The 57,671-nt window shown below is 53.5% G+C and carries 55 protein-coding genes and 1 tRNA gene (2 of these 56 running past the window's edge); 21 read left to right on the forward strand and 35 right to left on the reverse strand.

The genetic code is table 11. From position 1 onward, the window contains the following. On the forward strand, positions 1–273 hold the 3' portion of the coding sequence (mrdA, locus tag DXY29_RS09355; RefSeq protein ID WP_115024751.1) for a penicillin-binding protein 2. The gene continues 1,515 nt to the left of window position 1, outside the view; the window shows 273 of its 1,788 coding nt (coding positions 1,516–1,788); its start codon lies off the left edge, out of view; the stop codon is at positions 271–273. Here the strand turns inward: mrdA and DXY29_RS09360 are convergent. The 4 genes from DXY29_RS09360 to DXY29_RS09375 form a co-directional block, all read right to left on the reverse strand. After that, positions 270–1,415, reverse strand: coding sequence for a glycosyltransferase family 1 protein (locus tag DXY29_RS09360; protein WP_115024752.1), 1,146 nt, complete (start codon positions 1,413–1,415; stop codon positions 270–272). The two genes, mrdA and DXY29_RS09360, sit on opposite strands and share 4 nt — an antisense overlap. A 13-nt stretch (positions 1,416–1,428) precedes the next feature. Continuing rightward, positions 1,429–2,625 (reverse strand): NAD-dependent epimerase/dehydratase family protein, encoded by a 1,197-nt coding sequence (locus DXY29_RS09365; protein WP_115024753.1) that lies wholly within the window; start codon positions 2,623–2,625, stop codon positions 1,429–1,431. A 73-nt stretch (positions 2,626–2,698) separates the two neighbouring features. Continuing rightward, complete coding sequence (gene psb34, locus DXY29_RS09370) at positions 2,699–2,872, reverse strand: photosystem II assembly protein Psb34 (protein ID WP_115024754.1); 174 nt, start codon at positions 2,870–2,872, stop codon at positions 2,699–2,701. A gap of 92 nt (positions 2,873–2,964) precedes the next feature. Next, on the reverse strand, positions 2,965–3,783 hold the full coding sequence (locus DXY29_RS09375) for a thiazole synthase (protein ID WP_115024755.1): 819 nt from the start codon (positions 3,781–3,783) through the stop codon (positions 2,965–2,967). Positions 3,784–3,834: 51 nt separating this feature from the next. Between DXY29_RS09375 and DXY29_RS09380 the strand changes: the two genes are divergently transcribed. Further along, entirely contained in the window at positions 3,835–4,380 is a 546-nt protein-coding gene (locus tag DXY29_RS09380; RefSeq protein WP_115024756.1) for a hypothetical protein, read from the forward strand. Between the two features lie 12 nt (positions 4,381–4,392). Here DXY29_RS09380 and DXY29_RS09385 read toward each other — a convergent pair whose 3' ends face one another. The 3 genes from DXY29_RS09385 to rpmI are packed head-to-tail and all read right to left on the reverse strand — an operon-like array spanning position 4,393 to position 5,522. Next, positions 4,393–4,911 (reverse strand): hypothetical protein, encoded by a 519-nt coding sequence (locus tag DXY29_RS09385; RefSeq protein ID WP_115024757.1) that lies wholly within the window; start codon positions 4,909–4,911, stop codon positions 4,393–4,395. Between the two features lie 9 nt (positions 4,912–4,920). Next, complete coding sequence (gene rplT, locus DXY29_RS09390) at positions 4,921–5,268, reverse strand: 50S ribosomal protein L20 (RefSeq protein ID WP_011363098.1); 348 nt, start codon at positions 5,266–5,268, stop codon at positions 4,921–4,923. 56 nt (positions 5,269–5,324) lie between these two features. After that, positions 5,325–5,522, reverse strand: coding sequence for a 50S ribosomal protein L35 (gene rpmI / locus DXY29_RS09395; RefSeq protein WP_006852081.1), 198 nt, complete (start codon positions 5,520–5,522; stop codon positions 5,325–5,327). Positions 5,523–5,579: 57 nt separating this feature from the next. Here rpmI and DXY29_RS09400 point away from each other — a divergent pair, with 57 nt between their 5' ends. The 3 genes from DXY29_RS09400 to DXY29_RS09410 are packed head-to-tail and all read left to right on the forward strand — an operon-like array spanning position 5,580 to position 9,729. Beyond that, entirely contained in the window at positions 5,580–7,139 is a 1,560-nt protein-coding gene (locus tag DXY29_RS09400) for a SpoIID/LytB domain-containing protein (protein ID WP_115024758.1), read from the forward strand. Between the two features lie 23 nt (positions 7,140–7,162). After that, positions 7,163–8,482, forward strand: a complete 1,320-nt coding sequence (locus DXY29_RS09405) for a glycosyltransferase family 2 protein (protein WP_115024759.1) — start codon at positions 7,163–7,165, stop codon at positions 8,480–8,482. Next, positions 8,482–9,729: an exo-alpha-sialidase gene (locus DXY29_RS09410; RefSeq protein WP_115024760.1), complete on the forward strand. Its 1,248-nt coding sequence runs from the start codon at positions 8,482–8,484 to the stop codon at positions 9,727–9,729. Before DXY29_RS09405 ends, DXY29_RS09410 begins: the two co-directional genes overlap by 1 nt. Positions 9,730–9,744: 15 nt before the next feature. Here the strand turns inward: DXY29_RS09410 and DXY29_RS09415 are convergent, their stop codons facing one another. The 5 genes from DXY29_RS09415 to tig all read right to left on the reverse strand — a co-directional run bounded on the left by DXY29_RS09415 (position 9,745) and on the right by tig (position 15,814). Continuing rightward, positions 9,745–11,580, reverse strand: coding sequence for a DNA polymerase III subunit gamma/tau (locus DXY29_RS09415; RefSeq protein WP_115024761.1), 1,836 nt, complete (start codon positions 11,578–11,580; stop codon positions 9,745–9,747). A gap of 23 nt (positions 11,581–11,603) precedes the next feature. Next, on the reverse strand, positions 11,604–12,242 hold the full coding sequence (locus tag DXY29_RS09420; protein WP_115024762.1) for a lecithin retinol acyltransferase family protein: 639 nt from the start codon (positions 12,240–12,242) through the stop codon (positions 11,604–11,606). A gap of 4 nt (positions 12,243–12,246) precedes the next feature. Then, positions 12,247–13,596, reverse strand: a complete 1,350-nt coding sequence (gene clpX / locus DXY29_RS09425) for an ATP-dependent protease ATP-binding subunit ClpX (protein WP_115024763.1) — start codon at positions 13,594–13,596, stop codon at positions 12,247–12,249. A 90-nt stretch (positions 13,597–13,686) separates the two neighbouring features. Continuing rightward, entirely contained in the window at positions 13,687–14,361 is a 675-nt protein-coding gene (gene clpP, locus DXY29_RS09430; protein ID WP_115024764.1) for an ATP-dependent Clp endopeptidase proteolytic subunit ClpP, read from the reverse strand. 43 nt (positions 14,362–14,404) lie between these two features. Next, complete coding sequence (gene tig, locus DXY29_RS09435; RefSeq protein ID WP_115025032.1) at positions 14,405–15,814, reverse strand: trigger factor; 1,410 nt, start codon at positions 15,812–15,814, stop codon at positions 14,405–14,407. Between the two features lie 158 nt (positions 15,815–15,972). On the opposite strand from tig, the gene DXY29_RS09440 reads away from it, so the two are divergent. The 3 genes from DXY29_RS09440 to DXY29_RS09450 are packed head-to-tail and all read left to right on the forward strand — an operon-like array spanning position 15,973 to position 20,009. Then, positions 15,973–16,998 (forward strand): aspartate-semialdehyde dehydrogenase, encoded by a 1,026-nt coding sequence (locus DXY29_RS09440; protein WP_115024765.1) that lies wholly within the window; start codon positions 15,973–15,975, stop codon positions 16,996–16,998. After that, positions 16,995–17,903, forward strand: coding sequence for a 4-hydroxy-tetrahydrodipicolinate synthase (gene dapA, locus DXY29_RS09445; protein WP_115024766.1), 909 nt, complete (start codon positions 16,995–16,997; stop codon positions 17,901–17,903). The genes DXY29_RS09440 and dapA overlap by 4 nt, the downstream gene beginning before the upstream one ends. A 51-nt stretch (positions 17,904–17,954) precedes the next feature. Beyond that, positions 17,955–20,009, forward strand: a complete 2,055-nt coding sequence (locus DXY29_RS09450) for a ribonuclease J (protein ID WP_115024767.1) — start codon at positions 17,955–17,957, stop codon at positions 20,007–20,009. Here DXY29_RS09450 and DXY29_RS09455 read toward each other — a convergent pair. Genes DXY29_RS09455 through holA form a run of 3 tightly spaced genes read right to left on the reverse strand, consistent with a single transcriptional unit; the run spans position 19,995 to position 23,589 of the window. Continuing rightward, positions 19,995–20,738: a hypothetical protein gene (locus DXY29_RS09455; RefSeq protein WP_115024768.1), complete on the reverse strand. Its 744-nt coding sequence runs from the start codon at positions 20,736–20,738 to the stop codon at positions 19,995–19,997. The genes DXY29_RS09450 and DXY29_RS09455 overlap by 15 nt on opposite strands. A gap of 32 nt (positions 20,739–20,770) precedes the next feature. Further along, positions 20,771–22,576, reverse strand: a complete 1,806-nt coding sequence (locus DXY29_RS09460) for an aspartate kinase (RefSeq protein WP_115025033.1) — start codon at positions 22,574–22,576, stop codon at positions 20,771–20,773. Between the two features lie 47 nt (positions 22,577–22,623). After that, a complete protein-coding gene (holA, locus tag DXY29_RS09465; protein WP_115024769.1) occupies positions 22,624–23,589 on the reverse strand; it encodes a DNA polymerase III subunit delta in 966 nt (321 codons plus the stop codon). On the opposite strand from holA, the gene DXY29_RS09470 reads away from it, so the two are divergent. Continuing rightward, positions 23,578–24,246 (forward strand): precorrin-8X methylmutase, encoded by a 669-nt coding sequence (locus DXY29_RS09470; RefSeq protein ID WP_244279365.1) that lies wholly within the window; start codon positions 23,578–23,580, stop codon positions 24,244–24,246. The two genes, holA and DXY29_RS09470, sit on opposite strands and share 12 nt — an antisense overlap. Here the strand turns inward: DXY29_RS09470 and tilS are convergent. Then, entirely contained in the window at positions 24,194–25,174 is a 981-nt protein-coding gene (tilS, locus tag DXY29_RS09475; RefSeq protein ID WP_244279366.1) for a tRNA lysidine(34) synthetase TilS, read from the reverse strand. The two genes, DXY29_RS09470 and tilS, sit on opposite strands and share 53 nt — an antisense overlap. Before the next feature lie 58 nt (positions 25,175–25,232). Between tilS and DXY29_RS09480 the strand changes: the two genes are divergently transcribed. From DXY29_RS09480 to ribH, 3 genes are all read left to right on the forward strand, one after another. Beyond that, positions 25,233–25,991: a DUF561 domain-containing protein gene (locus tag DXY29_RS09480; protein WP_115024770.1), complete on the forward strand. Its 759-nt coding sequence runs from the start codon at positions 25,233–25,235 to the stop codon at positions 25,989–25,991. 113 nt (positions 25,992–26,104) lie between these two features. Next, a complete protein-coding gene (gene psbZ, locus DXY29_RS09485; RefSeq protein ID WP_006850156.1) occupies positions 26,105–26,293 on the forward strand; it encodes a photosystem II reaction center protein PsbZ in 189 nt (62 codons plus the stop codon). Positions 26,294–26,356: 63 nt separating this feature from the next. Continuing rightward, positions 26,357–26,839, forward strand: coding sequence for a 6,7-dimethyl-8-ribityllumazine synthase (ribH, locus tag DXY29_RS09490; protein ID WP_115024771.1), 483 nt, complete (start codon positions 26,357–26,359; stop codon positions 26,837–26,839). A gap of 4 nt (positions 26,840–26,843) precedes the next feature. Here ribH and mutS read toward each other — a convergent pair whose 3' ends face one another. The 6 genes from mutS to DXY29_RS09520 form a co-directional block, all read right to left on the reverse strand. Continuing rightward, the gene (gene mutS, locus DXY29_RS09495; protein WP_115024772.1) at positions 26,844–29,555 is read right to left on the reverse strand and encodes a DNA mismatch repair protein MutS; all 2,712 of its coding nucleotides are present in this window, start codon (positions 29,553–29,555) and stop codon (positions 26,844–26,846) included. Positions 29,556–29,668: 113 nt separating this feature from the next. Beyond that, the gene (gene pseI / locus DXY29_RS09500) at positions 29,669–30,718 is read right to left on the reverse strand and encodes a pseudaminic acid synthase (RefSeq protein WP_115024773.1); all 1,050 of its coding nucleotides are present in this window, start codon (positions 30,716–30,718) and stop codon (positions 29,669–29,671) included. Continuing rightward, positions 30,715–31,419: a methionyl-tRNA formyltransferase gene (locus DXY29_RS09505; protein WP_198410537.1), complete on the reverse strand. Its 705-nt coding sequence runs from the start codon at positions 31,417–31,419 to the stop codon at positions 30,715–30,717. Before DXY29_RS09505 ends, pseI begins: the two co-directional genes overlap by 4 nt. A 255-nt stretch (positions 31,420–31,674) precedes the next feature. Beyond that, on the reverse strand, positions 31,675–33,294 hold the full coding sequence (gene pseG, locus DXY29_RS09510) for a UDP-2,4-diacetamido-2,4,6-trideoxy-beta-L-altropyranose hydrolase (protein ID WP_170952178.1): 1,620 nt from the start codon (positions 33,292–33,294) through the stop codon (positions 31,675–31,677). Beyond that, a complete protein-coding gene (locus tag DXY29_RS09515) occupies positions 33,291–33,992 on the reverse strand; it encodes a PIG-L deacetylase family protein (protein WP_115024775.1) in 702 nt (233 codons plus the stop codon). Before DXY29_RS09515 ends, pseG begins: the two co-directional genes overlap by 4 nt. Positions 33,993–34,144: 152 nt before the next feature. Then, positions 34,145–34,600 (reverse strand): GNAT family N-acetyltransferase, encoded by a 456-nt coding sequence (locus DXY29_RS09520; protein ID WP_115024776.1) that lies wholly within the window; start codon positions 34,598–34,600, stop codon positions 34,145–34,147. A gap of 71 nt (positions 34,601–34,671) precedes the next feature. Between DXY29_RS09520 and uvrB the strand changes: the two genes are divergently transcribed. From uvrB to DXY29_RS13055, 4 genes are all read left to right on the forward strand, one after another. Beyond that, positions 34,672–36,711 carry an excinuclease ABC subunit UvrB gene (gene uvrB / locus DXY29_RS09525; protein WP_115024777.1) on the forward strand — a complete coding sequence of 680 codons (2,040 nt, stop codon included), beginning with the start codon at positions 34,672–34,674 and terminating at the stop codon, positions 36,709–36,711. A 240-nt stretch (positions 36,712–36,951) separates the two neighbouring features. Beyond that, a complete protein-coding gene (locus tag DXY29_RS13050; RefSeq protein ID WP_136987742.1) occupies positions 36,952–37,587 on the forward strand; it encodes a hypothetical protein in 636 nt (211 codons plus the stop codon). A 62-nt stretch (positions 37,588–37,649) separates the two neighbouring features. After that, positions 37,650–38,924 (forward strand): surface carbohydrate biosynthesis protein, encoded by a 1,275-nt coding sequence (locus DXY29_RS09535; protein ID WP_115024779.1) that lies wholly within the window; start codon positions 37,650–37,652, stop codon positions 38,922–38,924. 18 nt (positions 38,925–38,942) lie between these two features. Continuing rightward, on the forward strand, positions 38,943–40,442 hold the full coding sequence (locus tag DXY29_RS13055; RefSeq protein WP_136987743.1) for a hypothetical protein: 1,500 nt from the start codon (positions 38,943–38,945) through the stop codon (positions 40,440–40,442). Here DXY29_RS13055 and DXY29_RS09545 read toward each other — a convergent pair whose 3' ends face one another. Genes DXY29_RS09545 through pseC form a run of 9 tightly spaced genes read right to left on the reverse strand, consistent with a single transcriptional unit; the run spans position 40,443 to position 49,966 of the window. Then, positions 40,443–41,201, reverse strand: coding sequence for a HisA/HisF-related TIM barrel protein (locus DXY29_RS09545; RefSeq protein WP_115024781.1), 759 nt, complete (start codon positions 41,199–41,201; stop codon positions 40,443–40,445). Then, complete coding sequence (gene hisH, locus DXY29_RS09550; protein ID WP_115024782.1) at positions 41,198–41,818, reverse strand: imidazole glycerol phosphate synthase subunit HisH; 621 nt, start codon at positions 41,816–41,818, stop codon at positions 41,198–41,200. The genes DXY29_RS09545 and hisH overlap by 4 nt, the downstream gene beginning before the upstream one ends. Further along, the gene (locus DXY29_RS09555) at positions 41,815–42,945 is read right to left on the reverse strand and encodes an N-acetyl sugar amidotransferase (RefSeq protein ID WP_198410538.1); all 1,131 of its coding nucleotides are present in this window, start codon (positions 42,943–42,945) and stop codon (positions 41,815–41,817) included. The genes hisH and DXY29_RS09555 overlap by 4 nt, the downstream gene beginning before the upstream one ends. A 17-nt stretch (positions 42,946–42,962) precedes the next feature. Further along, a complete protein-coding gene (locus DXY29_RS13060) occupies positions 42,963–43,919 on the reverse strand; it encodes a class I SAM-dependent methyltransferase (protein ID WP_136987744.1) in 957 nt (318 codons plus the stop codon). Between the two features lie 58 nt (positions 43,920–43,977). Continuing rightward, entirely contained in the window at positions 43,978–45,813 is a 1,836-nt protein-coding gene (locus tag DXY29_RS13065; protein ID WP_136987745.1) for a hypothetical protein, read from the reverse strand. Positions 45,814–45,815: 2 nt separating this feature from the next. Next, entirely contained in the window at positions 45,816–46,556 is a 741-nt protein-coding gene (pseF, locus tag DXY29_RS09570) for a pseudaminic acid cytidylyltransferase (protein ID WP_198410539.1), read from the reverse strand. Next, positions 46,541–47,812 carry a DegT/DnrJ/EryC1/StrS aminotransferase family protein gene (locus tag DXY29_RS09575; RefSeq protein ID WP_115024787.1) on the reverse strand — a complete coding sequence of 424 codons (1,272 nt, stop codon included), beginning with the start codon at positions 47,810–47,812 and terminating at the stop codon, positions 46,541–46,543. Before DXY29_RS09575 ends, pseF begins: the two co-directional genes overlap by 16 nt. Next, a complete protein-coding gene (locus tag DXY29_RS09580; protein ID WP_115024788.1) occupies positions 47,751–48,803 on the reverse strand; it encodes a Gfo/Idh/MocA family protein in 1,053 nt (350 codons plus the stop codon). The genes DXY29_RS09575 and DXY29_RS09580 overlap by 62 nt, the downstream gene beginning before the upstream one ends. Beyond that, the gene (gene pseC, locus DXY29_RS09585; protein WP_115024789.1) at positions 48,800–49,966 is read right to left on the reverse strand and encodes a UDP-4-amino-4,6-dideoxy-N-acetyl-beta-L-altrosamine transaminase; all 1,167 of its coding nucleotides are present in this window, start codon (positions 49,964–49,966) and stop codon (positions 48,800–48,802) included. Before pseC ends, DXY29_RS09580 begins: the two co-directional genes overlap by 4 nt. A gap of 26 nt (positions 49,967–49,992) precedes the next feature. On the opposite strand from pseC, the gene DXY29_RS09590 reads away from it, so the two are divergent. Together DXY29_RS09590 and DXY29_RS13070 are read left to right on the forward strand one after the other, a co-directional pair. Further along, entirely contained in the window at positions 49,993–50,523 is a 531-nt protein-coding gene (locus DXY29_RS09590) for a GNAT family N-acetyltransferase (protein WP_115024790.1), read from the forward strand. Continuing rightward, the gene (locus DXY29_RS13070; RefSeq protein ID WP_136987746.1) at positions 50,480–51,427 is read left to right on the forward strand and encodes a hypothetical protein; all 948 of its coding nucleotides are present in this window, start codon (positions 50,480–50,482) and stop codon (positions 51,425–51,427) included. The genes DXY29_RS09590 and DXY29_RS13070 overlap by 44 nt, the downstream gene beginning before the upstream one ends. Here DXY29_RS13070 and pseB read toward each other — a convergent pair whose 3' ends face one another. Continuing rightward, a complete protein-coding gene (gene pseB / locus DXY29_RS09595; protein WP_115024791.1) occupies positions 51,428–52,429 on the reverse strand; it encodes a UDP-N-acetylglucosamine 4,6-dehydratase (inverting) in 1,002 nt (333 codons plus the stop codon). Positions 52,430–52,954: 525 nt separating this feature from the next. Between pseB and DXY29_RS09600 the strand changes: the two genes are divergently transcribed. Further along, positions 52,955–53,026, forward strand: a tRNA-Gly gene (locus tag DXY29_RS09600). Between the two features lie 514 nt (positions 53,027–53,540). Here the strand turns inward: DXY29_RS09600 and DXY29_RS09605 are convergent. After that, entirely contained in the window at positions 53,541–54,752 is a 1,212-nt protein-coding gene (locus tag DXY29_RS09605; protein WP_115024792.1) for a CCA tRNA nucleotidyltransferase, read from the reverse strand. A gap of 45 nt (positions 54,753–54,797) precedes the next feature. On the opposite strand from DXY29_RS09605, the gene DXY29_RS09610 reads away from it, so the two are divergent. Then, positions 54,798–55,784 (forward strand): SIS domain-containing protein, encoded by a 987-nt coding sequence (locus tag DXY29_RS09610; protein ID WP_115024793.1) that lies wholly within the window; start codon positions 54,798–54,800, stop codon positions 55,782–55,784. Then, positions 55,781–56,332, forward strand: a complete 552-nt coding sequence (locus DXY29_RS09615) for an HAD family hydrolase (protein WP_115024794.1) — start codon at positions 55,781–55,783, stop codon at positions 56,330–56,332. The genes DXY29_RS09610 and DXY29_RS09615 overlap by 4 nt, the downstream gene beginning before the upstream one ends. Positions 56,333–56,342: 10 nt before the next feature. On the opposite strand, the gene kdsB is transcribed toward DXY29_RS09615, so the two are convergent. Together kdsB and DXY29_RS09625 are read right to left on the reverse strand one after the other, a co-directional pair. Next, positions 56,343–57,122, reverse strand: coding sequence for a 3-deoxy-manno-octulosonate cytidylyltransferase (gene kdsB, locus DXY29_RS09620; RefSeq protein ID WP_115024795.1), 780 nt, complete (start codon positions 57,120–57,122; stop codon positions 56,343–56,345). Next, on the reverse strand, positions 57,122–57,671 hold the 3' portion of the coding sequence (locus DXY29_RS09625; protein ID WP_115024796.1) for a hypothetical protein. 161 nt of this gene lie beyond the right edge of the window; the window shows 550 of its 711 coding nt (coding positions 162–711); its start codon lies off the right edge, out of view; the stop codon is at positions 57,122–57,124. The genes kdsB and DXY29_RS09625 overlap by 1 nt, the downstream gene beginning before the upstream one ends.

The following is a 57,671-nucleotide window of genomic DNA, read 5'->3' on the forward strand; positions in this document are numbered from 1 at the left end:
ACGATCCGTGAGGGGTTGCGCAAAGTGGTGGAGGCCGGAACCGGTGCCGGCCTCAATGGTCCTGGCATTCCTCCGGCGGCCGGCAAAACTGGAACGGCGGAGGACAGCACTGGAGGCCCTGATCACGCCTGGTTCGGCTGCTTTGCCCCCTATCCGGACGGCAAGATTGTGGTGGTGGCCTTTGCCCAGAACACCCCTGGCGGTGGATCCGTTCACGCCCTGCCGATGGCCAAGAAGGTGCTGGCTGAGTGGGAGAGGACCCGTCAGCGTTAGGCAGCGGTGAGTTGGGCTGTTGACAGCACACTGCGGTAGTAAGTCCGCAGTTGCTCGGTGGCACCAGCCCAGCCCCAGCGCTCCGCTTCTTCACGGGCTGCATTGCGCAGGGCCTGGCGTTCTAGATCGTTGCCCAGCAGGCGACGGGTGGCTTCGATCAGACTGGCCGCGCCGCCATCCGCTCCGTCGGGCTCATACAGGCAGCCGTTGACGCCGTCGGTAATGATGTCGGGGATTCCGCCACGGTTGGCGCCGACCACGGGACAACCGGCGGCCATGGCTTCCAGCAGCACCAGGCCCAATGTCTCCGTGCTGGAGGGGAACAGAAACGCATCGCCGCTGGCGTAGGCCCCGGCCAGTTCTTCCCCGGCGAGATAACCGACGAAGGTGGTGGCGGTTCCTTCGAAGTGTTTTTCGAGTTGCTGGCGGTGGGGACCATCCCCAACCAGGGCGAGGCGTGCCTCGGGAAGGGCTTCCAGCACCGGTCGGATCCGTTCGATCTGCTTTTCCGCTGACAAGCGGCCCACATAGAGCAGCAGGGCACCGCGATCGTCATGGCCACCCAGAAGCCGTTGGCGCAGTTCCGAACTGCGCAGTTCGGGACGGAACAGCTCCGTGTCCACACCCCGTTGCCAGAGATCGGTGTGCTGAATGCCCTTGTCACTCAGTTCCTTCACCATGGCGGTGGAGGTGCATAGGTTCAGCAGGGCTTGGTTGTGGGCGGCCTTGAGCATTTCCCACAGGAGCGGCTCCAGCATCCCCAAGCCGTAATACTCCAGATATTTGGGCAGGTGGGTGTGATAACTGGCGACGAGGGGAATGTTTTTGTTCTTGGCGAGCCAGATGCCACCGAGGCCCAGCACTGCTGGATTCACCACATGGATCAGATCGGGTTGAAAGTCATCTATCGCTTCCGACACTGCTGGGCGAGGTAACGCCAGTTTGAGTTCGGGATAGAGAGGAAGCGGCATCGCCGGAACGCCGATCAGCCGCGCTCCCATGTACTCATCCGGACAACCTTCCGGGCAGAAGACCACCACCTCATCGCCGGCTTCCACCAGATGCTTCACCGTTTTGGTGAGACGGGTGACGATGCCATCGACCTTCGGCAGGAAGGTTTCGGTGAAGAAGGCGACTTTCAAGGATGAAGCTTGTTCAGGATGCGGAGCCGATGGCCTGGGCTTGAGTTTTGGTCCAGGCGGATGTGCAGAGGATGCGGTTGCGATCGCAACGGTCGGCGTAGCGGGTTGCGATCTCCACCACTTCCTTCAGCAAACCGTCGTCGAGGGTGGTGGGGTTGAGGCCCAGCTCGATGAAACAGCGGTTGTCAACGATCAGATCGTTCTCTACAGCCTCGTTGCGGGGGTTGGGCAGGTTGTTCACCTGAGCACCAGTGAGAGCAGCCACCTTCTTGGCCAATTCGCCCACCTGATGGCTTTCGGTCATCTGGTTGAAGATCTTCACCCGCTCGCCATCTTCAGGAGGGTTCTCCAGCGCCAGCTGGACGCAGCGCACGGAATCGCGGATGTGGATGAAAGCGCGCGTCTGGCCTCCGGTGCCGTGAACGGTGAGCGGATAGCCGATGGCGGCTTGCATCAGGAAGCGGTTCAGCACGGTGCCGTAGTCACCGTCGTAATCGAAGCGATTGGTCAGCCGCGGGTCGCGGTCGGTCGCGTCGGTGTTGGTTCCCCAGACGATGCCCTGGTGCAGGTCGGTGATGCGGACCTTGTCGTTTTTGTTGTAGTAGAGGAACAGCAGCTGATCGAGCGTCTTGGTCATGTGATAGACGCTGCCGGGGCTTGCCGGGTGGAGGATCTCCTCCTCGAAGCGGCTGCCGTCGGGCTGGGGCACTTCCACCTTCAGGTAGCCCTCAGGGATGGTGGCGCCGCGGTGGGAGCCATAGCCATAGACGCCCATGGTGCCGAGGTGCACCACATGAATTTCTTGACCGCTTTCAACGATGGCGGCCAGCAGGTTATGGGTGCCGTTGACGTTGTTATCAACGGTGTAGCGCTTGGTGGCGCTGCTCTTCATGGAGTAAGGCGCGGCCCGTTGTTCCGCGAAGTGGACCACAGAATCTGGCCGTTCTTCCAGCAGTAGATCCAGCAGGCGTTGGTACTCGTGGGCGATGTCCATGTGGACAAAGCGCATCGGCTTGCCGCCGGTTTCTTCCCAGGCTTTAAGGCGCTCACCGATGCTCACGATTGGCGTCAGCGACTCAACTTCAAGGTCGATATCGATCTTGCGACGGCTGAGGTTGTCGACGATCAGAACCTCGTGGCCCTGATCCGCCAGGTTCACCGCACAGGGCCAGCCGCAGAAGCCGTCACCGCCGAGAACGAGAACTTTCACCCCAAACTCCTTCTGGAACGAGCGTGACGCTCACTCCTGGCAAGCTACTACAGGGATTTCAGCGTGGACCGTCTCAGCTGATGGCGACGGTCACTGCCACCATGCCGGCCACGAGCAATCCACCGGTCACCAGCATCATCATCGAGCTGCGGTTGCGGCTGTTGCTGGTGGCAACATCCATCACCTCCATGCGTGGCTCCTTGGCGAATGCATTGAGGCGACCGCCGTCTTCCGTGGTGACCGACATGGGTCTGATGCGACTGGTCGGACCTTATGAGTCCAATTGCTTATTGCCTGGCTTTGTGAAGCAGGCTTCACCTCACTTCACGTCTCTTTATCTCATGGTGCCGACTGCACGATGCCTGTGGTCGGTGAGCTGGCGGAGGCCTGGTCCCGCCGCGGCAAGCGTCCGGAGCGGTGGGCGGTCCGCCCGGCGAGCACTGCCTGACCCATGGCCTCGGCCATCGCTGGGGGGTCGCCGGCCATGGCGATAGCGCTGTTGACCAGGACGGCATCGGCTCCCATCTCCAGGGCCTGCGCCGCTTCGCTGGGCACGCCAATGCCTGCGTCAACCACCACTGGAACACGGGCGTTTTCGATGATCAATCCGATGTTTGCGGCGTTGTTGAGGCCCTGGCCCGAGCCGATCGGAGAGCCCAGGGGCATCACCGTGGCGCACCCGACCTCCTCCAGGCGTTTGGCGAGCAAGGGATCCGCATTGATGTAAGGCAGCACCGTGAAGCCTTCCTTCACCAGGCGCTCTGCGGCTTGCAAGGTGCCGATCGGATCGGGCAGAAGATGCCGAGTGTCGGGAATGACCTCCAGCTTGACGAAGCTGTTCTCGTCCTGCCCCGCCAGCTTGGCCAGTTCCCGTCCAAGCCTGGCGACACGCACCGCTTCCTCCGCATCGGTGCAGCCCGCGGTGTTGGGCAGCATCCAGATTCGGTTCCAATCGATGGCTTCCATCAGGCCCTCATGGCCTGCGGCCACAGCCTGAACCCGTCGAACAGCCACCGTGACCATGTCGCAGCCGGATCGCTCGATGCTCTGCTTCATCAAGGCCATTGATGGATATTTGCCGGTGCCCGTGAACAGACGGCTGTTGAACTGACGCCCGCCAATGGTGAGGGGGTCGCATGAGGGGGAGGGCAAATCCATGACGCGCGTGAGCAAAAGGGCCTACCGTGCCCTCATCATCCATCGTCTTCCATGCCGTTCCTGCTTGCCATGGATCTCCCGGCTGGCAGCCAGGTGCCGTTTGAGACCAATCCTCAGCTGCCTCTGGATCCGATTCAGCTTGCGGTTCCTCTGGAAATCGATGAGGGAGACGTGGAGAGCTTCGATCCGGTGGCACGTGCTGGAGATCTGGCTGCATCGTTGCCCCGCCAGTGGTGCGGCACGTTTGAACCCTTTGATGGCAATTCCACCGTTGATGTCACCTTGGACATCACCCAACTGACGGCGTTGGGCCAGATGGTTGATATACGGGGAACGATGACCTTTGGGTCCGTCACCACACCGGTTCAGGGCAATTTGCACGCCAAGTCGGATCAGCTTGATCTCATTCCCTTGGCGGATCCCTTAATCGCTGGCCTCGAGCCCGGAGGTGTCTTCCTAGGCCTGCAAGGTTTCAGTCCTACCGGTTGGCAGGCTCCTCGCCTGGTGAATGTGGCCAACCCCAGCACCGGGGTTGGCGGTCGTCTTGCGATGACCAGCAGCTGCCAAGACGAGATTCCCGTTCAGCCTCTTTGGTGATGTAATCACCCTTCAGTTCATCCGACGCTTGAGTTTCTTCAGCCCTTTCTTCGCTGTGGCGTTCTCAGGTTCGATGCTGAGTGTTTGCTCATAAAGCGAGATCGCCTCAGCGTCTTTCAACAATTTTTCCTGGGCAAAGGCCAGGTTGTTGAGGGCTACGGGATAGTCCTTTTTGGCCTTCAGCGCCAGCTTGTAGTGCTTGGTGGCACCGGAATAGTCCTTTTGCGCAGCCAGAGCAAAGCCAAGAGCATTTTCAATCAGCGCGCGAGCCTCATCGGGTTCATCACTCAGGCGTTTCAGTGCCTGCTTGAGGGTGGCCGCAGCTTGGGGGTAAAGCCTTTTGCGCAGTTGCACGGATCCAAGCTCATAAAGATCCGATGCCTGCCGAGATGAGGCCGTGTCAGATTTTTCGAGTTCGATCAGTCGTGCTTCGTCACGTCGCACACGAAAAAATTGTCGGCCCACCACCACCGCAACGATGGCAAGCAGGCCGACCAGGCCCAGCAGGTAGGTCTGGGGCAGCAGGTTCACAGTTGGAGATCAGCTCTTGGCTGCAGCCACCACGTTGGTGAAGCTGCCGGGGTCAACGACCGCTAGCTGAGCCAGCATCTTGCGGTTCAGGCGCACATCCGCCTTCTTGAGTCCGCCCATCAGCCGGCTGTAGCTCACGCCATTCAACCGAGCGGCTGCGTTGATACGGGCAATCCAGAGGCGACGGAAGTCGCGCTTGCGACGACGACGATCTCGATAGGCATTGCAGAGGGCTTTCATCACCCGCTGGTTTGCTGTGCGGAACAGAGTTCCGTTGCCACCACGGAAGCCACGGGCCAGCCGCAGAATCTTGTTGCGGCGTTTACGGGCGACGTTGCCTCTCTTGACGCGGGCCATGAGGTTGGAAGGGTTGGATCAGGTCTTGTTGAACGGTCTCGTCTGAGCAGCTGTGCTCAGGCGTAGGGCATCATCAGAGTCACGCGCTCTTCATCGGTGCGATCCACCACAGCCTTGGTGGCCAGATGACGCTTCTGCTTAGGGGTTTTGTGGTCCAGCAGGTGGTTCCGGAAAGCGCGACGACGCAGAAATTTGCCAGTGCCGGTTGCTTTGAACCGCTTCGCGGCAGCTTTGCGGGTCTTCAGCTTGGGCATTGGTCTGCTCGTTCGGGCACAAACGACAACAATACGTCCCGACGTGCCCCCCGCGGAATGATTCGGTTCCTGACTCTCACATTGCTTCTTTGTATGGGTCTGGGCTGCAAGGCCCGTGAAGACGTTGCAACTCAGTCACCCGCCGCGGTCGAGCCTGCTGCCGTTGAACCGATTCAGCTCCCCACCCACCGCTCCATCGCTGACCCACCGCCGATTGAGGGCCCTGAACCGGTGCTCTGGGTGGCGTTGGAGGACCACCTGGGTGCCGCTGCAACAGCGGCGCCGCTGAATCTCCGTGCCTTCTCAGGATCGCTCACCCTTCGGGATGCAACGGGGGAGCAACGCAGCGGATCGGATTTTGCGATCACCTGGCGAAGCGTGCCCTTGGGCACTCCGTTTCCGTTGGCCCGCCGGATTGCAGGCCCCTACGCCAGCTTTGAATCGGCGGATCGTGTCGCCTCCCGTTGGCGTGCTTTGGGAGTTGAAGCGGAGGTCGCCCATCCCGGGGAATGGGAGGTCTGGGCGCCAGAAGGGGCCCCGGTTCCAGAGGGTCTCGCTGTGCGCGATTGGCAAGGCACGCTCACCAGCACCGTCGAACCGGTATTGCAAACGCCGGAGGGGGGACGCACGTTGCAGGGTCCTGTTTCGATTGAGGCGTCCGATGGACTGTTCTGGGCAGGTGGACGCTTTCAGGGTCCCTTCCGCTTGCAACGGGATGCTTACGGCAGTTGGTCCCTGGTGGAGCAAGTGCCGGTGGAGCGTTATCTGGAGGGGGTGGTTCCCCATGAGATCGGTGCCGGTTCACCGATGGCGGCGTTGCAGGCCCAGACCGTTTTGGCGCGCACCTGGGCCTTGGCGAATAGCCATCGCTTCAGCATCGATGGCTATCACCTCTGCAGTGACACCCAGTGCCAGGTTTATAGCGATCCCCGCCATGCGGGAGGTGCTGTGCGCGAAGCGATTGCGGCCACCCAGGGAAAGTTGCTCAGCCTGAATAACCAACCGATCAGTGCGGTGTATCACGCCACCAATGGCGGGATCATGGCCGCCGGCCCGGAAGCCTGGGCCATGCAGCCCACCACCTACCTGCGTCCGAAACCGGATGGGGATGAGGGCTGGAGCAGTCGTCATCCCTTGCCGCTGCAGCAGCGCCAGGCGGTGCTGGCGTTGCTGGCGGATCGCTCCGGGGCCTATGGCCAGCAGCACCCCCGCTTCCGCTGGACCCGAACCCTCTCTGGTCAGAGTCTGCGTCAGGCCCTCGGAGCAGCGGCAGAACCGCTGGCTTCTCCCTTGCAGCTGCAGGTTCTGGAGCGGGGTGCCAGCGGCCGTGTGCTGGCGTTGCAGATTGCCGGCAGCGGCGATGCCTCACCGGTCACCCTCAGGTTGGATGCCATCCGTCGCACTCTCCGGACACTTCCCAGCACCCTGTTTGTGCTGGAGCCTCAGGGGGCAGAACGCTGGCTGGTGCTGGGCGGTGGCTTCGGCCATGGGGCCGGTTTGTCGCAGGCGGGAGCGATCGATCTGGCCTGGCGGGGCTGGCCTGTGGAGCGGATCCTGCGCCATTACTACCCAGGGACTGTCTACGGCCCGCTCTCAACAGTTGTGCAGTCCCCTTAAAGTCCTGCCACCTGGGCATCTGGATGAGCTCGAACGCCACCTCTGGTGATCACCGACGGGTGAAGTCGGCCGCGTTCCTGTTCGCTTGTGGATGCGCTGGTGCAGCTCCCCATTGGCTTGACCCAGCCCGCTCGCTCTGGCCTGCCATCAGTCTTGCTCTGATGCTTGGTGGGTATGGCTTGCGTTCCGTGATGCGTGGGCAGCTGACACGTGGTGCAGCGGATGCCGTCCCGGCAATGGATCCGGGGCAGCTTCCCAGCCTGGATGTGGTGGTGGCCGCCCGGGACGAAGAATCTGTGGTGCAGCGTTTGGTGGAACGCCTCACATCGCTGCGCTATCCATCAGGGCAACTCACCACTTGGGTGATCGACGACGGCAGTGTGGATCGCACGCCTGAGTTGCTGGACAACCTGGCTGCCGAGCACCCGGGACTCAATGTCATCCATCGCCAGCGCAATGCCGGTGGTGGCAAGTCGGGTGCTCTCAACACCGCCTTGAATCGCCTGAGTGGCGACTGGCTGCTGGTGCTTGATGCTGATGCCCAATTGCAGGAGGACCTGCTCGAGCGCCTTGTGCCCTACGCGCTCGATGGTGGCTGGTCAGCGGTGCAGCTGCGCAAGGCCGTGATTGATGCAGATCGCAACTGGCTGACCCGATCCCAGGCGATGGAGATGGCTCTGGATGCGGTGATCCAGTCGGGGCGTCTGGCTAATGGAGGTGTGGCAGAGCTGCGGGGGAACGGCCAGCTGATCAAGCGCTCGGTGCTGGAGGCCAGCGGCGGTTTCAATGAAGACACCGTGACCGATGACCTTGATCTCAGCTTCCGCCTGTTGACCCATGGGGCCTTGGTAGGACTGCTGTGGGACCCCCCGGTTCAGGAAGAGGCGGTCCCCGGTCTCCAGGCCTTGTGGAAGCAACGGCAACGCTGGGCGGAAGGAGGATTGCAGCGTTTCTTCGATTACTGGCCGGTGTTGACGTCGGCCCAGCTCAGTGTTCGCCAGCGCTGGGATCTGGCAGCTTTTTTCCTGCTCCAGTACGGCCTGCCGGTGGTGGCCTTCGCTGATCTGAGCACAGCTCTGATCACGCGGAGCTTTCCGGTCTACTGGCCCTTGTCGTTGGTGGCCTTCAGCATTTCGGGTCTGGCCTATTGGCGTGGCTGTCGCAGCGGCAGCGAGGGTCCGTCGATTCCAACCGCTGGCCTGGCGAATCTCCTGGTGGCCATTGCCTACCTCGGCCACTGGTTTGTGGTGATTCCCTGGGTGACCGTGCGGATGTCACTGCTCCCCAAACGCCTGGTCTGGGCCAAAACCAGCCATGGTCAGGACAATCCTATTCAGGTCTAATGGTGCCTCCTTTTTCGTCGTTCGATCAGGCTGAGGATCGATTTAAAGACATGGCATGGGGCCAGGTTCTCGTCACACCCTTTGAACTAGGGGCCTGGGCTCTTTTGGAGCCGATGGGAGAACAAAACCATGCTCCCCAGTTGTGTTGGATCCGTCCTGACTTGCTGGGCTGTGTCTGGATGGCAGGCACCGGTGAGGGGACCGCTGGGATGTCGGTGTTTTTGTCCTTACTTGGCTCAGAGGGTGGTTGTTGGTCGGAACCGCAGAAGATTTCCAAAGATGTGGAACGGTCGGAGCAGAACCCCTTGCTGTTCGTCTCCGATAGGTGTCTGCATCTGATTCATTCCGCCCAGTTGGTTCGTAATCCGGCGGATCGCTCCAATCTCGAGGCATCCAGCAGCTTTTCCATGCAGTGGACGGCCGTCCTCCGGCATCAGCGCCTAGCGCTGGAGGGTCTTGATCCTGCCGATCCTGGGACCTGGTTGGCTGAGGCATGGTCGCCCCCTGCTGATCTGTTCGACGATCCGGCGTTCTGCCGTAATCCCCCTTATCCGTTAGAGAACGGCAACTGGTTGTTGCCGATTTACCGCAGTCTCGAAGCAGGCGGGGCCTTTGGTCATGATCACAGTGAGATGGTGCGTTTGGATTCGTCCGGTCAATGTCTTGACCAGCCCTTTGGCATTCCAGAAAGCACCGGCAGGGTGCATGGCTCAGTGGTTGCGTCGAGGGATGGAAAGGAATTGCTCCAGTTTTTTCGCAGTCGCCTCGCTGATCAGATCTACCGGAGTGTGAGCACGGACGACGGGGTCACCTGGTCGGCGCCGGTACCCACACTGCTGCCCAACAACAACAGCTCCATCCAGGCCTGTCGGTTGGAGAGTGGGCGATTGGCGATGATTTTCAATCGCTTTGGATTGGCGCCGGATCCTGCTGCATCTGGGGAGCAGCAGGAGTGGGGAGAGGCCCGTTGGCCCCGCACCCGATGGCCGTTGTCGATCGCCATCAGCGATGACGATGGCCTTCATTGGCCATGGATCCGAGATATCGATACGGGTTTTGGATTCTGTGGTCCGATGAATTGGGATCTCAATGGACAACTGGCCTACCCAACCCTGATTGAGGGGCGGCCTGGGGAGCTCCATGTGGCTTATTCCTGGGCGGGTCGCCAGGCCATTCGCTACGTCACTCTGCGTGAACTGGAGGTGATCGGGTATGCCCTTGACGCCTCAGCCTTTGGCTCGTTCTGACGTCAGTTCATCCCATCAATTGATTTCATCAACGTCGAGAACTTGACCGTTGAAGAAGTCCGCCAGATTGCGGGCCTGACGATCCAGGCCTGAAGGTGGGCTGGGTTGAGGGTTGGTTTCCGTTGGAGCAGGTGCCGGCTTTGGTTCCACTGGCTCGGGTTGCGTGCGCGGAAGTTCCGGTGCAACCGCCGGAGCTGATGTTGGAGCAGGTGCCGGTTGTGTTGGTGCTGGAGGCTCGACTGCTGCTGGCGGTGTTGCGATAGGGGGAGTTGCGATCGGTGGAGTCGCAATCGGTGGTGTTGTGATCGGTGGTGGCATGGCGCTGTTGCTGGCTTCCAGGATCAGCTGCCTCGAGCCACCGAGAGCTGTGGCCACCGCCTGTTCCAGCAGTGACGCCCGGCTCTGCACCATCCCCATCCAGTTGCCAGCCACCTGCACAACTGCGCGGTTGGCATCCAGTCGCACCAGTTGCGCTTGCTGCGAGAGCAACATCCGGGTGGAGGGCAGTTCGAGGCTGCCCAGGATCTGTTGCCACAGTTCGGGCAGGTTGGTGCTGGGCGACGGCGGAGGGTTGGAAACCGTTGGCAGTTCCGGTGATGCCGCAGGTGCCGGTTTGGGACTGGCGGTAGGTGCCTCGGTTGGGTTTGGTGCGGCGGCGGGAGCTGGCACAGGAGCTTCGATCGGAGTCACAGCTATCGCTGGTGTCGTCGCTGGTTGTGTTTGGGGCGGGGCTGCGGTGATGGGCTGAGCCGCCACCGGTTCCGCCAGCAACCCCAGCAACAGCACTTCCAGCCAAAGCCGAGGTTGCACACTTTGGCGCAGTTGTTGCTCGCTGCCCCGCAGTTGGGCTTGCCATTGAAGCAAGCGGGCTCTGCCCATGGTCTTCGCGAGGGCGGGTAGCTGATCGCGGAACTGGGGCGAAACGCTGGTGAGCTCCAGCCGATCTGGAGCAGCAGCCATCAGCACCAGATCCCGCAGCATCCCGGCCAGACCTTGCAGCACGGCCCCAGGATCCCGGCCCCGGTCCAGCAGGTTGCGGGTCGCCTCCAGCAGTTGAACCGGTTCGGCGCTGCTCATGGCCTCCACCAGCTCCAGCAGTTCCTGTTCGGGCACCGCGCCCAGTAGATCCCACACCGCAGCGGCTTCGATGGGTGGCGGCAGCAGACTCAGTTGGTCCAGAAGGCTTTCGGCATCCCGCAGCCCTCCTTGGGACCGCTGGGCTACCACGTGAATGGCTTCGGGTTGGATGTCGATCGCTTCCTGTTCGGCGATCCAGCTCAGATGTTTGTTGAGGGCATCGAGCGGGATCCGCCGGAAATCAAAGCGTTGGCAGCGGCTGAGGATCGTTGGCAGCACCCGTTGCGGATCGGTGGTGGCGAGCACGAACACCACCTGTGGAGGTGGTTCCTCCAGGGTTTTCAGCAGGGCGTTGAAGGCTGCGGTGGAGAGCATGTGGCACTCGTCCACCACATACACCTTCCAGCGGGCCTGCACCGGTGCGAAACGGGAGCGTTCGATCAGTTCACGGATGTTGTCGACACCGGTGTTGGAGGCGGCGTCGATCTCGATCACATCCAGGGCTGTGCCGGCGGCAATCGTTTTGCACAGCTCGCAGGTGCCGCAGGGTTCGGGCGTTGGCCCGTCGCTGTTCAGGCAATTGAGCGAGCGGGCCAGGATGCGGGCGCTGGAGGTTTTGCCGGTGCCGCGGGGGCCACTGAACAGGTAGGCCGGGGCAATCCGATTGCTGGTAAGGGCGTGGCCCAGGGTGGCGGCGATCGCCTCCTGACCCACCAGCTGATCAAAGCGCTGGGGCCGATATTTGTGATGCAGCGGCTGGTAGGCCGAACTCATGCGCCGCGAGCGTTGAAAGGAGATTACTCAGAGGATTCCGAGCCTGGCAGCGCGGGGCGCTGTTCCAACAGGGCATCAATTCGTTGTTTGAGGTCTTCCACGGCCGCCAGCTCATCCGCAAGGCTCTGACCCGTGAGCAGCAGCCGGCGGTCCGTCCCATCTCCTGCCCGTTCCAGGAGGCCCTCCAATTTGCCCAGCAGCGACAGGCGCAGGCGTTCCAGTTTCTCCACACCCCGCCTGGCCATCGCGCGGGCATCGTCATCGAGCAGGCCCCGTTGAACCAGGAGTTCCAGCCCACGCATCAGGGCGGAAGACATCAGACCGCTCCAGTGACGTCCCTGCTCCAGCACCGAGTCCACCTGGCCGCTGCGATGGCGCCCGGTTTTGCACCAGGTAGCGAAGTGCTCGCAGTTGTTGAACAGCAGGTTGTAATCCTGTTCACCCAGGCGCCCCATGGCCCGGCGCAGGGTTACCCCCACCGGCGAAGCATCGGGATGGCTGATCACCCGCAGTGGTTGACCTCGAGTGAACTCCTCCAACGGGCTGCGCAGGATTTCACGCCCTTCTAGGTAGTGGGCGACGGTTCCGTCGCCGAGGTCGATGCCGTGATGGTTGAACAGGCCGTGCTGACGCGGCACCTCCAGGTGGTCAGCGGCAGCCAAGGGCTCAGGCGGTTTTCTGTTGTTCCGTGCCAGGCAGGGGGAGCACCTTGCCGCCGGTGTGTTCCTCCACCATCGCCCGGGTCACGGTGAATTCCTTCACGGATGTCTGCGAGGGGAGGTCGTACATCAAATCGAGCATCAGCTCTTCGACGATGCCGCGCAGAGCGCGGGCGCCGGTCTTGCGCCGGTGGGCCTCTTGGGCGATCGCCTCGATGGCGTCATCGGCGAACTGGAGTTGCACGTTGTCCATGCTCAGCAGGGTGCGGAACTGCTTCACCAGGGCATCGCGGGGCTCGGTCAGGATCGATTGCAAGGCGCTTTCGTCCAGGGGTTCGAGCACGGCACTCACCGGCATCCGGCCGATGAATTCCGGGATCAAGCCGTAGCGCACCAGATCATCCGGCTCCAGGTGACGCAGCACATGGGCGGCTTGCAGGTCGCGATTGGCCCGACTGCGTCCGCGGCCATCGCTGGGCATGAAGCCGATGGCGTTGCGGCCCATCCGTTTCTGCACCACGTCTTCGAGGCCGACGAAGGCACCGCCGCAGATGAACAGGATCTGGCTGGTGTCGATCTGGATGCAGTCTTGATAGGGGTGCTTGCGGCCACCCTGGGGCGGCACGTTGGCCACGGTGCCCTCCAGCATTTTCAACAGGGCCTGTTGAACACCTTCGCCGGAGACATCCCGAGTGATCGAGGGGTTCTCGCTCTTGCGGGCGATTTTGTCGATCTCATCGATGTAGATGATGCCCCGCTGGGCCTGGTCCACATCCATGTCGGCCTTCTGCAGTAGCCGCAGCAGGATGTTTTCCACGTCCTCACCCACATAGCCCGCTTCGGTGAGGGTGGTGGCATCGGCCACGGCGAAGGGCACATCCAGCATTTCGGCCAGGGTCTGGGCCAACAGCGTTTTGCCGCAGCCGGTGGGTCCGATCAGCAGGATGTTGCTCTTGTGCAGGCGGGTGGCGGTCTCCTCGGTTTCGCCGTTGCCATCGCCTTGCCAGGCCAGGCGCTTGTAATGGTTGTAAACCGCCACCGACATCACCTTCTTCGCGGCGTCCTGGCCGACCACCTGTTCATCCAGGAAGCTCTTGATGTCCTGAGGCCGGGGAATGGAGGCCAGCGTTGGGGCGGGTTTACTGCTCTTGCGCGCGGCAGGTGCGGCCTTGCGGCTCTGCTCGTGGCTGTGGCGTGGATTGCCTTGGCCATCCACCAGCTCCTCATCCAGGATCTCGTTGCAGAGATCGATGCATTCATCGCAGATGTAGACGCCGGGTCCGGCGATCAGCTTGCGCACTTGATCCTGGGATTTCCCACAAAACGAGCACTTCAGATGGGCGTCGAACTTGGCCATCGAACGCTGGGCACCACACAGGAGAACAACACAGGAATCAACCGATGGCGTCTCCCTGAACACACAGGATCGAGAACGGAAGCGCTTCTGTCAGCTCTCCGTAATGATTCCTCCGTCCCCGGAACTGTCCACCACGCGATCGATCAGGCCGTATTCAACCGCTTCTGCTGGAGAAAGGAAGTAGTCGCGGTCGGTGTCTTCTGAGATCTTGTCGAGGGGCTGGCCGGTGTGGTCGGCCATCAGTCCGTTCAAGGTCTCCTTCAGATACAGAATTTCCTTGGCCTGAATTTCAATGTCCACCGCCTGCCCCTGGGCGCCACCGAGGGGTTGGTGGATCATGATCCGGGCATTGGGCAAGGCGAGACGCTTGCCTTTGGTGCCTCCGGACAGGAGAAACGCTCCCATGCTGGCGGCAAGGCCGTAGCAGATGGTCACCACGTCCGGGGCCACCTGCTGCATCGTGTCGTAGATCGCCAGTCCTGCTGTGACTGAGCCGCCCGGCGAGTTGATGTAGATCTGAATGTCCTTCTCTGGGTCCTCAGCTTCGAGGAACAGCATCTGCGCGACTAGAGCATCGGCGACGGCGTCATCCACACCGGTGCCAAGGAAGATGATCCGCTCCCGCAGCAGGCGGGAATAGATGTCAAAGGCCCGGTCGCCGCGACCGGACTGTTCCACAACCGTGGGTAGCGGCCCCGGTGCCGAGACGGGCATGGCGGCCCGCCAGCGGTTCTGGATGGGGTGGTGACTGCGGGCGTCGATCACGCGATCGGTGTGCGGTGAAGTTGGCTCAATCTATGGGCGTTGCTCAGTCCTTGGCGTCCGCCTTGGACTTGGTTTTGGCGGGGGCCTTCTTGCCGCCAGCCTTTTTCTTGGCTGCTGGCGTGCCGTCATCCGCCGCCGGGGCCTTTTCGGTGAGCGTGCTGTTCTCCTCGAGCCAACCCATCAGACGGTCCTGCATCAGGTCATCCATCACGGCCTGCCGCAGGCGTTCCGGATCGATTTTGGCCTCGTCGGAGAGTTCTTTTTTCACCTCTTTGATCTTGGCGTCAACGTCCTTGTCGTCGAGCTTGATCTCCTCCGCTTCAGCCAGGGCGGTGAGGGCAAAACTGCGGCGCAGCCGTTCCTCGGCCTCTGGGCGGGAGTTCTGCATCAGGTTGCGCACCAGATCGGGCGTGAACAGAGACTTCACATCCATGCCCTGCTGGGCGAACTGGGCTGCCGTCTGCTCCAGCAGGTTGCGGCTCTCTTGCTGAATCAGGGCTTCGGGCAAGTCCACTTCGAGCTGCTCGACCAATGCGGCGACGAGCGCATCGCGGCGGTTGCTGGTCTGGCGCCGTTCGGCGTCGTCCTTGAGCCGCTGCTCGAGATCTTTGCGCAGATCTACAAGGGTTTCCTGTTCGCTCGCCTGCTTGGCGAAGGCGTCATCCAGGTCGGGCAGTTCGCGGGTCTTGAGGTCCTTGAGCTCGATCTCGAAGGCGGCCTTGCGTCCGCGCGCGTCCTCCTTCGGATAGTCCTCGGGGAATTGGCAATCCACGGTTTTGTTGTCGCCGACTTTCATGCCGATGACCCCCTCGATGAAGCCCGGGATCATCCGGCCGTTTTCCAGGTCGACATCCATGGAATCGGCACTGCCCCCCTCGATTTCGCTGCCGTCATCGCTGTAGGTCCCTTTGAACCCAAGCACCGCGATGTCACCGTTCTGCGCGGCACGATCTTCCACGGGAACGACCGTGGCCATCTGCTTGCGGGAGTCCTCGATCATCTCGTCGACACGGGAAGCGTCGTAGGCGACGGTTTCGAACTCCGCCTTCAGCCCCTTGGTGCTCTTCAGTTTCGGCGTCGGAGCGACGTCGGCTTCCAGGGTGAAGGTGAGTTCCTTGCCGGGCTCAAAGCTTTCCAGCAGCCCATCGAAGCCACTGCTCAGATCGGGCTGGCTGATCGGCTCCAGGGATTCCTGCTGAATGGCGTCCCGCCAGGCGCCATCAATCAACTGTTCCAACGCTGTGGCTTTGATTCGCACACCTCCCAGCTGCTGAACCAGCACCGTGCGCGGCACCTTGCCCTTGCGGAAGCCCGGCAGGTTGATGCTGCGGCTGAGACTGGTGATCGCGTCTTCGTAACTCGTTTTGCAGCGCTCCCCAGGAACGGTGACCGTCACCGCCAGACGGCTGCTTGGGCGGGCTTCGGTGGTCACCTTCAGGGCTGCAGCGCTCATTGGGGGAAGGGAAAGGGCAGCCAAGCACTGTATGCAACGGTTGAACTGGGCCTGGATCGGTAAGCTGAGCCCGTCGCACCATCGGCATCACGTTCTCTACGTAGTGATGTCGGTTCCGAAAGTCGACGGGTTTTCGTTCAGATCGTTCACTCCACCGCTTGTCTTCGACCCTTCCCAACCGTCCTCTCAATGTTGCTGTTCTTGGTGCCAGCGGTGCTGTTGGCCAGGAACTGCTGCTGCTGCTTGAAGAACGCCGTTTCCCTGTTGGCGAGCTGAAGCTGCTGGCATCGGCCCGCTCTGCCGGTCAGACCCAAGCCTGGAATGGCCGTGTTCTCACGGTGGAAGAGGTGTCGGCTCAGTCGTTCGAAGGGGTTGACTTGGTGCTCGCCTCCGCCGGTGGCTCCGTTTCAAAGCAGTGGCGTGATGCGATCACGGCTGCAGGTGCGGTGATGGTCGACAACTCCAGCGCCTTTCGCATGGAGCAGGGGGTTCCCCTGGTGGTGCCGGAGGTCAATCCCGATGCGGCATTCGCCCACAAGGGGGTGATCGCCAATCCGAATTGCACCACGATCCTGCTCACCTTGGCCTTGGCCCCTCTGGCCGCGAAGCGAGCGCTGCGCAGGGTTGTCGTGAGCACGTATCAGTCCGCCAGTGGCGCCGGCGCCAGGGCGATGGAGGAGCTGAAAAATTTGTCCCAAACCGTGTTGGACGGGGGAACCCCCAAGGGTGAAGTGCTGCCTTACTCCCTGGCCTTCAATCTTTTTCTGCATAACTCACCGCTCCAGGCGAACAGCTACTGCGAGGAGGAGATGAAGATGGTCAACGAGACCCGCAAGATCATGGGTCTGCCGGATCTGCGTTTCACAGCGACCTGTGTGCGGGTGCCTGTGCTGCGGGCCCATTCCGAAGCAGTGAACATTGAGTTCGAGTCTCCTTTCCCTGTTGAGGAGGCACGTGAGCTCCTGGCGGCTGCCCCTGGTGTTGAGTTGATTGACGACCCGGCGGCGAACCGCTTCCCCATGCCGACAGACGTCACCGGTCGCGATCCGGTGGCGATCGGCAGGATCCGTCAGGACATCAGTGATGCAAATGCACTGGAGCTCTGGTTGTGCGGTGATCAAATCCGCAAGGGAGCGGCGCTCAACGCCGTTCAGATCGCTGAACTGTTGATCCAGAAGTCATGACACGTACCGCCACCCTCTCCCCAACACCCTTCGGTCGTGTTGTCACCGCCATGGTGACCCCCTTTGATGCCAGCGGTGCTGTGGATCTGACCTTGGCGGGTCAGTTGGCACGCCATCTTGTGGAGCAGGGTTCCGATGGATTGTTGGTGTGTGGCACCACCGGCGAGTCGCCGACCCTTAGCTGGCAAGAGCAGTTGCAACTGCTGCAGGCGGTTCGCGACGCCGTCGGCAACGACGCCAAGGTGTTGGCGGGCACCGGCAGCAACTCCACAGCGGAGGCAATAGAGGCCACCCAGCAAGCAGCGGCAGCCGGCGCCGATGGTGCTCTCGTGGTTGTGCCCTACTACAACAAGCCTCCCCAAGAGGGCCTAGAGGCCCATTTCCGTGCCATCGCTAAGGCGGCTCCTGAGTTGCCGTTGATGCTCTACAACATCCCCGGCCGCACCGGCTGCAGCATCGCTCCGGCCACGGTGGCGCGGCTGATGGACTGCCCCAATGTGGTGAGTTTCAAGGCCGCCAGCGGCACCACCGAAGAGGTCACGGCGCTGCGCCTGGCCTGCGGCCCGCAGTTGGCGATTTACAGCGGCGATGACGGCCTCACACTGCCGATGCTCGCCGTGGGTGCTGTTGGTGTGGTGAGTGTGGGCAGCCATGTGGCGGGCCCCGAGATACGCGCCATGATCGAGTCCTATCTGAATGGCGACGGTGCCTCCGCACTCGCCCTGCACGACGCTCTCATTCCTCTGTTTAAGGCCCTGTTCGCCACCACCAATCCGATTCCCGTCAAGGCTGCTCTCGAACTCAATGGCTGGTCTGTCGGTGCTCCCCGTCCACCTTTGTGCCCCCTCTCTGACGACATGAAACGTTCCCTCTCCATCGCCATGGCCGCCCTTCGTCAGACCTAGCCCGGTCCGGCTTATCGGCTTACGCAATCCGTTTTCTTCAACTCTTTTTCTATGGCCAACAACGCGCGATCCAGCAAGGGGCAGGAGCCTTGTCTTCGGGTGATCCCCCTGGGTGGACTGCATGAGATCGGCAAGAACACCTGTGTGTTCGAGTACGGCGATGACCTGATGCTGGTGGATGCAGGTCTGGCTTTCCCCAGCGATGGCATGCACGGGGTGAATGTGGTGCTGCCCGACACCAGCTTCCTGCGCGAGAACCAGAAGCGGATCCGCGGCATGATCGTCACCCATGGTCATGAAGACCACATCGGTGGCATTGCTCACCACCTCAAGCACTTCAACATTCCGGTGATCTATGGGCCGCGGCTGGCCCTCTCGATGCTCACCGGGAAGATGGACGAAGCGGGGGTCAGAGACCGCACCACCCTGCAGACCGTCGGTCCGCGTGATGTGGTGAAGGTGGGTCAGCACTTCTCGGTGGAGTTCATCCGCAACACCCACTCGATGGCCGACAGCTTCACGCTGGCCATTTCCACACCGGTGGGAACCGTGATCTTCACGGGTGATTTCAAGTTCGACCACACCCCGGTCGATGGTGAAAACTTCGACATGGCACGGCTCGCCCACCACGGTGAAAAGGGGGTCTTGTGTCTGTTCAGTGATTCCACTAACTCGGAAGTTCCTGGCTTTTGCCCTCCTGAGCGCTCCGTGTTCCCCAACTTGGACCGCCACATCGCCAATGCCGAGGGTCGGGTCATCGTGACCACCTTCGCCAGCTCGATCCATCGGGTGTCGATGATTCTGGAGTTGGCTCTGAAGAACGGCCGCAAGGTGGGGCTTCTGGGCCGCTCCATGCTCAATGTGATCGCCAAAGCCCGGGAACTGGGCTACATGCGCGCGCCGGATGAGCTGTTTGTGCCGATCAAGCAGATCAATGATGTGCCCGATCGTGAAACGCTGCTGCTGATGACCGGTAGTCAGGGCGAGCCGCTGGCAGCCCTGAGCCGCATCTCCCGCGGTGAACATCCCCAGGTGAGGGTGAAGACCACCGACACGATCATTTTCTCAGCCAGCCCGATCCCCGGGAACACGATTTCCGTGGTCAACACGATCGACAAGCTGATGATGCTGGGCGCCAAGGTCGTGTACGGGAAAGGCGAAGGCATTCATGTCTCCGGCCATGGCTTCCAGGAAGACCAGAAATTGATGCTGGCCCTCACCCGGCCCAAGTTCTTCGTGCCGGTGCACGGTGAGCACCGGATGCTTGTGCAGCACTCCAAAACCGGCCACTCCATGGGGGTTCCGGTCGACAACACCTTGATCATCGACAACGGTGACGTGGTGGAGCTCACTCCGGATTCGCTCCGCAAGGGCAATGCTGTGAAGGCAGGCATTGAGCTGCTGGATCAATCCCGCAACGGCATCGTTGACGCCCGTGTTCTGAAGGAGCGCCAACAGTTGGCGGAAGACGGCGTGGTGACGATCCTGGCGGCGATCAGCACCGATGGAGCCATGGTGGCTCCGCCGCGGGTGAACCTGCGGGGTGTGGTCACCACGGCGGATGCCCGCAAGATGTCCTTGTGGACCGAGCGGGAAGTCACCTGGGTGCTCGAAAATCGCTGGAAGCAGCTCTGCCGCAACACCGGTGAGAAGGCACCGGAAGTGGATTGGATGGGTGTGCAGCGTGAGGTGGAGGTGGGCCTCGGCCGGCGGATGCGCCGTGAACTGCAGGTGGAGCCACTGATCCTGTGTCTGGTGCAGCCAGCTCCTGGTGGCACGCCCGTTTACAAGGGTCGCGCCGATGCTGAGCCCGATGATCGTCCGGCGCCGCGCGGTCGCGGTGGTCGTGGAGGTGGGTCCCCCTATGGCCGTCGTAACGGTGGTGGTGGAACACCCGCTCCTGTGCGCACCAATCAGGGCAATGGCAACGGCCGTTCTGGCTCACCAACGCCGGCCCCCGTCCGTGCGGCGGCAGCAACAGCAACCGCTGTGGTGGAGAAAGTGACTCCCCAACCGGTTGTCGAGAAAGCTGCTGCTGCGCAACAGCCGGTCGAAGCGGAGATGCCTGCAGGGCGCACCCGTCGTCGTCGTTCAGCGGCCAGCTGAGCGGGCGAAGGCCCCTTTGATCCTGTTCATCAGACCCATCGGCTCAGTGGAGTCGGTGGGGCTTTTGATTGCAGGTTGAAGTTGTCTGCGGAGCCACGATTTCTCCAGGAGATCCTTGGCTGCAGGCTCCTGGGTTGTGGGCTCGATCTCGTCGCTCGGTGGCTGCTCCGTTGGCTCGGTTGTGATCTCTGGTTCCAGGGTGACCGCAGGCTCTGGGGTTGGTGCCGGATCCGGAGAGGGAGTGCCAGCCGCAGTGGGCGTGGGCCGGGGTTCCTTGTCACTGGGCAACCACGGCATCGCCGTGACCACGTGGGGCTGTGCTGGCCTGGCTTGATCGGGATCCGTGGTCAGGAAGGGATCCTTCAGCAGATCTGGGAGGACGACATCGGTTGCAGGTGTCGTCGTTGCTGCGCTGACGCTGTTCTGCGACCGGCAGAGCTCCAGCCCTTGTTCCGCCAGGGCCGCCAGGGTGGCCTCCGGTTCAATGTCCAGCACCCGTTGGTAAGAGAGGGCGGCTTGCTCCGGTTGCTGGAGTCCATGCAGCTGGATGTGACCCAGGAGCAACGCCACCACAGCCCGCCATCCCAAGACGAGGCTTTGGTCTTGCTCGTCTGATGCGCTTTGGAGTTGATCCCACAACGCCGAGGCCAGGGCATGAGCCTCGGGGTAATCCCCGAGGCCGTAGGCCCGTTCCGCTGCTTGGTAGTGCTGCTCGAAATCGGCGTCCACGCTTGGGGTTCCGGTACCCCCGTTGTAGACCTTCAGCTGGCGTCGTGAGGTGATGGGGTGCCTTGGGCGGAGTGACGTTCATCACCACCCAGTCCGAACCCGGCGTGCACCACTTGGAGGGCCTCGACGCCAGCCTCTTCTGCCACCACGCAGCTGGTTCTGATTTCACTGGTGGCGATCAGGCCGATGTTGATGCCTGCATCCGCCAGAGCACGGAACATGCGCCCCGCTGTTCCTGGCGTTGCCGGCATCCCAGCACCGACGGCACTCACCCGTGCAATGGCCTCGCCGTCTTCCAGGGCGGCACCCGGCCACTGGGCCAGCAGGGGGGCTAGGGCTACATCGGCACGGGCGCGGTCGTCCTTGCGCAGGATGAAGGTGATGTCCCGTGATCCGTCGCTGTGTTGTCGTTCCGATTGAACGATGGCATCCAGGCTGATGCTGTTGTCGGCTAGGGCTGAACACAGCGACGCCGCGGTGCCGGGTCGATCGGGCACGTGGCGAACACTCAGTTGCACCTGGTCGCGGTCGAGGGCGACGCCGCGCACTTCCGGTTCTCCACGGCCGTTGTTGGTGGGATTGATGCGGATTTGCGATTCCTCAAGGTCGAAGGCGTCCCGCACCGCTTGAACAGCTTTGCTGCCGGCACTGGATTCGATCACGCAGCTCACCTTCACTTCACTGGTGGCGATCAGGCGGAGGTTGATGCCCTGTTGACACAGGCAGTTGAACAGGTTTGCGGCAATGCCCGGTCGCCCCATGATTCCGGCCCCGCTGATGCTGAGCTTCGTCAGCCCTCCTTCTGCTGCCAGATCGCCGCCCAGTTGATCCAGAACTTTCTGGCTTATGCCGCGGGCCAGCTCGAGATCCGCCTCGGCCACCGTGAAGGTGATGTCATTGCTGCTGCCCTCATGGGTGGCCTGAATGATCAGGTCCACATTGATTCCCCCGTCGGAGAGGGTTTCGAACAGTCGTGCGGCAATGCCGGGCTGATCGGGGATATGGGAGAGGGCGAGCACGGCCTGTCCGTCCACTTCCTCCATCCCATCCACGGGACTGCCGAGCTCCAGGCCGTTGGTGCTGATCGGACGGGCTGGTCGGCTGGTGAGCCGGGTGCCTGGGGCATTGCTCCAACTGGATCGCACCACAAGATTCACGCCGTAGTTGCGGGCGATTTCAACTGCTCGGGGATGCAGCACGGAGGCCCCAAGGCTCGCGAGTTCGAGCATTTCGTCGCAGCTGATCGTGTCCATCAACTGGGCATCCGGCACTTTGCGCGGGTCGGTGCTGAGAACACCCGGAACGTCGGTGTAGATCTCGCAGGCATCGGCCCCCAACGCTGCCGCCAGGGCCACTGCGGAGGTGTCGGAGCCCCCGCGTCCGAGGGTGGTGATTTCGTTGAGGCCATCACTGCTGGTGCTGGTGCCCTGGAACCCGGCGACCACCACCACCTGGCCAGCAGCGAGGCGGTTGCGGATTCGGTCGGTGCGAATCCCGAGAATCCTGGCCCGGCCGTGGGTGGATTCCGTGGCGATGCCCACCTGCGGGCCGGTCATCGACGTTGCACTGACCCCTTGGGCGTTTAGGGCCATGGCCAGCAAGGCGATCGACACCTGCTCACCACTGGCCAGCAGCATGTCCATCTCCCGCTGGGTGGGGGTTGAGGTGATGGCGTTGGCCAGACCCGTCAGTTCGTCGGTGGTGTGGCCCATGGCGGAGACCACCACGACCACGTCGTGCCCCTCCTCACGGCAGCGTCCGATGCGATCGGCCACCGCCTTGATGCGTTCCACGCTGCCGACGGAAGTGCCCCCGAATTTCTGCACCAGGAGGGCCATGGGCTGGGCTTCAGCAACGCTGGATTTTCTCACCTGGCGGGCAGCGATCAGCCCAGCAGTCCGTCGCGGAAGGCATCGCCTGGCTGGGCGCCGCGTTTCAGCCGTGCCTCCACCTCCAGCAGGCGCCCGAGCAGGGAGAGGAAGCGTTTGGCCGGGCGACCCTGCAGCTGCTTGCGCATCACATAGATGCGTTTGGGATTACCGATCCCGGCGGCCTTGGCAATCACCGCCACATCTCTTTCCCCCTGCTGTTCCAGCAGGCTCACCCAGAGCCAACCCCGGATCTGACCGGTGAGGGTGGCCACAATTCGCAGAGCTGGTTCCCCGGCTTCGATGAGGGCATCCCAGCGGGCAATGGCTTCGCCGGGGTTGCCCTCCAGCAGCGCATCGCCCACGGCCAGCGCATTGGTGGAGCGACCCCCCACCAGCTCCTGAACCCGCGCAGCGGAAATGGTGGTGCCGCGCAGGGAAAGCTTGCGCAGTTCCGATTCGAGTCGGGCGCTGTCGGTGCCGATGGCCTCCACCAGGGCATCGATGGCATCGGGGTCGACCTGCAGACCCAGGGCCTCGGCGGTGCGTTGTACCAATTGGCGCTGACCATTGCCATCCCAGGCGGCTGGCAGCGGGAAGCTTTGTTCCTGATCGAGTCCGCTTTTGATTCGCTTCTGCAGGGTTTTGGTAGTGCGCAGGCGACCATCCGGTTTGGCAGGGTTCACCAGCACCAGGTGGCTGGTGTCGGGGATGAGTTCAAGGGCGGCTTCAAACCGGTCGGCCAGTTCACTGGGACAGCCGTTGCAGAACGGACTGCGCTGCAGCAGCACCAGCCGTTCGCCCGTGGCGAAGGGAGGTGTGCGGGCCTCTTCGAGGGCCTGCAGGGCTTGACCAGCGTCTGCCCCATCCAGGCGGCTGAGGTTGAGGCTGCTCCAGCTGGGGTCCACCACCTGGCCGATCAGAGCCTCGATGGCCCGGTCCCGCGCGGCGGCGTCATCACCCCAGAGCAGATGGATCGGCATGGGTTGATGATGGCGTGGATGGCCCAGGACCACCCGATCTTCACCGAAAGCATCCGGCGGATCCAGGCGGCTCTGGGCGACACCGGCTTGCCTCCGCTGCAACAGCAGGTGCTGGAACGGCTGGTGCACAGCAGTGGTGATCTCTCCCTGGGGCCCCTGCTGCAGTTCAGCGAGGGGGCCTGTGAGCATGGGGTGGAGGCGCTGCGGCAGGGGGCGCCGATCCTGACGGATACCGCGATGGCAGCGGCAGCGGTGGCCCCGATGGCCCAACGCACCCTCGGCAGCGCGGTGCACACGGTGCTGGAGTGGGCTCCAGAGCTGGCACCGCAGGGTTCGACACGCACGGCCGCTGGCATGGAGCAGGCCTGGATGACGCTTGCGGTGGCGTCACCCGCTCCAGTGGTGCTGATCGGCAGTGCACCGACAGCTCTGGAGGTGCTGTTGCAGCGGGTGGCCGCCGGGGCCCCGGCCCCCAGCCTGGTGATCGGCATGCCGGTGGGCTTCGTGGGGGTGGCGGAAAGCAAGAGGCATCTGGCGGCCAGCGGTCTGGCTCAGATCCGCTTGGAGGGCAGTCGTGGCGGCGCGGGTCTGGTGGCGGCGGCGGTTAATGCTCTGCTTCGCGCTGCAGCAGCATCAGCTCCGCTCCCTTCCAGCTGAGCTGCCAGCCCCCCGGACAATCGGCTGAACCTCCGGGTGCGCCCTGTTGCAGCCGACGGCTGAGTTGCTCCAGTTGGGCGGCCGGAAGTGGTGGCACCCCCTGCTGCTGCAGCCATTGCGCCAGCAGCAGACGCCGGGTGGCCGGGTTCAACGCCCCCAGGCCGCGGCGGTCCAGCCCGGCTGGGGTTTGCAGGAGCTCCAGGGCCATCCGGCTGAGTTCTGTCTGACTGTCCCGCACGTGGGACACCCGTTCGGCCAGATCGCTCATCCGCTGACTGCAGCCCGGATGCAGGTCCTCGAGCACAGGCAGAACCTCCTGACGGATCCGGTTGCGGGCGAAATCAGCGGATTGGTTGCTCGGGTCGTCCCAGATCGGCAGGGCCAGGTCTTGGCAGATCTGCAGAGTGTCGTGGCGTTGCAGGTGCAGCAGTGGCCTGCGCAGGTGGGGACCTTCTGGGCTCAGGGGGCGGACGCTGGGCAGTGCCGCCAGTCCGGCAAGATCGCTGCCGCGGGCTAGCTGCAGCAGCATCGTTTCGGCCCGATCGCTGGCGGTGTGGCCCGTCACCACATCGGCGCCTGCTTCGCGGGCCCGCTGCGCCAGCCGTTCATAACGCCACTGCCGGGCTGTGGCTTCGCTGGGCACTTGCCCCGGCACCGCCTGATCCACCTGCAGGGGCAGCTGGCGCTGTTGGCACCAGGCCCTCAGTTCGGCGGCGATCCGGCTGGAGCCGTCGTGCCAGCGGTGATCGCCATGCCAAAGGCTCAGGCTCCAGCCATGCAAGGGCGCCAGATCCTGCAGCAGAGCCAGTAGGGCGATGGAGTCCTGTCCGCCGGAGACTGCCAGCAGCAGGGCGCTCTCCTGCGGAAGCAGCTGCGGCTGCTGAAGCAGGCGCCGGTGCAGGCGGTCATGCCAGGACGTCCAGCCCAAGGAAGAGGGTGCGTTTCCCCCACGGTGTGAGAATTGGGGCATTGCTGTCCAGTCCCCCATGACCCGTCTTCAGCAGCTGCCCGCTTCTCTGCAGCGCAGCCTCGAGCAGCGCTCTGCGCTCAAGGTGATCGCTGGCCTGATGAATTTTGATGCCGCCAGCGTGGAGCGGGTCGCCCGTGCAGCAGGGCGTGGCGGTGCTGATCTGATCGATGTGGCCTGTGATCCTGCCCTGGTGCGCCTGGCGATTGAGGCCTCCGGTGGCGTGCCGGTGTGTGTGTCGTCGGTGGAGCCCGAGCAGTTCCCCGCGGCCGTGGCCGCCGGTGCGCAGATGGTGGAGATCGGTAACTACGACGCCTTCTATCCCCAAGGCCGGATTTTTGATGCCGCTGAGGTGCTGGAGCTCACCCGCCGCACCCGCCAACTGCTGCCCAACGTTGTGTTGAGCGTCACGGTGCCCCACGTGTTGCCGATGGATGAGCAGGAACAGCTGGCCATCGATCTGGTGGCGGCCGGTGCCGATCTGATCCAGACCGAGGGCGGCACCAGTGCCAAGCCCTTCAGCGCTGGTCACCTCGGCCTGATCGAGAAGGCTGCTCCCACCCTGGCGGCGGCCCACAGCATCAGCCGTGCTGTCGACGTGCCCGTGCTTTGTGCTTCGGGGCTCTCGGCGGTGACGCTGCCGATGGCGATTGCCGCCGGTGCCGCCGGCGTGGGTGTCGGTTCAGCGGTGAACCGCCTCCAGGATGAGCTGGCGATGCTGGCTGTGGTGCGCGGTCTGCGCGACGCCTTGGGCAGCGCTGTCGCGACCCGCGTCTGAGCCTGAATCACCGCTGAGCGGAGCGCTTTTCCCCTTCAGGGTGTGAAGAGTGCTCCGCTCACTCTCGGGAGCAGCGGCTCTCGTGTGAAAATCGAACCCTGACTTCCAGTTCCATGCAGTTCATCAACACGCTGACCGTTCTGGCCCTGGTGGTGGCGTCTTTTGCCTTGATCGTTGCGGTGCCGGTGCTGTATGCCTCCAGTGAGGACAGCGGCCGTTCCAACCGACTGATCCTTTTGGGCAGTGCTGTTTGGGTCGCCCTGGTGCTGCTGAACTGGGGTGTGAGCTTCTTCGTCGTCTGATTTCGTCTATCAGCCGCAACCGGCGGGTGCCACGATGGCTGAGATTCAGTCGGCACCTTCCCAATGGCCACGTTCGAAGGACGTTTCTCTGACGCAGCTGGTCTGCGCGTCGGCATCGTCGTGGCTCGTTTCAACGATCTCGTCACCGCCAAGCTGCTGAGCGGCTGTCTCGACTGCCTCAAGCGCCATGGCGTGGATGTGTCGGAGACCAGTTCACAGCTCGATGTCGCCTGGGTGCCGGGTTCATTTGAACTGCCGATCGTGGCCCAGCAGATGGCCCGCTCCGGTCAGTACCAGGTGCTGGTCACCCTGGGTGCCGTAATCCGTGGCGATACCCCCCATTTCGATGTGGTGGTCGCAGAAGCCAGCAAGGGCATTGCGGCGGTGGCGCGCGACACCTCCGTGCCCGTGATCTTCGGGGTGTTGACCACCGACACGATGCAACAGGCGCTGGAGCGGGCTGGCATCAAGAGCAACCTGGGCTGGAGCTATGGCCTGGAGGCCCTTGAGATGGGCAGCCTGATGCGCGCGTTGCCTTCGGCTTGATGCTTCAGGCCGCCAGCTGATCCAGCACCTGACGGGCCCGTTGCACTACCGGCTTGGGAACGCCGGCTAAACGCGCCGCTTCGATGCCGTAGCTGCGGCTGGCGCCGCCGGATTGCACCTGGTGAAGGAACACCAGGTCGTCGCCGGTTTCTTCCACCAGCACCTGGAAGTTGGCCACGTTGTCGCGTTCGGAGGCCAGGTTATTGAGCTCGTGATAGTGGGTGGCGAACACCGTGCGGCTGCCCAGATCGCCTGCCAGGTGCTCGCTCACTGCCCAGGCAATCGAGAGGCCATCGAAGGTGGCGGTGCCCCGCCCTATCTCATCGAGCAGCACCAGGGAACGATCGCTGGCGTGGTGCAGGATGTTGGCGGTTTCGGCCATCTCCACCATGAAGGTGGACTGGCCGGCGGCCAGATCATCCACAGCCCCCACCCGGGTGAAGATCCGATCGGCGATGCCCACGCTGGCGGATCGGGCCGGCACCCAGCTGCCGATCTGAGCCATCAATTGGATCAGGCCGATCTGGCGCAGATAGCAGCTCTTGCCACTGGCGTTGGGACCCGTGAGCACCACCAGGTCGGTGCCATCCCCGAGTTGCACATCATTGGGGGTGAAGGCGGTTTCCACCAGCCGTTGCTCCACCACCGGATGGCGGCTGGCCTCCAGCTGCAGCCCACGGCTGTCGGTGATGCTGGGGGCGCAGTAGCCACCGCTGGCGGCCACGTCGGCCAGGCCCGTGAGGGCATCAAGGGCCGCAACGGCGCGGGCCGCCTGGCGGATCGGGGCGGCCATGGCGCCCACCTGCTCCCGCAAGTGGCAGAACAGTTCGTATTCCCGCTGGCAGGCGCGGGCCCGCAGCTGGAAGATGCGGCCCTCCCGCTCCTTGAGGTCGGGGGTGATGAAGCGTTCCTCGTTGGCCAGGGTCTGGCGTCGGATCCAGTGGTCCGGCACCGAGCTGGCCTTGGCTTTGCTCACCGCCAGGAAGTAGCCGAAGGTGCGGTGGTGCTGCAGTTTCAGGGTGCTGATGCCACTGAGTTGGCGCTCCTGCTGCTCCTGATGGCTGAGCCAGGCGTCCTGATCGTCCAGCTGGTTGCGCAATCCATCCAGGAGAAGGTCGACCCCGTCATGGATCAGATCGCCTTCCGAGAGCGATAGCGGCGGTGCTTCCACCAAGTTGTGGCGAATGGTCTGGGCCAGTTCGGCCAGGGCCGGATCGGGGGTCAGCAGCTGCTGCAACCAGTCGGGGCCCTCGCTGATGGCAGCCTCCAGCCGTGCCGTGAGTTGGGGCAACCGCTCCAGACCATCGGCGATGGCCACCAGATCGCGGGCACCGGCATGGCCCGCGCCGGCCCGGCCAGCCAGCCGTTCCAGGTCGCCCATCGGCCGCAGCAGCTGGCGGATCGTCAGCCGCAGGCTGCGTTCACCCACCAGGCTGCTGACCAGATCCTGGCGCTGCTGAATGGCCTGGAGGTCCATCAAGGGAGCTTCCAGCCAGCGGCGCAGGCAACGGCCGCCCATGGCGGTAAGGGTGCGATCGATGGCCCAGAGCAACGACCCCTGCAGCTGGTTGTCGCGTTGGGTGGCGGTGAGTTCGAGGTTGCGGCGGGTCTGGGCATCCAGCACCAGGGCATCGCCGCGGTGCACGATCGCCGGCACCTCCAGGGGAATGCGGCTGTCGTCTTCCAGGGGCTGGGTGTCTTGCAGGTAGCGCAGCAGGCCGCCGAGGGCCTGCAGGGCCAGGGGATGCTCCGGCAGGCCCAGGCCATCGAGGCTGCTGAGGCGGTAGTGCTGCTGCAGGGTGCGCTCCGCCTCGGCGGGGCTGAAGGGGGTGCTGGCCATCGGCGTCAGCCGCAGCCGTTCCGGGCACCAGGCCGGCCGGCCCGCGTCGTGGCCGGCGGCCCAGAGCAGTTCGGAGGCCTCCTGCTGGGCCAATTGCTGGTGCAGGGCGCTGCTCTCCTCCCGCTGCATCACCTGCACCTCGCCGGTGCTCACATCAGCGCTGGCCAGGCCCCAGCGCAGCGGTTGTTTGCCCTGGGCTGGCTCCACCACCACCGCCGCCAGCCAGTTGTTGCGGCGGGCGCTGAGCATGCCCTCCTCCAGCACGGTGCCGGGGGTCAGCACCCGGGTGATGTCCCGCTTGAGCAGGGCGCCTTTGGTGGGGGTGGTTTCGAGCTGATCGCAGAGGGCCACGCTGTAGCCCTGCTTGATCAGTTCGGCGCAGTAGCGCTCGGCGGCATGGTGGGGGATGCCCGCCATCGGCACGCGGCCGATCGCCTTGCCGCCCTCCTTGCCGGTGAGGGTGAGTTCGAGCACCCGGGAGAGTTCGATCGCGTCTTCGAAGAAGCACTCGAAGAAGTCGCCCAATCGATAGAGCAGCACCCGCTCGGGATGGGCCGCCTTGAGCTCCACGTAGTGGCGCAGCATCGGCGTGAGCTGCTGTGGATCCAGTTGGCTGTGGTGGGCCCAGGCCGGTTCGTCGCTGCTGGGTTCGGGATCGCTCGCCCCTTGGGGCTCAGCGCTGGTGTCGCTTGCGCTGGCCTGGCGTGTTCGGGGCCGGGCGGCGGCATCGGCCCCCAGCTCGTCGTCGCTGAGATTCTGGCTGGCCGTGGGGGACTTGCTAGCTGAACCCCAAATAGCAGGCGCTGTGGGCTCAGGAGCGCCGAACAGACTTCCTTGTAGTGCCTCATCCTGGGGTTGGGAATTGGACCGCGGCATCTGCAGCTTTCTCGGAACCGGATCGTACCGAGAGTGCTGCTCTCTAAATCTTTAATTCCAAAGCTGAATGGAGACTACGTGTGATTGGTATATTGGTTGGAGAAAATCTTCGTTTAAATAAGCTGATCCAGGCTTAAAGGTGTCCCTGAGTCGTAGCCTCGCCTGGCCTTTCGTCCCAGTAGTTGTTGGTAGAGATGAGGTGGTGCACCGTCACCAGGACGAACGATTCGAATATTCTCCGCTGTAAAGACATCACCTTCGATGATGTCTTGAGCGACATAAATGGATCGGCGAAATACGAGGCTCTTGCGTTCCGCTTCCGTTGGGCCATAGCGCACTGTCCCAAGGGCTTGCCAGGCTCGTTTTGATTCCTCAACCAAGTTCGCCATCTCCTGAGGCTCTAAAGAAAAGGAGCTATCTACACCGCCGTCTTTTCGCGCCAAGGTGAAATGTTTTTCAATCACAGAAGCACCCAGAGGCACTGAGGCAACAGCAACCCCAAGGCCCATGGTGTGGTCGCTGAGACCTACTTCGGTATGGAATAAACCGCGCAGATGGGGGATGGTGCGAATATTAGTGTTTACGGGACTCGCTGGATATGTGCTCGTGCATTTCAGCAAAATTAGTTGGGTGCAACCTGCATCGCGAGCAGTATTCACAGCCAGTTCGAGCTCACCAAGGCTTGCCATCCCCGTTGAGATAATGAGAGGTTTTCCTGTAGCTGCCGCTTTAGCAATTAAGGGTAGGTGATTATTTTCGAAACTGGCTATTTTGTATGCAGGAGCATTGAGCTCTTCTAGGAAGTCGACGGCTGTTTCGTCAAATGGTGAACTGAAACAGATCACTCCCAGGTCGCGGGCGCGCTCCATGATCGGAGCATGCCATTCCCAGGGTGTATAGGCAAGTTTGTAAAGGTCATGCAAATTTTTCCCAGACCATAGAGACTCAGCATCATCAATTTCGAAACTTCCGCCACGCTTGTCCAGCGTCATGGTGTCAGCGGTGTACGTTTGCAATTTGATGGCATCTGCGCCCGCTTTAGCGGCAGCTTCAACTATCTCTAATGCTCTTGCCAAGCTCTGGTTGTGATTGCCGCTCATTTCGGCAATCACAAATGGTGCATGGTCTGTACCGATGGGTCTGCCAGCTATTTCAATCGTCATGAGGAGGGTTCTTGTTTAGGAGTTTGGACAGTTGCTGTTGAGCTAATCCTCACGTCGGCGTAGAGGCCATCGCTCCGCTGGGAGACACGTCTGAATTCCAGTCTCATGCCATTTACTTCCAAAAACGCGTGTGGATAGCCTGCTGCATCAAGCATGCGGATCTGGTCATACCAAGCAGATAGCTCGCCTTCTGTGCAGAGAGACAGATTGCTTTGGGCTGGGGTTCGTCGAGTGAACAGCACAGGATTGCCATGCTGTGGCTTGGCTTTTGGTCGCTCGTGAACTATGCGTTCAATCATTTTTTCAATCAATTTATCAGCCTTGAGAAAAATTTCCTCAGCGCTCCCATGGAGATCCAATGGCTCTTTGAGATATACATCACCCGCATCTAATTCCTTACAGCAACGCAGGGCTGTGAGCATTGTGGTGACATGTCCATGTTGGATCAGATTCTGCAGTGGGCTGCCGCCACGACCATAGGGCAGGTCAGTCATGTGAAAAATGACGGTCGGCCACCTACCCCAGACTGACTCCGGGATCAAGTAACTCCAGTGCGGCACAAAGATCCATTGGGGATTGATTTCAGCGATGGACTCTGTTCTGAGCTGCTCTGGACAGGAGACGATCTCAACATGTCGATCCAGGCGTCGTGCGAGACGCTCGGCAATGGAACTGTTCCACGGTTTGCTGGACAGGATCAAGAGACCTTGTTGTTGAGTAGGTGAGATATCGCTCATTTCAAAGGGTTTTGCAAATACACGTGGTAGAGGTCGGTGGGTCTCATGGGACTGAAGTTATTTTCCCCCAGTGCCTGAGTTTTGGACCTGATGAGCTCATTCTGGCTATTTCTCAGTAGGCTGAGGTCTTCGGTTTGTGATTCCTTTAGATCCACCTTCGCAATGGAAAAGCCAGATCAACTGCCATAGGTCCGTATTGAGCTTGTCTTGTGTTCTTGATTATTGAGGTCGTCCATGAGGGGATGCCTTGTGCCAGCGAATTACGCCTCGATCCCGTGGAATGCCAATCAACGCTCTCTCTTTGGCAAAGTTGGCCCGGCTAAAACATGCATTACTTGCCGCGTTGCTAGCCAGTACCTCAGCAACAGCATCGATGCCAGGTCCCCAGTGCTCCTCCATGGTTTGCAGACCAAGGCGCAGCATTTCTACTGCCAGGCCATAGCCACGTGCACAGCGGTCAATTGAGAGATCAATCGTGGCCTCGTGACCACCACTATTGGCATGGAGCAGCTGCCTATCGAAGCGGATCTGGCCAATTGGAATATCCTCCTCGGTCGTAGCAATGAGAAGCAATCGATTGGGATCGTTCAGGCCCTTTGAAAACCATTGTTTGTGAGCAGAAGGACTGATCGGATTTCTCGAAAAGCTGTTCGCCCTCACCTGATAATCATTTGCCCAGCGGAGAAGTACGGCTTCATCCTTTTCCTCGACCCGCCGAAGTTTAATAGCTGATTGCGGGCCGAGCACCGATAGGGCTAGACGAGATGCACCATTGCCATCGGTGAGGTTGCTGCCAGCGTCATGGAAACTTTCAACGCTATTGGTGATTTGAGATAGCAGTTCGGCCCTAATTTGCTCAACACTCACTGTTGTCGCATCGCCAAGGAGTTTGCAATGACCAGCCTGATCGAGGGCTTTGGCGATAGGCCTTTGATTTGCAGCTATAGTTATCATTAGAGTAGGTAATTTGAGGCAAGCACGCTCCCAGGTAGTGGCACCTCCGGCGCCGATCGCTATATCCGCTCGTGCGATCAGTCCCGCCAGACTTGGCAGAGGGCCATGAAGAGTGGTTTTTGCTCGTTGAGCTATCAGATTAGTAACTTTTTTTCGGTGTAGCGTCTGGCGCCCGAGAACCACATCCACCGCAACGTGGGCTAAATCAGCATCCATTAGTGCTTCTAGGGCCCGACCGGAGAGATTGTCAGAATCCACTCCTCCGAAAAATATAAGCACCCTGCTCAACTGCTTACGAAGCGGCACTAACGGCTGAAGCTGGCTGTATTCCGGCCCCAGTAGGGCATAGTGCGGACCTATTAATTGGCGGCAATCGGTTGGCACTAGCCCCTGGTATCGCTGTTCGCTAGCTGCACCTAAGAAATTTTGATCCAATAACAGGTCTGCCAAGTGAGGTCGATTTGCCAGGTCATCTATTACCAGCAACTTTGTGTAAGCATCTTCACCAAGTCCGATCTTGACTTCTGATTGCCACTTGGCGTCAAGTCCATAGTGATCCACTACAAGCCAATCACTCTTGCCGGTCTTTGCTAACGAAAGAGCCTTCAGACAGTCGTGAGCATCCTGCGCTTGGCTGCAACCGAGCCAGGATTCATAGAGCTTTCGACCCTCCAATCCATCGCATAACGCAAGCTCTTGTTCCGGTAACGCCAGCACTCGAAATTCTTTCTCCAGAAGGGCGATGAGATCACCAGGTTGGCGACGACAGATAAATACAACTTCTGCGCCTTGCTGCAGCAACATGCGGGCCAACGTTCGGCAGCGAATGACATGGCCACTGCCAATTGAGAAAGATGCGTCGCAGCGAATGAGAATCCGAGTCACACCACCTGCCGTAGTAAGAAGAACGCCTCCGCTGCCTCCACACCGACCTGGGCTCCACGCCAGCGGGCCAGGCTTTCCAGAGCTTCTAAAGAGCGAGCATGAGGCCAAGGGCGCATCTCACTTGCATAAGCCAATAAAGCCTCGCGCTTGCGTTGCCACTGATTGGAAATGTCAACAAACCAGTTGGGTAGGAATGCCGGCGCTGATCCGGGTGGTTGCCATTCGCTGCTACTGGCCACTTCGAAGCTGAGCATTCGTCGAACAGGTTGTCCAGGTGAGGGCCTACAGGCTGTGACAACGGCCTCGTGTAGTCGCCGATGATCTACATTCACATCACCGGAATGGTGCACGTAGACCATTTGAGGCCGATGGTGCTCAATGCGTTCTTCAATTTGCTTGACGAGGTCTAGACGATCAAGTGAATCCAGACGATTGTCCGGAAAATCTAGAAGTTCGACTCCTGCTGCTCCAAGAATCGATCCAGCTGCCTGTGCAGCTTTGCCCAGTTCAGATAGTTCTTCTTTGGCATGCAGACGATCACGCTGTGGCTGCCGGGAGGTTGCTCCCTCGGCCATGATCAGCACCTGCACGTGATCACCTGCATCGGAATGCTTAGCGATTGTGCCGCCACAACCGAGCACTTCATCGTCTGGGTGAGCGGCGATCACTAACACTTTTTGGTCTTCAGAAGGTGGCATTGTTTTGGGAACCTGCTTGAAAAATTAAGAGTTTTGCTTTCTGGTGGCGAACGTCTGCCTTTTCGCAATTCCTCTTGGGGATTTGTAGCCGTTGTGCGTTGGCCTGTTGCAGAATGCTTTTTGATCCAAATCATCCATCTTTTGCGATCTGCTCAGCGTCGCAGCACCATCAACTGTTGGGGATCGGCATCCTTGAAGCCCAGTTGCCGATAGAAGCCAGCGCTTTTAGTTGTCATTAGATATACCCTTTCAACGCCCACTACGGGCGGGGCATGCAGCAGTTCTTCGATCACCCTGCGGCCCAATCCATGGCCCTGCAGATCGCCGGCTACAACGATGTCCCAGAGCACGGCCCGGCTGAAGCCATCGGAGATGGCTCGGCCGAAGCCCACCAGCCGCTTGCCGCGCCAGAGGCTCACCACGGCGTCGCTTCCGGCCAGCAGGCGACGAAGTTGGTTAAAGCTGCGGCCGCGGGCCCAGAAGGCGTGTCGGTCGAATAGCCGTTGCAGCTTGATCAGCGCTCTGCTGGGGAGCAGACCTGGCCCGAGACCGAGCCACCGTAGGCCGGGGGCACCTGGAGCATGGTGGACCAGCTGGATCGGGGTCACATGTTTGGAAGCCGCAGCATTTCATCTTGCTCCCCGGCGATAATTGCTCTGCGCCGTTTGGCACCTCACCCATGCTCGCCTACGACCTCACGGCTCCTTATTCCCCCAAGGGCGACCAGCCCACGGCGATCGACCAGCTCGTGAGAGGGGTTAACGGCGGTGAGCGCTATCAGACCCTATTGGGGGCTACCGGAACGGGTAAGACATTCACGATGGCCAACGTCATCGCCCAGACCGGTCGGCCAGCGCTGGTGTTGGCCCATAACAAGACCCTGGCAGCGCAGCTCTGCAATGAGCTGCGGGAGTTTTTCCCTGAGAACGCCGTTGAGTACTTCATCTCCTATTACGACTACTACCAGCCGGAGGCTTACGTTCCGGTCAGCGACACCTACATCGCAAAGACGGCGTCGATCAACGAAGAGATCGACATGCTGCGCCACTCAGCGACGCGGTCGTTGTTCGAGCGTCGTGATGTGATCGTTGTGGCCTCGATCAGCTGCATTTACGGCCTGGGCATTCCGAGTGAATACCTCAAGGCGGCGGTGAAGTTCGAGGTGGGGGAGACTCTCAACATTCGTGGTCAGCTCAGGGAGTTGGTGAATAACCAGTACAGCCGCAATGACACCGAAATTGCCCGTGGTCGATTTCGGATGAAGGGGGATGTGCTGGAGATCGGTCCCGCCTATGAAGATCGGCTGGTGCGGGTCGAGCTGTTCGGAGACGAGGTGGAGGCGATCCGCTACGTCGACCCCACCACCGGCGAGATTCTGAAGAGCATGGATGCTGTGAACATCTACCCGGCCAAGCACTTCGTCACTCCCAAAGACCGGCTGGACACTGCCATTCGTGAGATCCGTCAGGAATTGCGGGATCGCCTGGATGTGCTCAACGGTGAAGGCAAGTTGCTGGAGGCCCAGCGGCTTGAGCAGCGCACTAAATATGACTTGGAGATGTTGGACCAGGTGGGCTACTGCAACGGGGTGGAGAACTATGCCCGCCATCTCGCTGGTCGTGAGGAGGGCACGCCGCCGGAGTGCCTGATCGATTACTTCCCCGACGATTGGCTGTTGATCGTGGACGAGAGCCACGTCACTTGCTCGCAGCTGCAAGCGATGTACAACGGCGACCAGGCCCGCAAGAAGGTCTTGATCGAGCACGGCTTCCGCCTGCCCAGTGCTGCCGATAACCGGCCCCTCAAGGCCGATGAGTTTTGGGAGAAAGCGCGGCAAACGGTGTTTGTCTCGGCCACGCCGGGCAATTGGGAGATGGAGGTAAGCGGCGGGGAGGTGGCCGAGCAGGTGATCCGCCCGACGGGGGTGCTGGATCCAGTGGTGGAAGTGCGGCCCACCACCGGGCAAGTGGACGACCTACTCGGCGAGATCCGCGATCGGGCTAGCAAAAATCAGAGGGTGCTGGTCACCACGTTGACCAAGCGCATGGCCGAAGATCTCACCGACTATCTGGCTGATAACGAGGTGCGGGTGCGCTACCTGCATTCGGAGATTCACTCGATCGAGCGCATTGAGATCATCCAGGATCTGCGTCTGGGGGAATACGACGTGCTGGTGGGGGTGAATCTGCTGCGGGAGGGTCTGGATTTACCTGAGGTGAGCCTAGTGGCGATTCTCGATGCAGATAAGGAGGGTTTCTTGCGGGCTGAACGATCCCTGATTCAGACCATCGGCCGTGCTGCTCGTCATGTGGAGGGGGTAGCACTGCTCTATGCCGATAATATGACCGACTCGATGGCCAAGGCTATTTCTGAAACCGAGCGGCGTCGGGTAATCCAACATGCTTACAACGAGAAGAACGGTGTGGTGCCCACTGCTGCGGGCAAGAAAGCCAGCAATTCGATCCTTAGCTTTTTGGAGCTCTCTCGAAAGCTCAAGCAGGATGGTCCCGATGCAGATCTTGTGCAAGTGGTTAGTAAGGCAGCCAAGGCTCTGGAAAATGATTCCGATGTTGGACTTGCACTAGAGGCCCTGCCAGAATTGATAGATCAATTGGAGGCGAAAATGAAAGATGCAGCTAAAAAGTTAGATTTTGAGGAAGCAGCCACCCTGCGTGATCGCGTAAATAAACTTCGCCTTAAACTTACTGGGGCGATTTAATTGATCCCCGATAGTACTCCACTATAATATATATTTTGGTGAGATTCGCTAGACAAGTGTTAACTAAAAATATTTCCGAATTTGTTAATAATCAATCGTTTTTAGCTGCTCGTCTCCTGATGTGCTCTTGATATGGGATTTAATTAATTCATAGATATGATATATAAGCCATATTACAAAAAATATCACAATAATTTCGATTGACAGTATATTGTATAATGGATAATTGTATTTCCTGATTTGAAGCCGCAATCCAATCACAAGCATCTTCCAGAAAATTACATTCATCATCAGCCGTCTAGCCTTTTCCTTGTACAAAAAGTCAAAGAAAAGTGTGAATTGAATGATCAAATCTTTGATATAGGCTGTTCATCAGGAAGGGTCTTAAATAGTCTTTATAAAATAGGATTTAATAATCTGGGTGGTTGTGATATTAATGAAGTAAGGGATGCAATGAAGGAAAATTTTCCGGATCTGTATGAATATTTTCTGAAAAATAGTTCCAGACTAGTAGATGGAAAAAAGGGTGATATGAAAGGTATTGATAGAATTATTGGCTCAATGTCCGTTGATTATTTTATATCTCATGGACGGACATTCGATGTCATACTTCAGTACCATGGTCTTGATTGCTATCTCTTCGTATTAGACAATATATTTAAGAATTGCAAAAAGGGTGTGATAATTGTTCAGAATCAATGGTCAAGTATTTATCTAGATTATGCAAATAAATATTGTTTTAGTGGCTGTGAATTATCAATTGGAGAGCATTTATATGCTCTTTACAAGGAAAAAAGGCAATTCCATTGCATTTCAGAAGAAAAAGACAAGAAATCCTTAGATCATAATCTTTTTTATGGTTGTTTTTTGAAGTAATGAAATGACTAACGCCCATTTCCCGATTATGCTAAAATAATTCATATTTTGCTTTAAATACTATGGTAGTTTGCCTTCCTTGCGAAATGTCGCTTCGAGAACTTGATGCTAAATTACTTCTGGGCGTTAGGCTCAGTTCGGAATACTCAAATGATGTTATAATTGGATATGATAAATACTTCACCCATGTACTAAATACCGTTGGGCCTGTATGTCTTCTAGAAAAAAGTGTTAGCTCAATTATGTATAACGGAAGAATTTCTCCAGTAAAGAAACTTGGCGGTAAAGTTATTGTTTCTGATGAAGAAGGCTTTAATAATTTAGGCGTACGAGATACTGAAACATGGTTAGCAAGAGTAGATCCGCGTGCAGTAAAAGATATAGATGTCTACGCATGTTGGGGCAAAAGAGATAAGAATTTTTTCGGGAAAATTCCAGAATTGAGCAAAAAGATGGAAATCTTAGGTAATTGTAGATCAGATTTGCTCAATCATATTGGAAGACGATATTATCGCAGTGAAATTGAAGGTTTAAAGTCGAATTTTGGAGATTTTATTTTTATAAGTGACAACTTTGGAATTGAACTGTACGGCTTGAATAAATTACCAAATTATAATATATCTAAAGAAAAAAATCATGTTATTCAGAAGGAATATAAGCAATGGATGGAGCATGAGGGAATTGAAAAGAGAGAGTATTTTAAAGAAATTCTAGTAAAAACTATTGAGCAACTAAAGTCTGTCCAATTCATTATACGTCCTCACCCTGCGACGGATCCCAGTTTTTGGTATGAAAATTTTGGAAAATATCCAAATTGTCATATTATTAGAAAAGGGCCTGTTGAGCCTTGGATTCATGCTTCAAGATGTGTTGTGACGATGGGATGTACTGTTGGAACACAATCTTTGCTGGCTGGCACACCATTAATTGAAATCATTTCTCCAGATGGTAAGCAACATGGAACAGCAAGTCATCTAATCAATGAAAAAGCACTAAATTCTAGCGAACTTTCTAACTATATAAAGTTATTTTTAAAGGATGGTCTCAGACAAAAACATGACAAACAGATGCTCGAAGAAAGTTGGCAAAATACTCAAATTAGTAGTACCGAATGCTTCTCTAAAATAATCAATCGTCTTTCGTCATCTATACCAAAACCTAAAGCTAAATTTACACCTGGCCCTTTCTTGTTTGATAATGCTAAGTGGAACTATGTACCTACTTTGCAAGAAATCAAGTCTAAGGCTGATCAGGCCTCAATGGCAATGGGATTGCCTTTTATCAATGTTAATAAAGTTAGTACAGGCGTTTGGCACCTAACTCCACTCCCAACCTAACAACTATTTAATTAATTAATGTCTTACCCTCTCCAACAAAGATTATTTGGTTTTTCAGATGATCGTAATTCATTAGATAGTGATTCTCTCAGCAATAAGTATTCATGTAAATTAAATCCATATGATAATTACCTATCTTATTCATCTGCAACAGCTACGAATGTACAACTTGGTCAGTTTAATTACCTTAACACTCTTTTGCAGCAACTTGAAGACTGTGGTGGTTCAACTATTGATATGTGGCAACATCTACGAGATAGAATAAGATCTATTTTTGATTTAGATGATGATGTTGATATAATCTTTGGCTCATCTGGAACAGACATTGAAATGATTGCAACACTCTATGGCATCTCAACAAATAAAAAATGTGCAAATATAGTATCTCTGCCAGAAGAAATAGGATCTGGCTCAAGGCATGCCTCTAAATTGTCTCACTTTTGTAATTATGATAATCATGGAACTTCTGTTGCTAAAGGGGCAAGACTTTCCGGTTTCGAATCAGTAGACCTTTTCTCGTATACATCTGGAACAAAGATAAACTCTTTGAATAGTCAAATTTGTAATGAAAATGAACTCTTGTCGTTAGTATCGGAATTAATTCAAGATGACTATCATGTACAAATTCACCTAATTTATGGTAGCAAATTGGGTAGAGTTTACCCTTCACTCTCAGTAGTCAACCTTTTAGAGCAACGATATCCTGGTAAAATTGATGTAATTGTAGATGCATGTCAATTTAGACTTAATCATCAATGCATCAATGAATGGTTATCTATGGGTAGAATAATACTACTTTCAGGGTCAAAGTTTTTTGAAGGTGTAACATTTTCTGGAATAATGCTTTTGCCTGCAATTATGCGAGATAGAATAAATGATTATAAATCGGCGCTACCAGATTCCTTAAACCAGTACTTTTCGAGGGTCTGTTTTCCTACACGGTTGACAAAATTTGACTCAATTCATCATTCTCCGAATCATGATAGTTTGTTTTTACGGCTTGAGTCTTTTATGTACAACGCTGAGAGGTTTGCAGGTATTAAACAGCATAGGTTAACAGAAGTCATAAACCTCTTCTGTAAAAGATGTGATTCACTTTTTAAAAATAATTCCCAACTAATATGCAAGAAAGTCAATATGCAGTTTAGCCATTCCTATGAAAATGACATCCTTCTCAGCACCATTTTTCCTTTTATTTTATTTTATAAGGGAAGACCTTTGAGTCAAGAAGAGTGTCGTAAAATTTACAGCCTACTAATGACTGACATTTCCCCCCATTTAGATAATAATGACTCAGAATTTAAGCAAATTCTGAGTCTTAATATTCATCTTTGTCAGCCAGTAACATTTGAATATAATAATAGCAGTCAAACCGCAATGAGAATTGCTTTGGGTGCTAATAGCCTAATAGATTTATCTGGCTGCATCTCAAGTAAAATTCAAGATAAGTTAAACTCAGATATTTCAAAAATTGAAATGAAAATGCTATTTATTATAGACAAGATATTAAAAATTTGATCATCTTCTTACATTGTACCCATTAGAATTTAAGGTTTGCTTGATTGTACATGGTGTATGTTCTGTATAGCAAAAAATTGAGCTAGCTGCTATTCCTGAAATTAGATTAGCTTTTGCAGCATCTAAAAAATCGATAGGACTGCCAGCACCACAGCTTAGGACTATAGGGGTATCTAGACCTAAAAAATGCTGAATTAGTGAAAAATTAATTCCTTTCATAGAGCCATCCTTATCTACATCTGTAAGAACTAGCTCGCCAACTGGATTTTTTTCTAAGTATCTGACAACTTCATCAATACTCATAGATGAATAAGATTTAGATCTATAGTCCCATAAACGTAGGGAGGAAGAAGCCTCATCGTATTTAAAATCTAACTTAAGAGCAACACTTTGGAATCCAATTGAATTAGAAATTTCTTGGACACGTTCTGGATCATCTAAAAATATACCTGTTAAAATAATTTTATCAGCACCTCGTTGTATGTATTGTTCTGCATGTTTAACATTCTTAATTCCTCCACCTACTGCTACAGGAATATCGCATTGCTTATGAATCAATTGGAATATTCTTTGAGATATTAATTCATTTTTTACTGTTGAATTAATATCTATTATATATATTTCATCGGCTTGACGAGAAACTTGAAGCTTTAAATGTTGAGAAAGACTTCCAATTGTCCTCCATGGACTAAAATGTTGACTAGTTACAACGTTAGAGCCATTCGATAAAAGGGCTAAAGGAATAACACGAAATTTCATGAGTTGTTAATTATGGAGTGCAAGAGTTTGAAGCCGGCAGGCCCACTTTTCTCTGGATGAAACTGTAAACCAAAAGTCATTCTTGATTTTACAATCGCAGTTATTTCATGGTGATTTTCAGCTAATACACTAGCTATAATTAGATTTTTATTGGAAGGACAACACTCATAACTATGAACAAAATAAAAGTCTTTTGCCTTCACCAAATCATCAAATATCTGATCACCAGAACTGGTATTTAAGCTCATTTCATTCCAACCTAGATGGGGAATTCTTGAAATCGAATCTTTTTTTAATTTAGTCACGGATCCTTCAATAATTGATAAACCTTCGATATTTGGCGATTCTTCACTATGCTGAAAGAACAGTTGCATGCCTAGACAAATTCCAATAATTTTATTTCCTCTCAGAAAATGATTTACGATTTTCTTAGTAAATTCCTGCTGCTGAAGGAATTTCATTCCTTCAGCAAATGTTCCAACACCAGGTATTATAATCACGTCTTCATCTTGCAAAGATACATCACTTGTAAATGGCAAATAGTCGTGATTTGATTTGTGCATATATGCATATATACTTTGAAGGTTGCAGAAATTAAAGGGAACTATGTAAATCATAGAGAAATAGGATGCTTTAGTACTGGAGATTTGTGCTTAAGAACAAGATTTGAGTTAGCATCAGTTTCAAACAGTGAATAATTAGTAAAGTCATCACAAATTTTGTCGAACTCTTTAACAGACATGTCAATTGTAGAAAGTATATCTTCTAAATCCTTGTCAAGATACTTAAATGGATATATTCCGTCGTTTCCTTCAATAAGTTTTATTGCCTCTTCTCGAGTTAATAAACCTCGTCTAATCCAATTACAGGCCATGTCTGTCGAACGGCTAAATCCATATTTAAGAAATTTAAGGTAATCATGAATTCCATGAAAGTAATTATCTAGATTTTCAGAGTTACTTAATGTACCTAGTATGTTATTTGAGCTTACAGTAAAACCTTGAGCTTGTGCTATAAACTGATTAGTCATCCCATTCCATGGGAAATAATCATCGAGAAAAATCCCTTTGGTATTAATATTCTCAACTTTTGTTGATTCTGGATATTCGTATAGAGCTAAGTGGCACGGATTAAGATCAAGACAATCAATTAAATCAGTAACTCTCAGACCATTAAACCCACAGTTTTCTTCCAAATATTGTCTGTCAAATGTTACACCAAAATTTTCATCTTCAATACGCCCCGCACCATATTCTCTCACAGAATTTTCACCCCAAATAATAATTGGTATTTCAAACATTACAGAGGCATGAATTGGTATTGTAAATATAAGAACATGCTCAGGCCACTGAATGTCTCCAACAGTTTCCAATGCATAACGATTTATTTTTTTTCTAACATCCTTATTCACCGTAAACTCAATGTGATCAACACCCATATTCTTACAGTTTTCTAAATTTTGTCTACCTAAATCTGTCAGTAAATCTGTCGGAGCTGTTACACATAGTGGATTAAGCCCTAATTGCTTGATTTTCCATACTTGATAAGTGCTATCTTTCCCACCAGAAACAGGGATAATACAATCATAATTAGGATTTACTTTGTTAGATTTGATTAAATCGATTAAATCGGATTGTTTGTTTTGAGTATAAAAGTTATTAGATTGTTTTCTTTCATACCATTGGCAAGCTGAACAGATACCTTCAGAGTTAAATCTGAGACTTGGCTTTGTTTCAGGATACAAACACCTTGTACAATATTTCATTTTACTCTTGATACAACTTGGATTTTATAGCCTAGATTGTTTTCTAAAATTATATCGGATGAGAATAAATCATTTATCTTCGAGTGTGAGGTGTATTGTGGATTATAAGGATTGTCATAGTTCATATAATTAGTGATTGCAAAGCTGTCATCTATAACAGTTCGAATTTTTAGAATTTCGAAACCACAAAATTCAAGCGTCTCCTGAATACCACGTATTCCAAATAAAGTTAGATGTTCAATGCCATCAAACATATTACAATGTTCTCGGAGAACTCTCGCTGATAGAGAGTCACAAGTCGGAATTTGTATAAACAAAAGACCTCCAGGCTTTAAATTAGCTTTAATATTTTTAATATATGCGATTGGGTCTGGAATGTGTTCTAGTACATCCCATAAAGTAATTACATCAAAACTCCTATTCACTTCACCTATTGATGAGCCAATAATATTTATTCCTTGCGATAACGCAAAATTACTTTCTTTAATATTTGGCTCAATACCAAATGTTTTGGCTCTAATAGTTGAAACATCGGAAAATACTTTTAAAAATAATCCAGTGCTACAACCTATATCAAGCACGTCTATTTGAGACTGATTACAAAATTCTTCTATCATAGTAGAGCCGGCAGTAAATATGTTCTTATAAAAATCTATCTCTTTTTCATGCCAGCTCTGGGTATTTGATGGGTAATTAATGTAAAATTTGTTGAGTATATCTGAGACAAAGTAATTGTTTAAATATACTATATTGCAGTCATTGCAATGAGAGTATTGACCACCATTTTTTGAAAAAAGTGTGTTATTTTTCTTTCCACATTTCGGACATCCAATATCAACTCTATCTACCTCACAATTAATTGAGGATAAAAATTCAGAAAAATATTTTTCGAATTCATCGACTTCTCTTTGCCTTGAAGCATGCAATGCTTTTTGATCTTGTGTGCTTTTCAACAGATTACTTATAGCCTAATTACTATAGCACATTTCATCAAGATTTATTGCTCGCTGTTTAAATTTCTTTGTGTGCTGGAAGGATTGACAAGGTGCTAATAATTTTATCTATATATCGGACCAGTTTTAGCCCCCTTGTTGTTGCCAGAACCTCTTTAAATTTATCTTTTTCAATTAGGCCACTTCGAAATCCTGCACTGATGAGAGGGTTGTATTTTTCTAGAATAAAGTTGATAATATCTTCGTTCAACATCGGATGTTTTCTCCCCAGCTCTGAATCAATTCGTCTGCGCATACTTGAATTTTTTGCCTCTTCTTTTAATATTTCAGACTGTTTGTATAGTTGCTCAAAACTCACTCCGCTTAAATTTTTGAATGCATCGAAGAGTAGTTTTTTTGAGTCACTAGTTAAGGTATCGTCAATCCGTATGCTCAAGAATAGTTTTGCAATTGCCGAAGTTAGCAAAGGCTCGCATGGACTTTTCTGTCTAGCGATCGAATAATTTCTAAAACCAGTTTGTGTTCTTGTGTGGTGCAACATAAAAGTAAATATTTTGAGAATCTTTTGAGCTATAGTCGAATTATAGTTTCTTTTGTCTAGAGATTGAATCATTTTTGAGCTAGAAATTTTATATAATATAAAATTGAGATTGGCATAGTGCAAAAAATCATCTCTCATGATTAACAAATTTGACGATTTTTGTTTATTTCCAATAAAGCGTTCGTTGCACACTCTTGTTGCCAGATATGAGTAGCAGCCAAGTAAGTCATTTACCTTATCTGCAAGGTAGCTGTTTTCAATTTTCAACGTATACTGAATTTTGCATTGAAAAGTTTCTCTCAAATTTTTTAAATATTCAAAATTGTTTAAGTAATCTCTCTTATGTAATGAGCTGTACTTATTGTAATCTAAGTGATGAAAAATCTGAAGATTGGTTGGGCCAGTTGTTCCTCCAATTGAAGTATGAAATCCAAAGAATGGGACTGCGGCTTGATCCATATTTAATACCGATTGCGACATATGTGTTCTTCCTCTCAAAGCATCCCAATTCTTTTTCGACACATTTAGAGAATAGTTGCCATTACTCGTAATAGAAGCCAATCCATACTCTGGTACTCCACAAAAATTAAGGTCTAATTGTTTTGCCATAAATTCCGACTGAATTGCTTCATGTACATATGGATTATGTCTAAAGTTGACACAACAAATGGAATCCTTTTTATTGCTATCTAAATTACTTATTGCCGCTGCTACCACAGAAGAGTCAATTCCGGAAGAAAGCATAAGTGTTTGCGGTAATGAATACTTGTTATCAATAACCTCATTTAATGATCCAATTAATCTCTCACAAAAAGCATTCATATGCTTTTTTTCGTTATACGAATCCTCGGCAAAGTTACTAATCTCAAGGTGCCAGAACTCACTTAAGCAAGTTTGCCCCTTGTAAATATGAATCATTCCAGGGCATAGTATATTCTGGAAGTATTTATCTTCTTGGAAGCTACTCATACTGTACAAAGATCGATTAGAAGGTTTGATTGCATCTTTGATCACTTTTTGATTCATACTATTGGTATACTCTGTAAGACTTTTTTCTGATTTTGATAGATTGACTGAGTTATTTTTTGGCATAACATAAGTTATGCTTCCGCCAACACTAGATCCAATTACTACTTTTTTGTCTACAAGCATTATGGCTATTGTATCCCATTCGAGTAGTTCACATAGTTTTGTAAATGAGCTTAGGTCGTCATCATTCCATTCATCCTGAAGGTAGTCTATTGCCTTTTTTTCTTTGCATTCAATTTGATATGTTTGCAGGATGATATTATTTTTATGATAGAGAGTAATGCTGCTTTCTTTGTCTTGAATGACAACTTTTTGATTCTGCATCTTTATTTGTGAAGTGAAAAATGTTTAAATGATTCATTTGTTTGACCGAGGCTTTTGGCCATTATCTCTGCTCTTATCCAATCCTCTTCATTATCAATGTCTTGCACTCTATAATTAGGAATAATTAATGGTGTAGAACCATCAAATAGATTTTCTTTCTTTAACCACGTATCTTTTTCTGCCCAGTAAAATTGACCCGCATCATGGTAACAGCTCTGTAGATCTTGGCTTCTAGTATTAAAATACTCTGGAAACATCATCTCAGCTTCTTTGTTGTTATTGATTCTAAACGATCTTTCGACAGGATATGAAAAATTTGTAGCCGGAAAAACCACATTATTAAATTGATTTTGTTGCAGCATCTCCTTGGCAATCCTTATATCCTCCGGTATTGCCAGGGCTGCAGTTGGATAGATACAACAAATCAAATTGTAATCTTTATTTGTAGAATCAAGATAATCTATCGCATGGTTTATCACTTCTCGTGTAGTTGAATGATCGTCAGAGAAATGCTTTGGTCTGACGAATGGCACATTAATACCTAATGATTTTGAATATTCAGAAATTTCTTCGCAATCAGTACTTACGATTATTTCATCAAAACACATTGATTCAAAAGCTGCCTTCACTGACCAATAGATTATTGGCATTCCACAAAATTCTTTAATATTTTTCTTGGGAATTCTTTTACTTCCTCCTCTGGCAGGTAGTATTGCAATACTTTGTTTCATAGGAATGCCCATACCTTTTGGAATGCCTCAATCAGCTGATTAATTTCACTATTCTCAAACTCATACATACATAGCTGAAGCCCTAGAAATTCTTCGTCATGATATCTTTCAGCTACTGGACATATACCCTTCTTGTAATCAATATCACTCTCGTTCCATGGAAATCCATTAGTACCATAAGCAATTTTATTTTGAAAGATTGGTAAAAGATGAATATTGGCATACCCCTTCATTAATCCTTGTACACCTTCCGCTTCCAATGCTTTATAGATCCAATTCCTGTCTCTCTTTAATTTATCTAGTTCTAATAGTAATCCATATACATAGTAAACATGCGTTTGTTCCTTATCTATATACGGAAGCTTTAACCCTTTTAAGTTTGCTAGTCCTACATTCAGTTTTCCTGCTATCTCTTGTCTTCTAATTACTATTGATGAAAGTTTTTTTAACTGCTCTCTAGCAATTGCTGCTTCAATTTCACCAAGACGAAAATTATAACCTATGATATTTTTCAGCTCATGTGGATTGTTCGACTCAATAACTGCCTCACCATGATTTCTGATTAACCTTGTTCTTTCTGCTAATTTATCGTCATTTGTTATGATTAATCCACCTTCTCCACAATGGATATGTTTGTGATAATTTAAACTAAATCCTCCAATATCTGAATTTGTCCCTGCATAAGAGTCACCACTGATCGCACCTGGTGATTGGGCAGTATCTGTGATCAGGGTTATGTTGTTTTTATCGGTTATCTCCCTAATCCTTTTTATGTTGCAACTCTGCCCAAAAATATCTACAGCTATTACAGCTTTTGTACGTTTAGTTATTTTTTCTTCAATTGATCTTGGATCAATATTAAATGTTTGAGGATCTATATCTGCGAATACCGGGATTGCATTCCAATGTAATACGCATGTCGCTGTAGCGGCCATAGTCCAAGTAGGCACTATTATTTCATCCCCAGGCTCAATACCAATTGCTCCGACACAAGCGATTAATCCCGATGTCCATGAATTTACTGCGATCACATTCCTTACTCTAAAATAATCTTTTGCGTCTTCTTCAAGTTGAATAATTTCTTCGCCACCCAAGAAATATTGACCTTTACCGCCAACAAAAGCTGACAAACATCCAGAATTTAAGACTCTGTTTGCTGCTTGTACCTCTTCACTCCCAATTGAGTTGTACTTTTTAAAGGGCGCCTCAATTAATTTTGAACCTCCCTCGCATGCCAGAGGGTTGGCTGTTCGGTGCACTTGTTTCATCAATAAGGTGCATTGTCGACATAGCTTCTTCAAGTGTACACGATATACCTTGCGAAGTCTTCTCAAGAATTTCATTTATAATTGTATCCAGTACATAATATTGATAGTGAGATATATCAGTCTCAATTATTTTGGGTTTGAGTTTCAGCGCGTAGTACCCATCTTCTTTTAATTCATAGTCCCAAATTGTGATGGTCTCTCCACCCTCTTCCCACACGATTCTCCCATTTTCAAACCATAAATCAACTATCCCAGCTTTTATTGGCAACGATCCAAAGCTTTGTACTAGTATATGTCCCATTGGATTATCTATGGGCATCAATAATAGCGTTCTTTCTTCATCATAATCTATTAGGCAGTTATCGTTCTTGATTTTAATCATGCATTTTAATGAGCCTACCCAATATTCCGCAAGATTCACAAAATGTGAGCCGTTGGTTCTTATCCCTTTCCCGTACTTGATTGTCCCATTTATAAACTTTCCCAACTTCATTTTGCTTATAAATTCTTTTGTTTGTATCACGGCTGGTAAGTATCTCCGTATGTAATTTACCCCTACATGTTTAACGTTGCTTTTATTAATTATATTGGATATTCTTCTCGATTCTGCGAACGATATGCCAATTGGTTTCTCCAGCAGTAAGCCCTTCGGTTCAAATCTATCTAGTATCTCTTTTATTGTCTTAAGCTGATATTCAGTAGGTACGCATATTATTATTAAATCAAAATCTTTTTGCCCGAATGCTTTGGCACATTCCTCAATATGACAATATGCTTTCAATAGATATTTTTTTTCAAAGTCACTTCTTGCTTCCACTGATGGGTCTACTGCAGCCTTTAATTCTGTGTTTCTGTGCGTAAATACCGCACTAGCATGTGTTCTGATTGAAGAAGTGATCTCGTGGTTATTTTCAATCAATGACTCATGTAAATCATACTTGCAGCCTATATTTCCAAGCCCAACAAGTAGTACACTTAATTTTCCGTTCATATAGTTCCTAGACCTGTTCCAAGTACTTGCACTACTTTTTTTTGGGAATCTCCAGTTAAGCCTGGATATAATGGAATACTAAAACTGGTTGTTGAATATGTTTCTGCATTAGGAAAATCTCCTTCTTGGAACCCAAGTTTTCTGTAAAAGGGTTGTAGATGAATTGGCCAATAGTGAAGTTGTACTCCAATTCCATTTTCTCTCATGTATTTAAATAGCTTTGAATGATTTCTCTTTGTGATATTCATTATCTGAATAATTGCAAGGTGGTAACAGCTTTTGCTGTATATTGGTTCCGTGATTATTCTTATCTCCTTGATGTCTGTTATTAGATCTTTGTAAACTTGGATCTGTCTCCTTCGTTCTCGTATTATCTTTTGAAGCCTTTCTAATTGGCTCAAGCCTAAAGAAGCTTGTAAATCATTCATTCTATAGTTGAAACCAACTGACTGCATTTCATAGTACCAATCACCTGGACTTTCGAATTCAAAATTACTTCTTTTTATACCATGTGATCTTATTGTTGATAATTTGTTTTTAATGTCTACGTTGTTTGTGACAGCACACCCGCCTTCTCCAGATGTTATTATCTTTACGGGATGAAAACTAAATACTGTTATATCGCTATATCTGCAATTCCCAACAGGTTCACCATCATATGTACTACCAATCGCATGGCTTGCATCTTCGATTATGTGAAATCCATATATCTCTGACAATTCTGACATCTCACGCATGTCGCAGGATGAGCCACCCAAATGCACTGGTATTATGACTTTTGGAAGTTTATTAATTTTACTAGCATTTTCTAACTTAACACCTAGTTCTTTAAGTGAAATCAACCCAGTATTTATATCGCAATCTATAAAATCTACATCAGCTCCACAATAGATTGCACAATTTGCGCTTGCAACAAAACTGATCGTACTTGTCCATACAATATCTCCTTTTTTTACCCCTAATGCTATATTTGCTGCGTGAAGTGCGCTTGTTGCACTATTAAATGTCACACCATATTTGCTCCCACAAGTCTCTGCAATTCCTCTTTCAAACATTTCGGCTCGAGGCCCTTGAGTTATTGTTTCACTCTTTAAGGCTTGGACGACATATTCGATATCTTGGTCAGTAATGGCATGCTTGCCATATGGAATCCACTCGTTCATAATTAGAATCCTTTCAGCTTATTATAATGTCTTTCAGCCTCGAAACGCCACGGCTGTTAATCCGCTCTTTTTCTTGTGCTGATATTTCAGAAACATATCTTTCTTGGCTTAATGACCGACAACTTATGAGGTATAGTAATCAGAGGTTTTATACACATACTCGCGAGTCAGCAATTAACTATATTCGTTCCTTCTCAAATTCTCCTAATTTATTTCTTGCTATTACTTTGAAATCAAGTGAGCAATTGATAGGATCTCTCACTATTTATAAGCAACCAAATCATGGCACTGTTAATGTTGGTTTATTAATAGGTATTGACTCTACTTATGGTACCGGATATGGCTCTGAAGCTTGGGCCTCAGTTATTTCATTTCTTAAATCAGATCCACATATACGAAAAATTTGCGGCGGAACTCTTCGTCCAAATCTTGCCATGGTTAGAATTATGGAAAAATCAGGTATGTCACTTGAGTCCGTCCGCAAGCATCATGAATTAGTTGATAGTATTCCCTATGACCTCCTCCATTACTCCCTTTTCACTAGCAACAAACAATAATTATAATCGTATTCTTGTTTGTGCACATGATGCTGGTTCCGCCCATCTGATTTTACATTGGATTAAACACTTTCGTCAGAAGTGCCTTTTTGTTCTCTCAGGCCCAGCTTTCGATATTTTTAGTGATTATTTTGGTTCGATACTTAATCATCAGTTTGATACCATACTTGAAACTTGTGACTGTGTTATTTCCGGTACTAGTTGGTCTTCAGATATTGAAGACATTGTAAGGCGTTTTGCAAAGAAGCACAACATATTTTCTATTGCAGTAGTTGATCATTGGGTTAATTATGTTGAACGTTTTACCTTCTCAGGTTCTATTGTATTGCCCGATCTGTTGTGGGTCTCAGATAATTACGCTTTCGAGATTTCTACTAGGTTGTTTCCAAATCTTGCAATCATATTAGTTGAAAATTCATGGCTTGTGCATACACAAAATCATGTTTTATGTGAACGTATTAAACGTTTTTCTCAACCTTTTGTTGATAAGTTTCGAATTATTTATCTGCTAGAACCGATTCGCTCTAATTGGAATTTGTTAGATGTTTGTCCGGAATTCTATACTTTAGATTACTTCACTTCAAAAATCCAACCTCTTATTAGTCTAGGTTATATTCCGTCTAACACTGAAATTGAAATTATATTTAGACCTCATCCGGCCCAAAATATTGACTTCTACAATCCATTTTTTGCTTCAATGTCTAGTGATTTTTTAATCACTATTGATTCTAATTCTAATTTATATCAATCGCTTGTTATCGCAGATCTTGTCTGTGGTCTTAATTCACAAGCATTAGTTGTTGCAATGGCTTGCAATATTCAATCCATGTCTGTTCTTCCACCGGTCGCACCCACTTGCATTCTCCCTCATTCTCAATTACTACACCTTAAATCCTTAGTTTAATTAGATATCTATGTTTTTACATTCATTCTTTATCAGTTCCTTAAGGCTTTCTACACTAAGAAATTCGGAGTTTGTGCCTGAGTTGTATGATCCATTCTCTAGGCTAAATTTTTTGAAGGTTATGCCTGCATCAATATATTTCTGCTCATATGTTTTGTCTGATGGCAGGATTGCATAATATTTACCAATATCAATAGTGTTTGGTGCGTCAGATTCAGTTATCATTTCTTCGTGCAGTTTTTCTCCTGGTCGAATTCCAATTATATCTTTTTCGCAAGTCTCATCTATAGCATCTGCTACGTCTATTACCCTGTAACTTGGTATTTTAGGTACGAATATCTCACCACCTAGTGCATTGTTCATCGCCCATTCGACCATTTTTACTCCGTCCGCAAGAGTGATGTTGAATCTTGTCATCTTTATATCAGTTATTGGTAATTTACCCGATTTTTTCATATTCAAAAAGTATGGAATTACGGAACCCCTTGAGCCCATGACATTTCCGTATCTTACAACGCTAAATAAGATTTCTTTATTGCCTTTGATATTATTAGCCGCTACAAACAACTTGTCTGAACACAATTTTGTCGCTCCGTACAGATTTATTGGTGCTGCTGCTTTATCAGTGCTTAGTGCAATTACTTTTTTGACAGATGTTGCTAGGCAGGCTTCTATTAGGTTGTTCGCGCCTAGTACATTTGTCTTGATGAATTCCATTGGATTGTATTCAGCAGCAGGTACTTGCTTAAGTGCTGCTGCATGAACTACTACATCAATATTTTCCAGAGCCTCTCTCAGTCTTGACTTATCTCTTATATCCCCTAAAAAGTATCTTAGTGATGGATATTTTTGGATTGAGAATGTTTGCTGTAATTCCCACTGCTTTAATTCATCCCTGCTGTAAATTACTATCCTTTCGTATAGTTTAGATTCCAATATTTTTTTTAGAAATGCTTTCCCAAAACTTCCCGTCCCACCTGTGATTAATATACTCTTGGCCATGTTTGTTATTCAAAATTGTACTCTATCATCTCGCCCCCCTAATCCGCTTTATGTCACTAATTAATCTGTACATTTTCTTTTTATGTGGTTGAATATACATTAAGCCATTTTGTCGACCTGCAAGTAGGTTTTCTTGGATAAATCCTTTGCGCAACTTCCTTTCTTTACCGAAATTCTCGATCTTCTTTCATAATTCTTTTATTTGTTTAATCTCTCTGTTTCTGGTTTTTGTATGATCTTATTTTTACCATTCTTTTGCTTCTTCCTGTCTCCTTTTTTTGATTCAACCCTTTTTGTTAGAGATTTACCTATTCTCTTTTTGTTTTTAATTGATCGTTTAGTTTTTTTATGCTTTTGTATGTTTTATTTGTCTTGTTTGAAAAGATTTGTTTCTACCGATTTTTTCAGATTGACCTCCTTTGTTTCCATCGTTCTGTAGATCCATCTCACCCTCCTAGCTTGCTTGTTGACTGATCGGCACGTGATGGTGCATGATTAGGTCACTGAAGGGCTTGTTCCTTCTGTGCGGATGTAGCTCAGTGGTAGAGCATCTCCTTGCCAAGGAGAGGGTCGAGAGTTCGAATCTCTTCATCCGCTTGCCTAGATTCTTCACCTCAGTTCATTTTACTCTTTCTTTGCAATAGCATACAATCCCTAATTTTGCTTAATATTTTTCTTTTCTTTGAATAGTTATTCATAGAACTTTTTTTGATATTGTTCTTTCTTGTTCTTTGCGTTTTTCCATATAGATAATGTTTTTTGTTTGTCAATTGTTTATATTTTAAATTCTTTCTTTATCTTCTTGTGGCTGTTCACTTTCTTGGCGGTTTATATTTTTGCTCATAATTTCTTGGTGGTTTTCTCGGTTGGTTCTTCTGTTTTCTTGTCTCGATTATTTTGTTTTTGTTGTTAGTCTCTCTGCTTTGTCTTGATATATTAATGATTAAAATAACTTTGTTAGTCTGTCAAGTGCGTGTGTTCTTGTTTAATTTTTGCCGTAATCTGCGTCTTTTCTCACTTATTTGTTGTCGATATTTGCTTTTAATGTTGTAATTTGACCTTTGTCCTCTGTTTTCCTAATTTGCTTCAATTTCTGGACCGAATAACTCTTTCAACGGCTTAGGTCCTGTGCTGCTTTGCGCTGTTTGCGCAATTCCTCCCCGATCCCTGGGCCAGGCTGCCAACCTTCGGCGATTAGCTCCCGCGCCGTCTGTGGTGCCTGAATTCTTCTCCAGCGGCCCCACCAACGCAGTAGCGGCTTCCATTTCACTGGCCTGAGGGACACAGCCAAGGCCACCGCCTCCGGTTCCCAGCCCTGTTGTTCAATAGCCGTTGACCAGATGGATGGATTGGCTTCCGAGGACGGGGCGGTATTCACCAGCCAGTCTCGAATAGCCCCACACTGCTGCACCCATTTTTGTTGCTTGCCATGTATTTGTAGCCGTTGTGCAATTGCTACTGGGTCCGTTGCTGCCACAAGTAGAGCTGGCATCAATGGGAGGTCCAGGCGTTGGGCCCAGCGCAGCCGCTCCGTACGTCGTTGATCGGTCTGAAGCTGCGGATCCAATAGTGTCAGCGCCCCCCACTCCTCCAGCAAATCAAAGGCTTTTGCCCAGGGTTCCCGTTCCAGGAGCCGCCCTAGCTCCATCCTCATTCGACTGGCCAGGGCTGGTGGGGCGGAAAATGCTTCATCTCCCTGACTCCAGTTCCAGGGCCATTTCTCGATGGTGATACGGATTTGCTCACGGCTCTCCCCAGCTAGTTCGAAACCCAGCCTTGCGGCGTAGCGGGCGGCCCGGATGACCCGGGTTGGGTCGTCCTGCACGCTGCCTGAGTGCAGAAACTTCAGCTGACCAGCGACGAGATCCTTTTGTCCATCATGTAGATCTATCAGCTCATTGTTCACCACGTCTAGTGCCATGGCATTGATGGTGAAGTCCCGACGCGCAAGGTCAGCTTGGAGGGTTCCTAGGCGGACGATGGGATTCTCAGCCGGGGCGGGGTAGTGCTCCCGTCGAGCCGTAGCCAGATCCACCGAAATACCATCCAGCTGAAATGTCACTGTTCCAAATGCTCCATGCTCTTCAACACCGTTGATGCGTTCGGAGCCAAGTTGGTGGATCAGTTCCGCCACGAGCGCAGCGGCATCGCCCTCTACTACCCAATCAAGATCAGGTATATCAGACCAGGTGTGGGCGCATCTTTGAAGCAGAAGCTGATCACGTACGACCCCACCAACTAGTGCTAGACGCGGGATACCAAGCGACCGCGCAGCACTCTTTAGTGCCTCCAGAACAGAAGACGGCACACCTGGAAGATCCATTGCGTGGCGTGCAGGACAATGGGATGATCATCACGGATCAGGTCCTTGTCCGCTCTCACCCGCTGCCTTGAGGAGGAATCCTCAGCGATCGCCACTGCTGCCGAACGTTTAAGCAGCGACCAGGTGGAGGCCGCCCTGGCCCTGTTGGAGCACTGTGCAGACCGCAAGGCCAAGCTTGTAATCACCGGTGTAGGCAAGAGCGGAATCGTGGCTCGCAAGATCGCTGCCACGTTCTCTTCGATCGGTCTCATGGCCCTGTTCCTCAATCCCACCGACGCACTCCATGGCGATCTGGGTGTGGTGGCGGCCGAGGACGTCTGCCTGCTCCTGTCCAACAGCGGCGAGACCACGGAACTCTTGGAGGTGCTACCCCATCTCACCCGACGCGGAACGGGTCGGATCGCCATCGTTGGGCGTGCTGACTCCACCTTGGCCCGCGGCAGTGACGTGGTGCTGGAAGCGGGCGTGGACCGTGAAGTATGTCCTCTGAATCTGGCTCCTACCGCCAGCACAGCCGTGGCTATGGCCATCGGCGATGCCTTGGCTGCGGTTTGGATGGAACGGCGCGGTATCTCACCAGCAGATTTCGCACTGAATCACCCCGCCGGATCCTTGGGCAAACAGCTGACCCTCACGGCAGCCGACCTGATGGTGCCCGCCAGTCAGCTCCACCCCCTGCAGCCCCACACCCCATTACCGGAGGTGATCGGCGGTCTGACACGCGACGGCATCGGCAGTGGTTGGGTCGAAAATCCAGACAACCCGGGGGGCCTTCTTGGCATCCTCACGGATGGAGATCTTCGCCGTGCCCTGCAGGATAACGGCGCTGAAACCTGGAGCCATCTGACAGCCAAGGATTTGATGACCGCCGATCCGATCACGGTGAAAGCCGATGTTTTGGTGGTGAAGGCTCTGGAGCAGATGGAGCACAACCGACGGAAACCCATCTCTGTGCTGCCCGTGGTGAATCAAGAGCATCAACTAATGGGTCTGCTGCGCCTACATGATCTGGTTCAGGCCGGGCTCGCATGAACGAATTGCGCTGGTGGTTGCTTCGGCGTCGCCTCAGATCGATTCAGCTGCTTGTGCTGGACGTGGACGGTGTTCTTACCGATGGGGGCCTTTGGTTTGATGCCGAAGGGCATCTGAGCAAGCGCTTCGACGTACGCGATGGTCTTGGGATCCGCTTGCTGCAACAGGCAGGTCTTCATGTCGCCTTTCTCAGTGGTGGCCAGGGAGGAGCGACAGAAGTGCGTGCCCGGCAACTGGGCATCAGCCATTGCCTTGTCGGGATCAAGGACAAGCCGGCGGCCCTCACAGCCCTTCAAAACGAACTGGGAATTAGCGCCGAGCAAACGGCCTTTGTGGGCGATGACCTCAACGATCTGGCAGTCAGGCCGGTGGTGGCACTGTTGTTCGCACCCGCCGACGCCTGTTGGCCCGTCCGGCGCGGTGCCGATGCGGTGGTCCGCCGTCAGGGCGGCCATGGGGCCGTCCGTGAGCTGGCGGAGCGCATCCTTCAGGGGCGTGGACGCTGGGGCCACTTGAGCCGCGACGGCTGGAAAGACCGCAACGATTGAGGTGTAGAGGTCAGACCATCGCCCGGGCCTGTTCGAGCTGCTCGGCGGTGTCCACCGACAGCGACGTGCCCTGAACCCGGAAGGTGGCGATGGTGAGGCCAGCCTCAATCAGCCTCAGCTGCTCGAGCCGTTCGAGATCCTCCAGTGGTGATGCCGGCAGCTGATCCCATGCGGCCAACACATCTCCCCGGAAGCCGTACATGCCCACATGCCCCCAGTAGGTGGTGTGCTGATGCCAATCCGCCTCGGCCACATCGCGCACATGGGGGATGGCGGAGCGAGAGAAATACAGGGCGCGGCCGTCGTGGGCCAGCAACGTTTTCACTACATTGGGGTTGTGCACCGATTCAGGCTTCAGCCCGTAAACGGGAGTAACTACTGCTGGCACAGGATCCTGACTCCGAAATTCCTCAGCCATGGCATCGATCACGGCAGGATCGATGAACGGTTGATCGCCCTGAACGTTGATCACGGCGGTCTCTTCGGCCACGGGGACCGCATCTCCCCAACCCAAGGCCATCAATGGATGGGCCACTGAAGCGATGCGCTCACTACCGGAGTTGCAGGATTCCGCGGTCATCAGCACCGGAAACCCCCATCCCTCAGCCAAGGTCTGAAGCTTGGCGCTGTCGGTGCACAGCACCACCGCTTCAACGCCGCTGGCCTCACGGCAGCGATCCAGAACACGCTGGATCATTGGTTTGCCACCAATGTCAGCCAACACCTTGTTGGGCAGTCGAGATGACTGAAGCCGGGCCGGAACGGCCACCACACACTTACGAATCGCCATCAATCCCAGAGTTTCATTGCATCGTCGCGGGCACTGAACCATTCAGCGGCCAGGGGGCCTCCCATGGTGCGCTGTTCGCGGAACCAGGGGCCTCCCAGGGTCCAGTGCAGCATCGGGGCAGCCTGCTCGGACTCCGGCGGAGCCTGCACATCCACTAGATGATTCCAGCCCCCCTGAATGGCGCCGATCTCATGGTCACCCTCGAGCCAGTGGAAGCGGTGCAGCTCAAGCCCCGTAGCCGTGTTCACGTAATCAGGCGTGAGCTTGGTGCAGCGGCTGCAGTTGAGCAGCATCAGGGAACTCCAGTTCTTTTTGGGGTAGGGGCTCTGCACCTCGCCAAGAAATTTCACGGTCTCCCCAGGCACATGCTCGTGCTGCACGCACATGGCGCCGTAGGCATCATCGCGCTGATCCCAAAGCGCCTTGATGTCGGCCCGACAAAGCATGTCGCAATCCATGAACAGAGCCCAACCCTCGTACCCCATCAAATGAGGCACCAAAAAACGGGTGAAGGAAAACGCTGTGCTCTGCTTGGGATCCCGTTCGCGG

The sequence above is a fragment of the Synechococcus sp. UW69 genome (genome assembly GCF_900474185.1).
Classification (GTDB): Bacteria; Cyanobacteriota; Cyanobacteriia; order PCC-6307; family Cyanobiaceae; genus Parasynechococcus.

Bases quoted from the DNA above. Each gene is read 5' to 3' on its own strand.
- DXY29_RS09460 (WP_115025033.1), bottom strand. From the start codon at position 22,576: ATGGCCCTCCTGGTGCAGAAATTCGGGGGCACTTCCGTCGGCAGCGTG.
- DXY29_RS09380 (WP_115024756.1), top strand. From the start codon at position 3,835: ATGCCGTTCCTGCTTGCCATGGATCTCCCGGCTGGCAGCCAGGTGCCG.
- DXY29_RS09410 (WP_115024760.1), top strand. From the start codon at position 8,482: ATGGTGCCTCCTTTTTCGTCGTTCGATCAGGCTGAGGATCGATTTAAA.
- DXY29_RS09535 (WP_115024779.1), top strand. From the start codon at position 37,650: ATGGTAGTTTGCCTTCCTTGCGAAATGTCGCTTCGAGAACTTGATGCT.
- tig (WP_115025032.1), bottom strand. From the start codon at position 15,814: ATGAGCGCTGCAGCCCTGAAGGTGACCACCGAAGCCCGCCCAAGCAGC.
- holA (WP_115024769.1), bottom strand. From the start codon at position 23,589: ATGCCGATCCATCTGCTCTGGGGTGATGACGCCGCCGCGCGGGACCGG.
- mutS (WP_115024772.1), bottom strand. From the start codon at position 29,555: ATGCCGCGGTCCAATTCCCAACCCCAGGATGAGGCACTACAAGGAAGT.
- DXY29_RS09405 (WP_115024759.1), top strand. From the start codon at position 7,163: ATGAGCTCGAACGCCACCTCTGGTGATCACCGACGGGTGAAGTCGGCC.
- pseC (WP_115024789.1), bottom strand. From the start codon at position 49,966: ATGAACGAGTGGATTCCATATGGCAAGCATGCCATTACTGACCAAGAT.
- DXY29_RS13065 (WP_136987745.1), bottom strand. From the start codon at position 45,813: ATGCAGAATCAAAAAGTTGTCATTCAAGACAAAGAAAGCAGCATTACT.
- ribH (WP_115024771.1), top strand. From the start codon at position 26,357: ATGGCCACGTTCGAAGGACGTTTCTCTGACGCAGCTGGTCTGCGCGTC.
- DXY29_RS13055 (WP_136987743.1), top strand. From the start codon at position 38,943: ATGTCTTACCCTCTCCAACAAAGATTATTTGGTTTTTCAGATGATCGT.
- DXY29_RS09575 (WP_115024787.1), bottom strand. From the start codon at position 47,812: ATGAAACAAGTGCACCGAACAGCCAACCCTCTGGCATGCGAGGGAGGT.
- DXY29_RS09400 (WP_115024758.1), top strand. From the start codon at position 5,580: ATGATTCGGTTCCTGACTCTCACATTGCTTCTTTGTATGGGTCTGGGC.
- DXY29_RS09615 (WP_115024794.1), top strand. From the start codon at position 55,781: ATGAACGAATTGCGCTGGTGGTTGCTTCGGCGTCGCCTCAGATCGATT.
- rpmI (WP_006852081.1), bottom strand. From the start codon at position 5,522: ATGCCCAAGCTGAAGACCCGCAAAGCTGCCGCGAAGCGGTTCAAAGCA.
- DXY29_RS09450 (WP_115024767.1), top strand. From the start codon at position 17,955: ATGGCCAACAACGCGCGATCCAGCAAGGGGCAGGAGCCTTGTCTTCGG.
- DXY29_RS09415 (WP_115024761.1), bottom strand. From the start codon at position 11,580: ATGAGTTCGGCCTACCAGCCGCTGCATCACAAATATCGGCCCCAGCGC.
- psbZ (WP_006850156.1), top strand. From the start codon at position 26,105: ATGCAGTTCATCAACACGCTGACCGTTCTGGCCCTGGTGGTGGCGTCT.
- pseI (WP_115024773.1), bottom strand. From the start codon at position 30,718: ATGACGATTGAAATAGCTGGCAGACCCATCGGTACAGACCATGCACCA.
- DXY29_RS13070 (WP_136987746.1), top strand. From the start codon at position 50,480: ATGACCTCCTCCATTACTCCCTTTTCACTAGCAACAAACAATAATTAT.
- pseB (WP_115024791.1), bottom strand. From the start codon at position 52,429: ATGGCCAAGAGTATATTAATCACAGGTGGGACGGGAAGTTTTGGGAAA.
- DXY29_RS09375 (WP_115024755.1), bottom strand. From the start codon at position 3,783: ATGGATTTGCCCTCCCCCTCATGCGACCCCCTCACCATTGGCGGGCGT.
- rplT (WP_011363098.1), bottom strand. From the start codon at position 5,268: ATGGCCCGCGTCAAGAGAGGCAACGTCGCCCGTAAACGCCGCAACAAG.
- DXY29_RS09480 (WP_115024770.1), top strand. From the start codon at position 25,233: ATGACCCGTCTTCAGCAGCTGCCCGCTTCTCTGCAGCGCAGCCTCGAG.
- clpX (WP_115024763.1), bottom strand. From the start codon at position 13,596: ATGGCCAAGTTCGACGCCCATCTGAAGTGCTCGTTTTGTGGGAAATCC.
- DXY29_RS09605 (WP_115024792.1), bottom strand. From the start codon at position 54,752: ATGGATCTTCCAGGTGTGCCGTCTTCTGTTCTGGAGGCACTAAAGAGT.
- uvrB (WP_115024777.1), top strand. From the start codon at position 34,672: ATGCTCGCCTACGACCTCACGGCTCCTTATTCCCCCAAGGGCGACCAG.
- pseF (WP_198410539.1), bottom strand. From the start codon at position 46,556: ATGGGCATTCCTATGAAACAAAGTATTGCAATACTACCTGCCAGAGGA.
- DXY29_RS09545 (WP_115024781.1), bottom strand. From the start codon at position 41,201: ATGAAATTTCGTGTTATTCCTTTAGCCCTTTTATCGAATGGCTCTAAC.
- kdsB (WP_115024795.1), bottom strand. From the start codon at position 57,122: ATGGCGATTCGTAAGTGTGTGGTGGCCGTTCCGGCCCGGCTTCAGTCA.
- DXY29_RS09580 (WP_115024788.1), bottom strand. From the start codon at position 48,803: ATGAACGGAAAATTAAGTGTACTACTTGTTGGGCTTGGAAATATAGGC.
- DXY29_RS09515 (WP_115024775.1), bottom strand. From the start codon at position 33,992: ATGCCACCTTCTGAAGACCAAAAAGTGTTAGTGATCGCCGCTCACCCA.
- psb34 (WP_115024754.1), bottom strand. From the start codon at position 2,872: ATGTCGGTCACCACGGAAGACGGCGGTCGCCTCAATGCATTCGCCAAG.
- dapA (WP_115024766.1), top strand. From the start codon at position 16,995: ATGACACGTACCGCCACCCTCTCCCCAACACCCTTCGGTCGTGTTGTC.
- DXY29_RS09470 (WP_244279365.1), top strand. From the start codon at position 23,578: ATGGATCGGCATGGGTTGATGATGGCGTGGATGGCCCAGGACCACCCG.
- DXY29_RS09590 (WP_115024790.1), top strand. From the start codon at position 49,993: ATGTCTTTCAGCCTCGAAACGCCACGGCTGTTAATCCGCTCTTTTTCT.
- hisH (WP_115024782.1), bottom strand. From the start codon at position 41,818: ATGATTTACATAGTTCCCTTTAATTTCTGCAACCTTCAAAGTATATAT.